This is a genomic window from Belliella aquatica, assembly GCF_014637795.1.
Classification (GTDB): domain Bacteria; phylum Bacteroidota; class Bacteroidia; order Cytophagales; family Cyclobacteriaceae; genus Belliella; species Belliella aquatica.
This window is the reverse complement of sequence record NZ_BMFD01000004.1, coordinates 27,014-84,684: the sequence shown is the minus strand read 5'-3', so window position 1 is coordinate 84,684 and position 57,671 is coordinate 27,014. Positions and strand designations below refer to the sequence as shown.

53 protein-coding genes (1 of these 53 cut by a window edge) are annotated in these 57,671 nt (G+C 36.3%); 31 read left to right on the top strand and 22 right to left on the bottom strand.

The window, feature by feature from the left end; all coding sequences use genetic code 11:
- Nucleotides 1-75, top strand: the 3' end of a protein-coding gene (locus tag IEV57_RS07100) for a hypothetical protein (protein ID WP_188441097.1). It extends 570 nt beyond the left edge of the window; only the last 75 of its 645 coding nucleotides appear in the window; the start codon falls outside the window, past its left edge; its stop codon occupies nt 73-75.
- Nucleotides 76-108: 33 nt separating this feature from the next.
- On the opposite strand, the gene IEV57_RS07095 is transcribed toward IEV57_RS07100, so the two are convergent.
- The 4 genes from IEV57_RS07095 to IEV57_RS07080 form a co-directional block, all read right to left on the bottom strand.
- Nucleotides 109-1,428 carry an ABC1 kinase family protein gene (locus IEV57_RS07095; protein WP_188441095.1) on the bottom strand — a complete coding sequence of 440 codons (1,320 nt, stop codon included), beginning with the start codon at nt 1,426-1,428 and terminating at the stop codon, nt 109-111.
- Nucleotides 1,429-1,438: 10 nt separating this feature from the next.
- On the bottom strand, nt 1,439-2,104 hold the full coding sequence (locus tag IEV57_RS07090; RefSeq protein WP_188441093.1) for a TetR family transcriptional regulator C-terminal domain-containing protein: 666 nt from the start codon (nt 2,102-2,104) through the stop codon (nt 1,439-1,441).
- Nucleotides 2,105-2,230: 126 nt separating this feature from the next.
- Entirely contained in the window at nt 2,231-2,773 is a 543-nt protein-coding gene (gene hslV, locus IEV57_RS07085; protein ID WP_188441091.1) for an ATP-dependent protease subunit HslV, read from the bottom strand.
- 157 nt (nt 2,774-2,930) lie between these two features.
- Nucleotides 2,931-4,610, bottom strand: a complete 1,680-nt coding sequence (locus tag IEV57_RS07080) for a pyruvate dehydrogenase complex dihydrolipoamide acetyltransferase (RefSeq protein ID WP_188441089.1) — start codon at nt 4,608-4,610, stop codon at nt 2,931-2,933.
- A gap of 124 nt (nt 4,611-4,734) precedes the next feature.
- Here IEV57_RS07080 and IEV57_RS07075 point away from each other — a divergent pair, with 124 nt between their 5' ends.
- The 8 genes from IEV57_RS07075 to IEV57_RS07040 all read left to right on the top strand — a co-directional run bounded on the left by IEV57_RS07075 (nt 4,735) and on the right by IEV57_RS07040 (nt 12,688).
- Nucleotides 4,735-5,694, top strand: coding sequence for a YheT family hydrolase (locus tag IEV57_RS07075; RefSeq protein WP_188441087.1), 960 nt, complete (start codon nt 4,735-4,737; stop codon nt 5,692-5,694).
- 23 nt (nt 5,695-5,717) lie between these two features.
- Complete coding sequence (locus IEV57_RS07070; protein ID WP_188441085.1) at nt 5,718-6,416, top strand: SOS response-associated peptidase; 699 nt, start codon at nt 5,718-5,720, stop codon at nt 6,414-6,416.
- The gene (locus tag IEV57_RS07065; protein ID WP_188441083.1) at nt 6,416-7,315 is read left to right on the top strand and encodes an MBL fold metallo-hydrolase; all 900 of its coding nucleotides are present in this window, start codon (nt 6,416-6,418) and stop codon (nt 7,313-7,315) included. The genes IEV57_RS07070 and IEV57_RS07065 overlap by 1 nt, the downstream gene beginning before the upstream one ends.
- Nucleotides 7,316-7,422: 107 nt before the next feature.
- The gene (locus IEV57_RS07060; protein WP_188441080.1) at nt 7,423-8,421 is read left to right on the top strand and encodes a 3-oxoacyl-ACP synthase III family protein; all 999 of its coding nucleotides are present in this window, start codon (nt 7,423-7,425) and stop codon (nt 8,419-8,421) included.
- A gap of 1 nt (nt 8,422) precedes the next feature.
- Nucleotides 8,423-8,983 (top strand): hypothetical protein, encoded by a 561-nt coding sequence (locus tag IEV57_RS07055; RefSeq protein ID WP_188441079.1) that lies wholly within the window; start codon nt 8,423-8,425, stop codon nt 8,981-8,983.
- Nucleotides 8,984-9,157: 174 nt separating this feature from the next.
- Entirely contained in the window at nt 9,158-10,756 is a 1,599-nt protein-coding gene (locus IEV57_RS07050) for a toxin-antitoxin system YwqK family antitoxin (protein ID WP_229744259.1), read from the top strand.
- Nucleotides 10,757-10,794: 38 nt separating this feature from the next.
- Complete coding sequence (locus IEV57_RS07045) at nt 10,795-10,965, top strand: Lacal_2735 family protein (RefSeq protein ID WP_188441073.1); 171 nt, start codon at nt 10,795-10,797, stop codon at nt 10,963-10,965.
- A 355-nt stretch (nt 10,966-11,320) separates the two neighbouring features.
- Nucleotides 11,321-12,688, top strand: a complete 1,368-nt coding sequence (locus IEV57_RS07040) for a DUF6600 domain-containing protein (protein ID WP_188441071.1) — start codon at nt 11,321-11,323, stop codon at nt 12,686-12,688.
- A gap of 36 nt (nt 12,689-12,724) precedes the next feature.
- Here IEV57_RS07040 and IEV57_RS07035 read toward each other — a convergent pair whose 3' ends face one another.
- Nucleotides 12,725-13,756, bottom strand: coding sequence for a LacI family DNA-binding transcriptional regulator (locus IEV57_RS07035; protein WP_188441069.1), 1,032 nt, complete (start codon nt 13,754-13,756; stop codon nt 12,725-12,727).
- A 140-nt stretch (nt 13,757-13,896) separates the two neighbouring features.
- On the bottom strand, nt 13,897-16,059 hold the full coding sequence (locus IEV57_RS07030; RefSeq protein ID WP_188441067.1) for a glutamine synthetase III family protein: 2,163 nt from the start codon (nt 16,057-16,059) through the stop codon (nt 13,897-13,899).
- 253 nt (nt 16,060-16,312) lie between these two features.
- Between IEV57_RS07030 and mtaB the strand changes: the two genes are divergently transcribed.
- Nucleotides 16,313-17,632, top strand: a complete 1,320-nt coding sequence (mtaB, locus tag IEV57_RS07025; protein ID WP_188441603.1) for a tRNA (N(6)-L-threonylcarbamoyladenosine(37)-C(2))-methylthiotransferase MtaB — start codon at nt 16,313-16,315, stop codon at nt 17,630-17,632.
- Nucleotides 17,633-17,721: 89 nt separating this feature from the next.
- Complete coding sequence (locus IEV57_RS07020; protein WP_188441065.1) at nt 17,722-18,084, top strand: DUF805 domain-containing protein; 363 nt, start codon at nt 17,722-17,724, stop codon at nt 18,082-18,084.
- Between the two features lie 219 nt (nt 18,085-18,303).
- Here the strand turns inward: IEV57_RS07020 and IEV57_RS07015 are convergent, their stop codons facing one another.
- From IEV57_RS07015 to lpxK, 4 genes are all read right to left on the bottom strand, one after another.
- Entirely contained in the window at nt 18,304-19,548 is a 1,245-nt protein-coding gene (locus IEV57_RS07015) for an ABC transporter permease (RefSeq protein ID WP_188441062.1), read from the bottom strand.
- Between the two features lie 121 nt (nt 19,549-19,669).
- The gene (locus tag IEV57_RS07010; RefSeq protein ID WP_229744258.1) at nt 19,670-20,251 is read right to left on the bottom strand and encodes a MiaE family protein; all 582 of its coding nucleotides are present in this window, start codon (nt 20,249-20,251) and stop codon (nt 19,670-19,672) included.
- A 32-nt stretch (nt 20,252-20,283) separates the two neighbouring features.
- Nucleotides 20,284-22,254: a putative porin gene (locus IEV57_RS07005; protein ID WP_188441058.1), complete on the bottom strand. Its 1,971-nt coding sequence runs from the start codon at nt 22,252-22,254 to the stop codon at nt 20,284-20,286.
- On the bottom strand, nt 22,244-23,302 hold the full coding sequence (gene lpxK, locus IEV57_RS07000; protein WP_188441056.1) for a tetraacyldisaccharide 4'-kinase: 1,059 nt from the start codon (nt 23,300-23,302) through the stop codon (nt 22,244-22,246). Before lpxK ends, IEV57_RS07005 begins: the two co-directional genes overlap by 11 nt.
- A gap of 45 nt (nt 23,303-23,347) precedes the next feature.
- Here lpxK and IEV57_RS06995 point away from each other — a divergent pair, with 45 nt between their 5' ends.
- The 3 genes from IEV57_RS06995 to IEV57_RS06985 all read left to right on the top strand — a co-directional run bounded on the left by IEV57_RS06995 (nt 23,348) and on the right by IEV57_RS06985 (nt 25,790).
- Nucleotides 23,348-24,448, top strand: coding sequence for a Nif3-like dinuclear metal center hexameric protein (locus tag IEV57_RS06995; RefSeq protein WP_188441054.1), 1,101 nt, complete (start codon nt 23,348-23,350; stop codon nt 24,446-24,448).
- 3 nt (nt 24,449-24,451) lie between these two features.
- A complete protein-coding gene (locus IEV57_RS06990; RefSeq protein WP_188441052.1) occupies nt 24,452-25,222 on the top strand; it encodes a zinc ribbon domain-containing protein in 771 nt (256 codons plus the stop codon).
- Between the two features lie 142 nt (nt 25,223-25,364).
- Nucleotides 25,365-25,790, top strand: a complete 426-nt coding sequence (locus IEV57_RS06985; protein WP_188441051.1) for a hypothetical protein — start codon at nt 25,365-25,367, stop codon at nt 25,788-25,790.
- Here the strand turns inward: IEV57_RS06985 and IEV57_RS06980 are convergent.
- Nucleotides 25,768-26,397: a histidine phosphatase family protein gene (locus tag IEV57_RS06980; RefSeq protein ID WP_188441049.1), complete on the bottom strand. Its 630-nt coding sequence runs from the start codon at nt 26,395-26,397 to the stop codon at nt 25,768-25,770. The two genes, IEV57_RS06985 and IEV57_RS06980, sit on opposite strands and share 23 nt — an antisense overlap.
- A 53-nt stretch (nt 26,398-26,450) precedes the next feature.
- On the opposite strand from IEV57_RS06980, the gene IEV57_RS06975 reads away from it, so the two are divergent.
- Genes IEV57_RS06975 through menD form a run of 3 tightly spaced genes read left to right on the top strand, consistent with a single transcriptional unit; the run spans nt 26,451 to nt 29,774 of the window.
- On the top strand, nt 26,451-26,873 hold the full coding sequence (locus IEV57_RS06975; protein ID WP_188441047.1) for a hotdog fold thioesterase: 423 nt from the start codon (nt 26,451-26,453) through the stop codon (nt 26,871-26,873).
- Nucleotide 26,874: 1 nt separating this feature from the next.
- Nucleotides 26,875-28,092, top strand: a complete 1,218-nt coding sequence (locus IEV57_RS06970) for a chorismate-binding protein (protein ID WP_188441045.1) — start codon at nt 26,875-26,877, stop codon at nt 28,090-28,092.
- Nucleotides 28,089-29,774 (top strand): 2-succinyl-5-enolpyruvyl-6-hydroxy-3-cyclohexene-1-carboxylic-acid synthase, encoded by a 1,686-nt coding sequence (menD, locus tag IEV57_RS06965; protein ID WP_188441043.1) that lies wholly within the window; start codon nt 28,089-28,091, stop codon nt 29,772-29,774. The genes IEV57_RS06970 and menD overlap by 4 nt, the downstream gene beginning before the upstream one ends.
- 19 nt (nt 29,775-29,793) lie before the next feature.
- On the opposite strand, the gene IEV57_RS06960 is transcribed toward menD, so the two are convergent.
- Complete coding sequence (locus IEV57_RS06960; RefSeq protein WP_188441041.1) at nt 29,794-31,098, bottom strand: MFS transporter; 1,305 nt, start codon at nt 31,096-31,098, stop codon at nt 29,794-29,796.
- A gap of 74 nt (nt 31,099-31,172) precedes the next feature.
- Entirely contained in the window at nt 31,173-31,988 is an 816-nt protein-coding gene (locus IEV57_RS06955; RefSeq protein WP_188441039.1) for a helix-turn-helix domain-containing protein, read from the bottom strand.
- 202 nt (nt 31,989-32,190) lie between these two features.
- Between IEV57_RS06955 and IEV57_RS06950 the strand changes: the two genes are divergently transcribed.
- Nucleotides 32,191-33,300, top strand: coding sequence for an alanine racemase (locus IEV57_RS06950; protein WP_188441037.1), 1,110 nt, complete (start codon nt 32,191-32,193; stop codon nt 33,298-33,300).
- Here the strand turns inward: IEV57_RS06950 and IEV57_RS06945 are convergent.
- From IEV57_RS06945 to IEV57_RS06930, 4 genes are all read right to left on the bottom strand, one after another.
- Complete coding sequence (locus IEV57_RS06945; RefSeq protein WP_188441035.1) at nt 33,297-34,136, bottom strand: DUF2490 domain-containing protein; 840 nt, start codon at nt 34,134-34,136, stop codon at nt 33,297-33,299. The genes IEV57_RS06950 and IEV57_RS06945 overlap by 4 nt on opposite strands.
- Before the next feature lie 17 nt (nt 34,137-34,153).
- Nucleotides 34,154-36,112: a hypothetical protein gene (locus IEV57_RS06940; RefSeq protein WP_188441033.1), complete on the bottom strand. Its 1,959-nt coding sequence runs from the start codon at nt 36,110-36,112 to the stop codon at nt 34,154-34,156.
- Nucleotides 36,113-36,221: 109 nt separating this feature from the next.
- Nucleotides 36,222-37,613, bottom strand: coding sequence for an arginine decarboxylase (locus tag IEV57_RS06935; RefSeq protein ID WP_188441031.1), 1,392 nt, complete (start codon nt 37,611-37,613; stop codon nt 36,222-36,224).
- A gap of 131 nt (nt 37,614-37,744) precedes the next feature.
- On the bottom strand, nt 37,745-38,236 hold the full coding sequence (locus IEV57_RS06930) for a hypothetical protein (protein WP_188441029.1): 492 nt from the start codon (nt 38,234-38,236) through the stop codon (nt 37,745-37,747).
- A 277-nt stretch (nt 38,237-38,513) separates the two neighbouring features.
- Between IEV57_RS06930 and rocF the strand changes: the two genes are divergently transcribed.
- From rocF to hisB, 13 genes are all read left to right on the top strand, one after another.
- Nucleotides 38,514-39,464, top strand: a complete 951-nt coding sequence (gene rocF / locus IEV57_RS06925; RefSeq protein WP_188441027.1) for an arginase — start codon at nt 38,514-38,516, stop codon at nt 39,462-39,464.
- A gap of 111 nt (nt 39,465-39,575) precedes the next feature.
- Nucleotides 39,576-41,366, top strand: a complete 1,791-nt coding sequence (gene argS, locus IEV57_RS06920; protein WP_188441025.1) for an arginine--tRNA ligase — start codon at nt 39,576-39,578, stop codon at nt 41,364-41,366.
- A gap of 10 nt (nt 41,367-41,376) precedes the next feature.
- Nucleotides 41,377-41,964, top strand: a complete 588-nt coding sequence (locus IEV57_RS06915) for a glutathione peroxidase (RefSeq protein WP_188441023.1) — start codon at nt 41,377-41,379, stop codon at nt 41,962-41,964.
- Nucleotides 41,965-42,045: 81 nt separating this feature from the next.
- Nucleotides 42,046-42,960 (top strand): 1,4-dihydroxy-2-naphthoate polyprenyltransferase, encoded by a 915-nt coding sequence (locus IEV57_RS06910; RefSeq protein ID WP_188441021.1) that lies wholly within the window; start codon nt 42,046-42,048, stop codon nt 42,958-42,960.
- A 67-nt stretch (nt 42,961-43,027) separates the two neighbouring features.
- Nucleotides 43,028-43,873, top strand: a complete 846-nt coding sequence (locus tag IEV57_RS06905; RefSeq protein ID WP_188441019.1) for a universal stress protein — start codon at nt 43,028-43,030, stop codon at nt 43,871-43,873.
- A 4-nt stretch (nt 43,874-43,877) separates the two neighbouring features.
- Nucleotides 43,878-44,234, top strand: coding sequence for a translation initiation factor (locus tag IEV57_RS06900; RefSeq protein ID WP_188441017.1), 357 nt, complete (start codon nt 43,878-43,880; stop codon nt 44,232-44,234).
- A 230-nt stretch (nt 44,235-44,464) separates the two neighbouring features.
- On the top strand, nt 44,465-45,208 hold the full coding sequence (locus tag IEV57_RS06895; protein WP_188441015.1) for an SGNH/GDSL hydrolase family protein: 744 nt from the start codon (nt 44,465-44,467) through the stop codon (nt 45,206-45,208).
- A gap of 143 nt (nt 45,209-45,351) precedes the next feature.
- Nucleotides 45,352-45,756, top strand: a complete 405-nt coding sequence (locus IEV57_RS06890) for a VOC family protein (protein WP_188441013.1) — start codon at nt 45,352-45,354, stop codon at nt 45,754-45,756.
- Nucleotides 45,753-46,325 carry a phosphatase PAP2 family protein gene (locus tag IEV57_RS06885; RefSeq protein WP_229744257.1) on the top strand — a complete coding sequence of 191 codons (573 nt, stop codon included), beginning with the start codon at nt 45,753-45,755 and terminating at the stop codon, nt 46,323-46,325. Before IEV57_RS06890 ends, IEV57_RS06885 begins: the two co-directional genes overlap by 4 nt.
- A 288-nt stretch (nt 46,326-46,613) precedes the next feature.
- Nucleotides 46,614-47,474 carry an ATP phosphoribosyltransferase gene (gene hisG, locus IEV57_RS06880; RefSeq protein WP_188441009.1) on the top strand — a complete coding sequence of 287 codons (861 nt, stop codon included), beginning with the start codon at nt 46,614-46,616 and terminating at the stop codon, nt 47,472-47,474.
- A 64-nt stretch (nt 47,475-47,538) separates the two neighbouring features.
- A complete protein-coding gene (gene hisD / locus IEV57_RS06875) occupies nt 47,539-48,837 on the top strand; it encodes a histidinol dehydrogenase (RefSeq protein ID WP_188441007.1) in 1,299 nt (432 codons plus the stop codon).
- Nucleotides 48,837-49,889, top strand: coding sequence for a histidinol-phosphate transaminase (gene hisC, locus IEV57_RS06870; RefSeq protein WP_188441004.1), 1,053 nt, complete (start codon nt 48,837-48,839; stop codon nt 49,887-49,889). The genes hisD and hisC overlap by 1 nt, the downstream gene beginning before the upstream one ends.
- The gene (gene hisB / locus IEV57_RS06865; protein ID WP_188441002.1) at nt 49,886-50,980 is read left to right on the top strand and encodes a bifunctional histidinol-phosphatase/imidazoleglycerol-phosphate dehydratase HisB; all 1,095 of its coding nucleotides are present in this window, start codon (nt 49,886-49,888) and stop codon (nt 50,978-50,980) included. The genes hisC and hisB overlap by 4 nt, the downstream gene beginning before the upstream one ends.
- Nucleotides 50,981-52,442: 1,462 nt before the next feature.
- On the opposite strand, the gene IEV57_RS06855 is transcribed toward hisB, so the two are convergent.
- The 5 genes from IEV57_RS06855 to IEV57_RS06835 form a co-directional block, all read right to left on the bottom strand.
- On the bottom strand, nt 52,443-53,225 hold the full coding sequence (locus tag IEV57_RS06855; protein ID WP_188440998.1) for a CPBP family intramembrane glutamic endopeptidase: 783 nt from the start codon (nt 53,223-53,225) through the stop codon (nt 52,443-52,445).
- A gap of 80 nt (nt 53,226-53,305) precedes the next feature.
- A complete protein-coding gene (locus IEV57_RS06850) occupies nt 53,306-53,491 on the bottom strand; it encodes a bacteriocin (protein ID WP_188440996.1) in 186 nt (61 codons plus the stop codon).
- A gap of 104 nt (nt 53,492-53,595) precedes the next feature.
- Complete coding sequence (locus tag IEV57_RS06845; RefSeq protein ID WP_188440993.1) at nt 53,596-53,931, bottom strand: HTH domain-containing protein; 336 nt, start codon at nt 53,929-53,931, stop codon at nt 53,596-53,598.
- A 175-nt stretch (nt 53,932-54,106) separates the two neighbouring features.
- Nucleotides 54,107-56,257: a peptidase domain-containing ABC transporter gene (locus IEV57_RS06840; protein WP_188440991.1), complete on the bottom strand. Its 2,151-nt coding sequence runs from the start codon at nt 56,255-56,257 to the stop codon at nt 54,107-54,109.
- Nucleotides 56,258-56,269: 12 nt separating this feature from the next.
- Nucleotides 56,270-57,445, bottom strand: coding sequence for an HlyD family secretion protein (locus tag IEV57_RS06835; RefSeq protein WP_188440989.1), 1,176 nt, complete (start codon nt 57,443-57,445; stop codon nt 56,270-56,272).
- Nucleotides 57,446-57,671 lie beyond the last annotated feature (226 nt).

The window sequence follows — 57,671 nt, the reverse complement described above, 5'->3', positions numbered from 1 at the left end:
GACATGGAAGCATTTGCTAAAGAATATGTTGATGCTTTAAAACAAGAATTGCGAAAAGAAAATCTTATTAAATAAATAATGGCGACCAAATGGTCGCCATTCTCTTTTTTATTCCAACCAAGAAGGCTTGGTTGTTTTAATATTTGCTTCTAGTTGATTAAGTAAATTATAAATACCAAAATAGGTTCTGTTGATGTATAAACCATGTCTGCTTCCACGCGCCTGTCTGGATTTTCGGAACATTTTATCATTAGAAATACGGTCTCCTAATTTGAAAATCTGCTCGAAATATTCATCATTGGCAAAATCAAAGGTGTCTACATGGAAAGGTTTACCTAAAAGAGATATCATTTCCTTAAATACTCCTTTGAAATATGCTTTTTCAACTTCAGTATCTTTATCGCTGATAAATTCTAATCCATAGAATATCTCGTTTAATTCTTCTTCATTGATCAACAATTCTCTTTTGATTAAGGAGAAATAGCCTTTATAGAAATCTTCTGGGATTACTTTTACACAACCAAAATCAATAATACCTAACTTCCCATCATTTTGGATAATGAAATTACCCGGATGTGGATCAGCGTGAACTTGCATCAAATTATGCACTTGATGGTGATAGAAATCCCAAAGCGCTTGTCCAATTTTATTCTTCTCATCCTGAGTTGGATTTGTTTCGAGCCATTCTTTGATATGCTTCCCTTCTATCCAGTCCATGGTAATGATTCGATCAGAACTCAACTCTTCATAATAGCTTGGGAAACTTAGACCTTCAATGTGTGCACAAGCTTTTGAGATTTCCAAGGAGCGCTGCACTTCTAGCGTGTAATCAGTCTCTTCTAATAATTTCTCTTCCACTTCATCCATGTAATGATCCAACTCTTTTTCATTCATATTGAGAAGCCTCAATGCGAATGGACGCACGAGTTTCAAGTCCGAACTTACCGAATCAGCAACGCCAGGATATTGAATTTTCACAGCTAGCTTTTTTCCGTTTTTTGTTGCTTGATGAACTTGACCGATTGAAGCCGCATTAACTGCTGATTTTGTAAATGTCTCAAACAATCCTTCTGGAGTTTGTCCAAAGTATTTTTGAAATGTCTTTACGACCAAAGGATAAGATAATGGCGGTGCACTATACTGAGCCATTGTAAACTTATCCTGATAGGCTCTTGGAAGGATATTTTTATCCATAGACATCATCTGAGCTACCTTCAAAGCAGAGCCTTTCAATTCACTCAAAGAATTGTAAATGTCATTTGCATTATTTGTATGGAGTTCTTCCTTTGTCATGGAAGGATTCACCACTTTTTTGGCATAATGCTTTACATAATTACCACCAACTTTAGCGCCTGTACTGATGAATTTGGCTGCTCGCTGTACTTTAGATGTAGGAATACTCTGCTGCTCTTTTAACTTGCTCTCCATGATTCCTGAATTATTTGTTTTGGTATAAAAATTTCGCAAAATCAATGAATGTATCTAGTGCGCTTTTTCCCATTAAGTCGAAAGCCAAATTCACAGATTTTTCAATTGCAGCATCAGTCTTCTCAAATGCTGGTGAAGTATCGTTTAACCAAAATTGAAAAACGAACCATGCCTGAAGCCATAATGCATCATCATATCTATCACTGATGATTGGTCGGCTAGCAATCTCTTCCGTTTCCTTTCCTTCCAAAATTATTTCGTTAGCAAAGTCTTTGAATTTGGATTTAAATTCTTTTACCTCAGTTGGAAGGATGTTTTTAAGATCTTTTTTATTTCCATAAATAGATAATAAATAAGATCTGTTTTTCTTTAATTCTTCAATCCAAGTAAATAGAAAGCTAAGCAATTTTTCTCTTGCAGAATATTCTCTGTACACGTCTTGAGACTCTATGCCACTTACTGTAACTTCAAACAAATAAGCCCACACTGCAGATTTGATAGATTCAAAAGAAGTAAAATAGTTATAAAACTCTTCTTCTTTCATTTTCAAATCCTTGGCAAACTTGAATACCGAAACTGGCTCGTGCCCATGTTCCAAGACATAATTGATGTATCCTGTTATGATTTTGCTTTTATTATCTACTTTGGTAGTTTTTTTAGCAGTTGCTTTTTCCATATTGCTTTTATTTTACTACCATCATAACCCTAAAAAGCCTTTAGAGGTTTAGCTTTATTTAAAATAAAAAATAAATGTCCTTTTGGAAAAAAGAATTAAAACAATTCCCCAAAAGGACTAATAATGTTATCCAGTAACTTTTTCCACTACCAAGTTGTGATTGGTATAGATACAAACGTCAGCAGCTATTCCAAGGCTTTCTCTAACCATTTGTTCGGCTGTCAATTGTGGAGCAAACTTCTTCAAAGCACGGGCTGCAGACTGCGCATACATACTCCCAGAACCAATGGTAGCAATTTCCATATCCGGCTCGATCACATCTCCTGTTCCCGAAATAATTAGAATATCCTGTGCATCTGCTACAATCATCATCGCTTCAAGCTTGGAAAGCATGCGGTCTGTTCTCCACTCTTTGGCAAGTTCCACAGCTGCTCTCTTCATATTATTTCCAAAAGCACCCAATTTCTCCTCAAATTTTTCTAAAAGTGTAAATGCATCCGCAGTAGAACCTGCAAATCCTGTTACTATTTTCCCGCCTTGCAGTTTCCTGATCTTATTCACTGTACTTTTGGCAATTGTATTACCCAAAGTAGCTTGACCATCTGCTGCTATTACTACCTCACCATTGTGCTTTATAGCCACAACAGTTGTTGATTTTAATTTTTCCATTTCTTTAAAAGAGTTAAATAAGTTATTGAGTTGATTAAATAATCAGTGAATTACTAGTCAAATAACTCCCTATCATCATCCTACCTTATTCAATAACTGTACAAAAGCCAAAAAGTCCTGCTAAACAGGACTTTTTGACATATTTATTTTATCAGTCTTAGATTAATATTCTAACTGGGTCTTCCAATAGACTTTTGAACGTCTGAAGGAAAGCGGAACCAACAGCGCCATCTACTACTCGATGATCGCATGATAAAGTTACTTTCATCAGATTCCCAATAACCATTTGACCGTTTTTGACGATTACAGTTTCCTTGATCCCTCCTACTGCCATGATACAGGCATCAGGTGGATTGATGATCGCAGTAAACTCGTCAATTCCAAACATTCCAAGGTTAGATATAGTGAAAGTATTTCCTTCCCAATCCTTTGGCTGTAGCTCTTTATTTTTAGCTTTTCCTCCTAGAGATTTGGCTTCGTTTGATATTTGTGAAAGGGACTTGCTATCAGCGAATCTAATTACTGGAACTAGTAGTCCTTCTTCCACCGCTACTGCCATTCCGATATGGATATGGTCATTGTATCTGATTTTATCTCCCAACCAAGCAGAATTAACCTTTGGATGCTGACGCAAAGCCGCAGCAGCAGCTTTGATTACCATATCATTGAATGATATCTTCACTGGAGAAATCTCATTCATGCTTTTCCTTGCTTCTATAGCCTTATCCATGTTGATTTCCATGGTTAAGTAGAAATGAGGAGCATTGAATTTGCTTTCAGCCAATCTCTTAGCGATCACCTTACGCATTTGAGAAACTTTCTCCTCTTTGAAGGATTCTTGACCTAATGCAGGTGTTGAAACACTTCCTTCCGCAGATGCTGCAGCAGGAGCTTTTACGGATGCTGGATCAAAGTTTTCAATATCTCTCTTGACTATTCTTCCACCTTCACCAGAACCTTTTACCAAAGAAATATCTACTCCTTTATCAGAAGCAAGCTTTTTGGCAAGTGGGGAAGCTTTTACTCTTCCTCCATCTGTGGTTGACCCTGCTGAACTGCTTTCTTTCTGTGCAGGTTTTTCTTCTTTCTTATCTTCAGATTTCTCAGGAGCTTTCTCTTCAGTTTTATCTTCAGAAGGTGCCTCATCAGCTGCTCCTCCTTTAGATTTATGCGCTTTAATCAACGTTTCAAAGTCAGCACCTTTTTCTCCAATCACAGCGATCACACCATCTATTTCAACGGCTTCACCAGCTTCAACTCCGATATGGAGTAAGATCCCATCGTCATAAGACTCAAGCTCCATCGTAGCTTTGTCCGTCTCTACTTCTGCAATTATATCACCTGCTTTGATTTCATCTCCAACTTTCTTCAACCATGAAGCTATTACTCCCTCTGTCATGGTATCTGACATCTTTGGCATGGTAATCAAATTCGCATTGATTCCTGATGTATCTATAGATTCTGATTTGGCGGGCGATTTTGGTTCAGCAGCCTTCTCAGGCTTATCTTCCTTCACTTCCTCCTTATCATTTTTTGATTCTGATTTTGCTGGAGCATCTCCACTATTTGCTTCTTTAAGCAAATCATCAATATTCTCACCTTTTTCACCAATGATAGCGATCACACCATTTACAGGTACAGCGTCTTTTTCTTCCACACCAATGTAAAGCAAAACACCTTCTTCGTAAGATTCTAGTTCCATGGTCGCTTTATCAGTTTCCACTTCTGCTAAAATATCACCCGGCTTTACTTCATCACCAACTTTCTTCAACCACGCTGCGATTACCCCTTCTTCCATGGTATCACTCATCTTGGGCATTCTTATTATTTCGGCCATAAGCTTTTTAGTATCCTAGTCAAATTTTAAGCAGGTCAAAAATAGTTCTTAAATTGGCTTTAATCAAATTTAATAATAGTATTTTCAAGTTTTGAAAAGTAGAATGTTTACATATTGATTTCAAATGCCTCTGATTAAAAATTTAGATTACGAAAATCCCAAATGGCTATTCAATGGCCACCTGCAAACTATCGTTCCTGCTTTGTTCAGAAGTTCGATCTCCTTATCATTTGACAGAGAAAGGATTAGCACACCTGATGGTGATTTTCTAGACCTGGATTGGCTCAGAAAAGGAAGTGATCGTTTGGTCATTATAAGCCATGGTTTAGAGGGAAATAGCCAAAGACCATACATGCTAGGAATGGCCCATCAATTTTTTTTAAAAAGTTTCGATGTTTTGAATTGGAACTTCAGGGGATGTAGCGAAGAAATCAATAAAAAAGCAATTTTTTACCATTCTGGAGCGACTTATGATTTGGATACCGTGTTCAATCATGCTGCTAAAAACTACTCAGAGGTATATTTGATTGGTTTTAGCCTTGGGGGTAATTTAACACTGAAGTATTTGGGAGAGGATCGAAAGAGAAATCCCAAAATAAAAAAAGGAGTGGCCATTTCTGTCCCTTTACATTTGGAAAGCTCTTGTAACAAAATTTCTTCTCCAGAAAACATGCTTTATTCAAAACGTTTTCTATCAACGCTGAAAGAAAAAGTGATCAAGAAATCATTGATTTTCCCTGATGAAATTCCTGTCGGCACACTTAGAAAAATCAAAACGCTTCAGGATTTTGATGATCACTTCACAGGCCCAATTCATGGGTTCAAAGATGCCCATGACTACTACGAAAAGAACTCAGCCTTACATTTTATAGATCAAATTCAAATACCTACTTTGATATTGAATGCACAAAATGACCCATTTCTGAGCGAGCAATGTTTCCCAATAAGTCAGGCGAGAAAATTAGAGCAAGTTTGGATGGAATTCCCAAAATATGGAGGCCATGTTGGCTTCAGCCCTAGAAAAAGCTCCGATATCTATTGGTCTGAAAAAAGAGCATTTGAATTTATCAATACAGATCATTAATTTGACAAAATAATCACAAATCCATGTGCGGCAGATACTCCCTCAATAAAAGTAAAATAGAATTAGAAGAAAGATTTCAGGCAGAAATGCTTGGTGATTTTAAGCCTAGATTTAACATCGCTCCTACGCAACTTCTACCTGTTCTCACCTCAGATAGTCCAAAAGGTTTTTCTTTCTTCTATTGGGGGATAACCCCTGATTTTGCTAAAAACAAACCCGTTTCTCAGAAGCTCATCAATGCGCGCTCAGAAACTATCAATCAGAAAATTTCATTCAAGTCTTCTTTTGAGAAAAGAAGATGCTTGATCCCTGCTGATGGCTTTTTTGAGTGGAAAAAGATCGGTAAGAAAACAAAAACGCCTTACAGGTTTACGCTTGCAGACGAGAGCCTATTTTCTTTTGCGGGAATTTGGGAAGAATACGAAAATGACAAGGGAGAATTGAATCACACTTTCCTGATTTTGACAACAGAACCAAATGGCTTGGTCAAAGATATTCATGACAGAATGCCGGTGATTCTAAAAAAAGAAGATGAAAAGAAATGGCTAGATTCCTATTCTAGTGAAAAGGATCTTCTAGAGATGCTCCTGCCTTATCAATCTTCGGAGATGATCAACTATTCTGTTTCCCCTTTGGTCAATTCTGTCAGCAATGATACAGCGTCAGTTCTAAGGAAAACCTCTCCTATGGATCAATTTGGAAACTACACTTTATTTGGATAATGAAAAATTTACATATCATTGACTTACATTTTTTGGAAACAGAAGAAGCAATCGCTTCTTTTTTAATTAAAACTACTGCTGGCCCAATTCTTATCGAGACAGGTCCTGAGAGTACATTTTTACAGCTAAAAAGCTCACTCAATAAGCTGGGCTATCAAATCTCAGACATCAAGCATGTTTTTCTTACCCACATACATTTCGATCATGCAGGAGCAGCTTGGAAGTTCGCTGAAGCTGGAGCAAAAATTTATGTTCACCCGATTGGATTACCACATCTAGCTTCACCTGAAAAATTATGGAATTCAGCAGCTCAAATTTATGGAGATGACATGGAGAGACTTTGGGGAAGCATGTCTCCTATTGCGACTGAGAACTTAATTGGAGTCGAGGAAAACGAGATTTTTAAAATTGGAGAACTTCATATTCAAGCGCTACACACACCGGGTCATGCTGTTCATCATATTGCATGGAAAATTGAGGAATCCATATTTACAGGTGATGTTGCGGGCGTAATGATCAATGATGGGCCTGTAGTCCCACCTTGTCCTCCACCAGATATTCATTTAGAAGATTGGCGAAAATCAATTGCTCTTTTGAAAAGTTTAAATCCAAAGTCACTGTATTTAACCCATTTCGGATTGGTGACTGACCCCCAAATACATCTTATAGCTCTTGAGAATATTTTGGACGATTGGGCTACTTGGATGAAGCCATATTTTGAAGCATCTGTTGATCAAAATAGTATCGTTCCAGAGTTTATGGAATACACCAAAAACCAACTTATCTCTCAAAATGTAGACGAATCTACCATTCAAGTTTATGAATATGCAAATCCCAGTTGGATGTCTGTGGCAGGGCTTATGAGGTATTGGAAGCTGAAAAGTCAAGGGCGGATTTGATATTTGGTGTTTTCATATCAAAACATTAATGAAGTTGCTTGGTATATTTGTTGTTGGAAATTTCCAAGTTATCAAAATCAATAAAGCCCAATTATAACAAAAACCTTATGAAAAAATCCAGAATCACAGGAGTGGGACATTATGTTCCTGATCAGATCATCACCAATGAGTATCTGTCATCCATCATGGACACAAATAATGAATGGATTGTCGAAAGAACAGGGATAGAAGAAAGAAGATGGTTTACACCAGGTAAAGACACCGTGACCAGCATGTCTTTTGAAGCTTCAAAAATGGCATTAGAAAGAGCTGGTATCGATGCAAAAGAGATTGATTTCATAGTCTTCGCAACGATAACGCCTGATTATTTTGTACCTGGAAATGGCGTTCTTCTTCAGCGGGAATTAGGAATCCCTGGCATACCTGCCCTTGACGTAAGAAATGCTTGTTCAGGATTCATTTATGCACTTTCTGTAGCGGATCAGTTCATAAAAACTGGGATGTATAAAACTATTTTGGTCGTGGGGGCGGAAATCCAATCTTCTGCACTTGACAAATCTGATGCGGGTAGATCAAGTGCCGTGATTTTTGCAGATGGTGCAGGTGCTGCTGTGCTTCAAGCTGTAGAAAGTGATCAACATGGAATTTTATCTACACATCTTCACGCAGATGGAGAACACGCAGAAGAGCTTTATTTAAAAGATCCTGGAAGTAGCAGAGAGGTAAGATTATCTCCAGAGATCATCAATGAACCAAGTTTCAAGATGTTTATGAACGGGAACACTGTCTTTAAGCATGCTGTAGTACGCTTCTCTGAAGTGATAAACGAAGCTTTGGAAGCTAACGGGAAAGACAAGTCAGAGATTGATCTACTCGTGCCACATCAAGCTAACTTGAGAATCAGCAATTACATACAACAAAAAATGGGGCTAAGCGATGACAAGGTTTTCAATAACATCATGAAACTTGGTAATACAACTGCAGGGACCATTCCAATTGCTCTCAGTCAGGCTTGGGAACAAGGACGCTTAAAAGAGGGTGATTTAGTAGTCTTAGCTGCTTTTGGTAGTGGATTCACTTGGGCATCTGCTTTACTAAATTGGTAAAATGACTCAGGTTCAAAAAATTGATATTGATTTATTGAAAGACAAATCGACATTTGATAAGATTCAGGAACAAAAATCAATATTCATTGGAATTTTCACGGAAATAGCCAACCATTATCCTCAATCAAAACTGTCTAATTTCCATTCAAACGCTAGAGGTGTCAAAGTTTCTCAAGGAATTAATTTAGACCATTGTCCCTATCAGGTATTAGATATTTTTAGAGATTTCGATCTTAAATCAGGTTTTAATGTCAGAATTTTAAATTGGATGGGACATGGCCTATATATATTCCTCCAATTTGGAAGAGAATTTGCGGTTACAAATGAAAAATTGATTTTTGAAAGGCTTTCCGAGTTTTACTCTGGTATTTCTACAGATCCTTTTGATTATAAAACGATAATAAAGTCGAAAGAAAGTTTGAAAAAAGAAAACCTTAAAGATCATCTTAACAAGTTTTCATTTTTGGTTTTATACAAAGAAATACAATATGAAACTTCTCTTAATGATCAAAAAGAAGTCTTGTTAGAAAATATCAATTTGATCTTAGATAAAGACAGTTAAAACTTTCAGATTTAAGCTAAATTAAACTAATTTAGAACCGAGATGATGCTTATTCGTAATGAATAAATGTATTTACACCTTTTAGATATCTGATCTGAAAAATACTCGAGAGCTTATCTTGTTGCTTACTAACTCTACTGCAGAAATTATATGAAACACTCGAACCTACGTTTTATGAAATATATTACTGGGGTCTTACTCCTCCTACTTTTGACGAATACGCTACAAGCACAAAACAATAGCAACATTGTCTCCATCTATAATTCTGATTCCACATTTGTGGGCACTGGATTGGTAAAAAATAATCTCATGGAAGGCTTGTGGAAATTTGAAAATCCAAAAACCGGGATTTTACTACAAACCTCCAACTTTTCAAATGGACTTAAGGAGGGAACTACAATAGCCTATTTTGATGGAAGAAATAAAAGGCTAGAAGCAGAATACAAAAGAAATAAGCTAAACGGACCTTTCAAAGAATATGATATTTATGGGAATCTTCGTTTAGAACTGGTTTTTCAAGATTCCATTCCTGTTGGACCTTATAAAGAATATCATCCAAAAACTAGCCGAGCAACTCCATTCGATCCGAACAATGTGAAAATGGAAGGGAATTATTTAAATGGCAAAAAGGAAGGGCTTTGGGTAACCTACTATGACACTAACCTTACTTCCGTCGCCATTAAAGAGAATTATAAGAATGGAGTTTTAGATGGGAAGTACTCAGAGTTTGATTTTGATGGGACCTTAGTTTTAGAAGTAGACTTCATCAATGGTGATCCAGATGGAGTGTATAAAAAATACGTCTATACGAAAATGGTCTGGGAAGAAGGTCAATTTGATAAAGGGAGGAAGATTGGCAAATGGCTTTCCTATTTCCCTGGAACTAAGATCATAGAGTCAGAAAAATATTATGATGATAGAGGAAATAAAACGGGAGAATGGAAATATTATTACGAAAACAAGCGGGTTGCGAGGGTTGAAAAATATGAAAATGATATCCCTGTAGGAACATGGGAAGAGTTTTTCCCAAACAGAAATCTTTCTAAAAGAAAAACTTACGAATTAGGAGTTCCCGTTGGTGAATATATAGAGAATCATTCTAATGGAGACATTTCGGTAATCGGTCAATATAAAGGTGGTGCCAAGGATGGTCTTTGGAAAAGTTACTTCCCTGATGGAAACTTATATTCAATTGGTGAGTACAAAAATGATTTAAAAACTGGGCTTTGGAAGTATTTCAATAAAATAGGAATTCTTATTGCTGAAGGCGAATATAACCTTGGATCTGAAAATGGCCAATGGTTCTACTACTATGATGGAGGTCAATTAAAATCTGTTGGCAGTTATTTCTTAGGTTTCGAAGAAGGTACTTGGGGTTTATTTTACGATAACAAACAACTTACTCAAGAAGAATATTGGAGTAATGGAAGGTTACTCAATGTCGGAGAATACAACAATTTTACGGGAAGCAAAACCTTTGAAAAAGGAACATTAAAAGATGGAAATGGAACCCGTCTGACCTATTATGTCGGGGGTAAAAAAGAGTCTGAGGGCAATTATAAAGATGGTAAGCCAAACGGAAAATGGTCTTATTTCCATGAAAACGAGAGACTAGCATCTGAAGGTCAGATGGTTGATGGAAAAAAAGAAGGCATGTGGCGCTATTTCAATATCAATGGAAGACTTGAACAAGTAATTACATTTGAGAATGATGAGATAAAAGAACCAAAAGGTCCTGAACCTGAAATCAGGTTTAAATCATTCGATCAATAAACACTTAGGCTAATCAGCTGTTTATAAAATAAAAAGATATGTTTGGACTATTCAAAAAGAAAACAGAATTAGAAAAGCTGCAAGATAGCTATAAAGAACTGTTAGAGAAAGCGCACAAAGCTTCCCAGTCAAACAGAACTGCTGGAGATAAGCTTATGGCAGAAGCCGAAGAAGTGGCTAAGAAGATCGATGCGTTGAAAAGTAAATAAAGAGTACGCTTTTGCCATTTAAAAATATTTGAAGGACTCAACTTAGGTGTTGAGTCTTTTTTTATAATACACTAGTTAAATCAAAAATATACCTCCGCTTTCAGGCTAGTTGACTATCAAAGCGGCGTGTTTTAAAGTAATAGATTCACTAATAAAAATCGACATATATTCCTGTTGTAGCATAAAGATCGATTATCAAAAAATCAATTTTTTTAGAAAATCATTATTTTTTTTATAATGAAAACGAGTTTGCTAAATCGTTTTTATCAAAATATTAGCAGTTCAATACTTTTTCGAACCAAACATTTTTTCATTTATCCTCGTAAAACAGACTATAATACTAAACCACACTACAATGAAAAATCTAACTCTAATCCGCTTGGGAATCATACTTATGCTAGGCATAGGGTTTTCTCAAAATAACAAAGCAGAGGCTATACCTTCTCCGATGGGGGTTAGTTTTCAGGTATTCTATAATGAATTAAGTCCTTATGGAGATTGGGTGATGGATCAAAGACATGGTTATGTTTGGATTCCAAACGTAGGTCAAGATTTCCACCCATATGGCTCAAATGGATACTGGGAAATGACCAATTTTGGTAATACTTGGGTATCTTATTATGATTGGGGATGGGCTCCATTTCATTATGGTAGATGGTATTGGGACAACTTCTACGGATGGGCTTGGGTTCCAGGGTACGAATGGGGTCCAGCTTGGGTAAACTGGAGAACAGGTGGAGGATACTATGGTTGGGCTCCTTTAGGGCCTGGCATTGGAATCAATGTATCCATAGGCTTTCACAGCAATCATTGGAGATTTGTACCTCAGAGAAGATTCAGACACCGCCATTTCCATAGATACTATGTACCTTCTTACAACATGGTCAGCATCTACAACAGAACGACGATCATCAACAATACCTATGTCTATAACAATAGAACCTATGTAACAGGTCCATCAAGAAGGGAATTAGAAAGGGTTACTCGAGGATCAGTACCTGTATATCAAGTAAATGACAGAGCAAGACCTGGTCGGGCTTCGGTTAGCAATCGTACATTGAATGTATACAGACCTGAAATCGATAATTCTAGATCAGCAAATGCGCAAGCAAGACCATCAAGGGCTTTCACTTCCGAAGAATATAGAGGTAGAGCTGCTACACAAAATAGAGGTTCTGTGAATGATAACGGAAGATCAGTAAGTTCTAGAGGTTCAGATGCAGCAGTTTCGAATCAGAGAAATAGCACAGCCCAACAAGCTAGAACAGCTACCCCAAGTAGGAATCAAGCGATAACCTCCACACAAAGGGGACAAACTAGAGCTACCGCTGGTCAGCAAAGCAATAGAGTGAATACTTCACAGCCAAATACAAGAGGTCAAGTAGGAACAGCACCAAGAACCAACTCAAATACTAGAAATGGATCGGTAAATACTGGAACTACTAGACAATCTCAGGCGAGAACAAGTCCTCAGCAAAGACAAAGTGCTCCTGCTGTAAAGCAACAAAGAAGTACCAATAACACTTCTCCTAGAGTCTCTAGCCCATCGAACTCAAGGACCAACAGTCCATCAAATGTGAGACAAAGTGCACCAAGCACGAGGAATACAGGGACAGTAAGAAGTACCACGAGCAGACCAGCTACAAAAGCGGCTCCTGCAAGATCTTCCTCAAGATCAAGTGGCACGACTTCAAGTTCAAGAGGAGGCCGAGGTAATAATTAAAAATTCAAAAATGGAGACCAATTGGTCTCCATTTTTTTATACTTTGAATTCAGTTGATTTTCTTTGAATGAATTGATTCACAAGCTCAACCTTAAATTCAACACTATTAGATTTCCCACAATCATCAAGTTGGATCAGAATTCCTTCCATCAATTTATCTGCTATCAATTCTAATGGTTGTGCAATTGCTGAAATACTCGGCTGGTAAAGACTAAAGAAAAAGTGGTCATCAAAAGCCAAAACTTGGACGTCTTTGGGAATCTTTAATTCAAGTTTTCTTATCGCATGTAACCCTTCAAATGCTAAATAATTAGTGGCAAAAAATAAAGCATCTGCATCCGGATGATCTAGCAAATATTCCTTGATTTGATCTCCCTGAAATTCTTCTGTGGAGGTATGGAATGGCTCTTCAAAAACATAAGGAGACATCTTAGCCATCTTCACAGCTTCAAGATAACCAGCAAGTCGATCTTGCATTTGGGTTTGATCTGAAGTAACCGTAATGAAAACAATCTTTTTGGCACCGTTTTCTATAAGGTGTTGCGTTGCTTCAAAACTACTCCTCCTATTTTCGACAATCACATGACTACAATCCAAGTCTGGAATCCATCTGTCAAATAAAATCACTGCAAAATCCTCTTTTATCAAATTCTCTATTTCATTTTTGAGACCTGCTGTCGGAGTAATAATAAAGCCATCTACGTTTCTGCTTTTAAAAGTATGAATCAATTCTTTGGCCTTCTCTGTATTATTTTCAGTACTGCAATAAATAATCTTGTACCCATTCTTAAAGGCTTTCTCCTCCAATAGACGTGCAATATTTGCGAAAAATGAATTGGAAATATCCTCAACCATCAAGACGAGAACTTTGGATTTACCAGATCTCAGACTTTGCGCTAAATGGTTAGGTCTATACCCTACCTTGGCAACGTAATCTTCCACTTTTTTCACCATCTCTTTGCTGATTCTCTTTTCTTCAGCCTTACCATTGATAATAAAAGAAATAGTAGTGATCGACACACCGAGTGCCTTTGCAATATCTTTGATTGAGATTTTTTTATTTGCCATTAATCTTATTTCTGTTTTTCGAAACGATACAAATCTATTACCAAATATGGCAAATGTGCTAAAATTTTTAGCAAAAATCATTGAGGCATAAAAAAAGACCGCGAATGGCGGTCTTTTTTAAATTAGGTAAATAGGTTCTGTTATTTAATGAACAACATTTCTCTGTACTTCACTAAAGGCCAAGATTCATCATCCACCAATAGCTCTAGCTTATCTACTGCATATCTGATTTTATCAAAGAACGCATCTTTTACTTCAAGACTATAACCTTTAGCTTGTTTTACAATATCCGATTCTTTGTTTAGCCTTTTTCTAGCTTCAATCATTTGATTTACATTTGATTTTAAGGATTCCAAATGACGGCTGACATCTTTAATTGTTTCAATCGCCGCAGTATTATCTAAACCTAATCCTTGTAGACCGTTTGCGTTTTCTATAAGCTTGTTTTGATAAAGAATAGCAGTTGGGATGATGTGATTCAAGGCCAAATCACCCATTACTCTAGATTCAATTTGTACCTTCTTAATGTAATTTTCAAGCATAATTTCATGCCTAGCATGCAATTCTACACCAGAAAGAACATTATGCTTGGCGAATACCTCGATAGATTTTTTATCCAGATAAGTATCAAGAGCAAAAGGTGTGCTTTTTAAGTTAGAAAGTCCTCTTTTTGCAGCTTCTTTTTCCCATTCTTCAGAATATCCGTCCCCTTCAAATCTCACTTTTTTACTATCCTTGATGTATTTTCTCAATACATTAACAATAGCAATTTTCTTTTCTTTACCAGAGGAAGTTTCTTTCTCGATATCCTTAGCCAGTTGCTTCAATGTTTCTGCTACGATCACATTCAATACTGTCATTGGTCCAGCAGAGTTGGCTTGAGATCCTACCGCTCTGAATTCAAATTTATTTCCTGTAAATGCAAAAGGTGAAGTTCTATTTCTATCAGTGTTGTCCAATATAATTTCAGGAATTTTAGAAATCCCCAATTTCATATACATGTTGTCACCTTTCTCGATTTTGATATTTCCATTTTTCTCTAACTCATCAAGAATACTTGTCAAAGTAGAGCCAAGGAATACAGAAATGATTGCAGGAGGCGCTTCATTTGCACCCAGTCTGAAGTCATTACCAGCAGAAGCAATACTTGCTCTCAACAGATCTGCATAGTCATACACTGCCTTTACAGTGGCTACCAAGAAAGTCAAGAACTGAAGGTTTTCTCTCGCTGAGTTGCTAGGTTGAAATAAGTTGATACCCGTATCTGTAATCAAAGACCAGTTGTTGTGCTTTCCTGATCCATTCACGCCTGCAAAAGGTTTTTCATGAAATAAAACTTTCAAGCTGTGCTTTTCAGCAACTTTATCCATGACATCCATCAAAAGCTGATTGTGATCCACAGCTTTATTGATTTCTTCAAAGAGTGGAGCGACTTCAAATTGACCTGGAGCCACTTCGTTGTGTCTTGTCGAAACAGGGATACCTAATTTCAAAGCTTCGATTTCAAAATCCATCATAAAGTCTTTGACTCTAGTAGGGATGGTTCCGAAATAATGATCGTCTAATTGCTGACCTCTCGCAGGATTGTGACCGAAAACTGACCTTCCAGCCATAACCAAATCAGGTCTTGTAGCGAAAAGCGCTTTGTCAATCACAAAATATTCTTGTTCAACACCTAAAGATGGCGTGATTTTCTTCACATTTCTATCAAACAATTGACAGATCGCCACAGAAGCTTCGTTGATCGCTTCAATGGATTTCAAAAGTGGAGTTTTATAATCTAACGCTTCGCCTGTATATGCAACGAAAATCGTAGGGATACATAATGTGTTTCCAAATATAAAAATTGGAGATGAAGGATCCCACGCAGTGTATCCTCTGGCTTCAAAAGTAGAACGAATACCACCATTTGGGAAGGAAGAAGCATCCGGCTCTTGTTGAACTAAGGCAGATCCTTTGAATTTTTCAATTCCAGCATGTGCATCAAAAAAAGCATCATGCTTCTCTGCCGTCGAACCAGTCAAAGGCTGAAACCAGTGCGTGTAATGTGTTACCCCCTTGGCTAAAGCCCAAGTTTTGACTGCTGAGGAAATCTCTTCTGCTGTACTAGGATCGATTTTAGATCCTTTTTCTATCGCTTCTGTTACTTTTTTGTAAACCGAAGGAGCTAATGATTCCTTCATTTGTTTTGTGCCAAAAACATTAACTCCAAAGTAATCTGAAATCTTTAGAGAAGGTGCCGTTACGGACACACTTGGTCTTTCTTGTGCTTTTAAAAGCGCATTTTGTCTTAAAGTTGCCATTTTCTACAATAAGTGGTTTGATTTTACACTTACAAAAATAGAAAATATTATTTATTTATAAGCTATCAGCTGATTTTTGAGCCAGATTTGTGTAAAAAATGCAGTTTTTTCAAAAAAACAGGTCTAATTTTGATAAAGTCGGCCAAAAAAAGTGATTTTGACCCGAAAAAATAAAGAAAATATGGTTGCTAGCCTAAATTGATAACTTGACTTAAATAATTAACTTTGTGGATTGAATTTAGAGGAGAGCATCGTGAAAAAAGTAGCATTCTATACATTAGGTTGTAAATTAAATTATTCAGAGACTTCTACTATTAGTAGAATGTTTGAAAACAAAGGGTATCAAAAAGTGGAGTTTGATGAAACGCCTGATATTTTTATCATCAATACCTGTTCAGTAACTGAGAATGCAGACAAGAAATGTAAAAAGATTGTCAAGGAAGCGAAAAAGATCTCTCCAAATTCCTACGTAACGATCATCGGGTGCTACGCTCAATTAAAACCGCAGGAAATTTCTGAAATCAAAGGTGTGGATGCTGTACTAGGTGCTGCTGAAAAATTCCGACTCATTGAGCTTTTGGATGGTTTTGCCAAAGAACAAGAAACAAAAGTACTAGCTTCTGAAATTCAAGATGCAATAGTTTTCAACAATGCCTTCTCTATGCATGACAGGACAAGGACATTTTTGAAAGTGCAGGATGGATGTAATTATGGCTGTGCTTTTTGTACCATTCCACTAGCAAGAGGAAAAAGCAGAAGTGATAGCACAGAAAACATCCTCAAATCAGTCAGAGAAATTGCTCAGACGGATGTGAAAGAGGTGGTGCTTACCGGTGTAAATATTGGTGATTTTGGAATTCAAGAAGGCAAAAGAGAAGAAAGATTCATAGACTTAATAAGAGCAATCGATGAAGTAGAGGGAATAGATAGATATAGAATTTCTTCGATTGAACCAAATTTATTGACAAATGAAGCAATTGAGTTTGTTTCTACATCAAAAAGATTCGTTCCACACTTCCATGTGCCGCTACAATCAGGAAGTAATGAGATTTTGAGAAAAATGGGGAGAAGATATCTTCGTGAGCTTTATGAAGATAGAGTGAGCAAAATAAAAACACTAATGCCGCATTGTTGCATTGGAGTTGATGTGATTGTCGGATTCCCAGGTGAGACAGATGAATTGTTTTTGGAAACATATAATTTTCTAAATGAATTAGATATTTCTTATCTCCATGTATTTACGTATTCTGAAAGAGCGAATACTAGAGCAGTTGAAATGAATGGAGTCGTGCCAATGAAAATAAGAAATGAAAGATCCAAAATGCTTCGAATTTTATCGGAAAAGAAAAGAAGAAAGTTCTACGAAGAAAATTTAGGAAAGACATTCACAGTCCTATTTGAAGAAGATATTGAAGATGGAAAGATGCATGGATTCACTGAAAATTATATTAGAGTTGCTGCTAAATACGATCCTATCCTTATCAACGAACTCAAAACAGTTACTTTAAATGAAATCAATGAAAGAGGAACTGTGGAAGTTCTGGAACCAGAACAGACCTATGAATCACATTGATTTTTTACATATTCAATTGGATTTATTATATAAAATATAATTTGATAGGGTTAATTTAAACAATTAGCACTTTGTTAAGTTATATATTTATGAAAAGTAAATATAATTTCTTTAAACCGACAGGTAGAATAACTAGAAGAAAGTACTGGATTTTATTTTTAGTATTTTATTGGACAAATATCATTGCTCTTGTTAAAATGTATGAAGCATACATGCTTTCTGATTTTATTTCATTTGCAGCTTTTGGTATCGTGTTGGTTACTACCATAATTCTATTGTTGATTCAGGCAATAAAAAGATTTCATGACATTGGTCTCGATTGGAAATATGCACTTTACTTGCTCATTCCACCACCAATAAACTTTATTGGATTTATTTGGCTTGGACTTAAGAAAGGTCAAGAAAAAGCAAATGAGTATGGAGAGAGTCCTCTCAAAACTGATGTTATTTAATATGATTATCCGCAATAATACTGCTGTGAATATATTTCAGACTTCTCGAAGATACGCAACAGTATTCAGCCGATCTTAAATTGTAATAAACGTTGTTTAACTAATTATCAATTATAAAAAATATAGATCGCAACAAAACTGTCCAAAAAGCAAAAAAGTCTAGCTTCATATCGAATATGAAGCTAGACTTTTTTTATCTCTAAAATGAATTTTTTTATACTATTCGTATCTCAGTGATTCAATTGGATCTAATTTACTTGCTTTGAAGGCTGGAATATAACCCGACGATAGTCCCACGAAAACACAAATCACAAAGGAAACTATAATCCAAATCCAAGGAATCAAGAATCCACCTGGACCTATGGTATTCGCAACAATATTACCGATTCCAATTCCTAGAATAACCCCAAAAACACCTCCTATCAAACAAATAACGATTGCTTCAATTAAAAACTGCTGTCGAATCCTCAATGGTGTTGCACCTAAGGCTTTTCGAATTCCAATCTCTCTAGTTCTTTCTGTAACAGATACCATCATGATATTCATCAGACCAATAGAAGCACCGATCAAAGTAATAAAGCCAATTGTAAAACCTCCAATTCTCAAATATCCAGCAACTTCCTCCAAACTTTCTCCAACAGATTCACTTTTTGTAATTTCGAATGAATCTTCCTCTCCGATTCCATCTTGCCTGATTTTACGCATGACTCCAGTTGCCTGACCCATTTCATAATCAAGATTTATAGGATTGGTCCCACTTGCGGTAATAGTATATCTGAATGTACCTCTCCTATCTAACCTACTCCCATTGATAACAGTAATAAACACAGCTCTATCGGCCCCCGAACCTCCGCCAACACTTCCTTGTTTTTCTATTACTCCTATAATCGTATATCTATTCCCAAAGAATGAAACTTGTTTGTTCAATGGATTTTCTTCTTTTTCAAATAATAAGTCAACCAATTCCACGCCTACAATACAGACGTTTGAACCGTATTCAATCTCAGTATTACTAAAATTTCTACCATCCTCTATTTTAATACCTTTGATAGGAAGATATAAATCATCAACTCCTGTCACTCTAATGTTTGGATTGGTCTTTTTAGATCCTCTTTTGATTTCCACAGCACCAGAAAGAGTAGAATAAACTGTGGACATTCCTATTGAAGAATATTCACTTTTAAAATCTTGAGCATCTCTGAATTTCACTGCGGGGTAGGATTTTTCAGTCTTACCGCCTTGTACGGCTCTACCTCCAGAAAACCCTCTAGACCTAACATCAAAGTTATTAGCACCCAGCCCGGAGAAACTATCTTCAATTTGAGCTTTGATCGCATCAATCGCTGTCAACATTCCTACTAGAGAAGTGATCCCGATAGCGATAATCGTCCCTGTAAGGACTGTTCGCAATAAGTTAATCTTGACAGACCTTAGAGCCTCTTTTATATTTTCGGTCAGATTCATAAAACGTTCAAATTAGAACAACATTCAACAAAATATTACTTTCAAGACCTTTAATATGAAGGATAATATTCAAATGTTATAACATTAGTTTAATATTTTTTTTTATTCGGTTAAAAATCTTTCAATGCATGCGGTCACCACGGATTTCAAGATTTTTAATTATTTCTGATTCAAAGGCAAGCCATTCCTGCCATCTCGCATTAACTTTTTCTTTATCATAGATTTTTCGAGCCAATTCTATGAAATTGACATAATGTCCAGCCTCTGAGATCATCAGTTCGTAGTAGAATTTTTTCAACTCTACGTCATTGATTTGCTGGGAGAGCAACTTGAATCGTTCACAGCTTCTTGCCTCAATCAAGGCATTCATCAATAAATGTTCGGTTAGCTGCTGCTCTCTACTCCCACCTTTTTTAATAAAATCAAGGAGTTTGATTACATATTCATCTTTTCTAGGCTTCCCTAGGGTATAATTTCTTTTATTCAAGTGCTCGATGACTCTTTCGAAGTGTCCCCATTCTTCTGCTACCACGGGTGTCAAAACTTCAGTCACCTCTTTGAAATCAAAAAAGTTGACTATAAGAGAAATACAAGAAGATGCAGCTTTTTGTTCGCAATAGGCATGATCAACCAAAATATCCTCGATATTCATCGCTGCAATATCGACCCATCGGGGATCTGTAGGCAGTTGCAAATGAAGCATTTTTTGTTTTGTACTTTCCTCCCAACTCATTATCAATCAAATAAAGGCCATGAAATTCCTACGTCAAATGTTCCTTTCAATCCAGTAAAATCCGGCGTCACGAAATAGCCTGGAACAGAAAGTAAATTGCTATTCACATGGTTGTATCTTAATAAAATCCTTGTTCTGTTAATCCTTGCATTGAGAAAAAAGTCAACGACAGGATACCCTTCGACATTAGAGAATCTGTCTTGAAGATGAAATTGCTGCATAGCAGGATTGTAGGCTTCTGCAAAGTGTTCACTCCTATATCTACCCTCTAAACCAATTTGAACAAAAAGGTTTTCGTCAAATAATGGACTATCAAAATAAATCCTACTATTAACAAATATCTCGGGAATTCTGAAGTTGTCAGCTCCGCCTCCCGTAATTAAAGTATAGTAAGCTTCAGTCTCCCAGAATAATTTACCTCCTGCATTGAAGCTGGTTTTGATTCCTGGAATTAACATAAATGCTTCGCCTGAAGCCTGTGTAGCTTGCTGATTTTCATTAAAAAACACATAGTTATTAACTCTATTGATCGTCAAATTAGGCCGAATACTCCATCTTTTAAAGTCTGCTTTGATAACACCTTGAATTTGATCTAATCCAATATTTGAAAAACTATTGCTCCAGCGGTGGTGATTTCCTCTGTACAATTCTTGCATTGAAGTGGGTTTGTACAAAGCCTTGGTATAAGATGCTTCTAAATAGGGTGATACAAATAATCCATGGATTCTAAATGCTCCTGGCAAGAGATATTCACCCTCAGCCTCAAAACTCCATTTTTCATTCAAATCTCCTCTCAATGCACCGCCAAGAGATAACTCATCAAATCCATTTGGATTGACAAAATAGTTACTTTCCATTCTGCCAGTCCGAAATTTCACGAAGGCATTATAATATAATAGACCCAAGTCCCCTTTGAAACCAGCTTCATTTCTCCACTCGGAAAAATTATTAAAAATGATCGTACTATCTTGACGATTGAATCGATCTGGATTATAGAGATCGAAAAAAGCACCATCAGCAGAATTTAAAGCTGATTTGAAGGTGACATCTTGTTTTCTTTTGTCAAATACATGATATACTTGCCAGCCTTTGAGCAATTCATATTCATGATACAGATGATAGTCTTGCCTCAAATCTACTGCTTGAGAATTACGAAGCCAGACTTTTGCATCTTCATAAGTAAAATAAAGAGAGGTACTGTCCACGTCAGGAGGGATGATACCTCCTTGTTCGGCCACTTGATGCCTCATTCTAGAGAAATTTGCCAAGAGGAAGTATTTCTCGTTATCAGACTTATAACTAGTTTGAAAAGAATAGGAATTCTGCACAGCACCATGATCGTCCCTTCGTGATGGATTGAGGGTTTTCGTAGCTCTAATTGTATGAAGATTGAATCCAACGTTCCAATTCGGAGTGACATTTCTCGCAAATTCTAAATCCATCATGTTCCTATTCCCTCCTCCAAAGAACAGTGCCATTTTAGTATAGGGAGATTTTGTATCGTAATATTTGATACTGTCCGGTGAATGATAATAAAGATCATAAGCAGAAAACCCTGATGATGTCCCTATCATCTTTGGTGCTTGATAAAATACCGGTTTTGAAGCAGTTCCAATATTACCGAGATCCTGATACTTCCATCCTGTGCTAGCTACAGGTTCATAATAATGAAAACCGTTGAGCAGGGTGTCCAACTCTGTTTTTTTAATCCGATTTCTTTTGACATCCTTTTCAAAGAAATATAAGGTAGTCTTTGGTCCAAAAACCATTTTCGTAGAATCATCGATTAGTTTTCTTCTACCATTCGTTTCACCTTCGCCTTCATTTTCTCCTTCTTGCTGCCTTTGCTGCTGTGGAGGAAAAGTACCTCCAGAACCAGGAGGAGGCACTCGCGTAGCCCCTTGAGAATACACTTCTTCTGCTAAAAAAAAGCATATAAAAAATACAAGTAAACTATATAATTTAAATTTCACGGATGTAACCTTTGTCCTTAATCGCAACTGACACTCTCTTTTCTAGCCAAAGTAAGTCTTCTTCACTCAAGCTTATCTCAATAGGAAGAGCAAAAGTCGCAATTTCTTCTAAATAATCTCGAAATATAGGTGCTTTAAGTTTGACTGCATCTTTTTCAGTCGTTAAAATTAGTGAATCGGGATTTTCTTTTACGCTCTCCACAATTTTTTTAATATCACTGACTTTATAGTGATGATGATCAGAAAAAGCAAAATCCTTGATAACAGTATAATTTTTCTTTGCTTCCGCCTTGAACAGGCTATCATCTGCAATTCCAGAAACTAACACAACATTCTTGCTATCACCATTTGATGCAGTACCAGCGGCAACTGGCTTTCCATATTTTATCCCAGCAAAGATAATTTTAGCCTCCGAATTGAATTTTCTAATCTCTATCGAAAACTTAGCTTTTACATCATCTTCAAGTCCAGTTGGGCACTTGGTTACTACAATAATATCCGCTCTACCAGCACCTTCTTTTGCTTCTCTCAATGTGCCGAGTGGCACGATTTTATCCTTGAAAAAAGGTTTTTGAAAAGTAGTCAACAAGATGTTCAAATCACCTTTGACATAGCGATGCTGGAAGGCATCATCCAAAAAGATTGCTTCTGTCTCTGGTTTTTGGATAATAATTTCGGGTATTGCAAGAATTCGTTCTTCTCCTACAGCCACATTGATCTTATGACCAAACTTTGAATAAATCTGATAAGGTTCATCCCCTATTTCAGCAGCTGATGCATTTTCATTGGCTAGAATGAATCCCTTAGTCTTACGACCATACCCTCTGCTAAGCGTACAGATTTGGTGTTTTTCTGAAAAAAGCCGGATCAGCAATTCCACAAAAGGCGTTTTACCCGTACCTCCCATACTTAAGTTTCCGACGACAATAGTAGGAATGGAAAACTCAACTCCTTTTTTCATCCCAACATCAAACATCCGATTTCGCAACCGAGTAGCAGTGTCATAAAGTAAAGAAAATGGATAAAGCAGCGGATCGAACCAACGCATTTGCTATTTTTAGTTAATTTTGATTGACAAATTAAATTAAAATATATGGTTTATACGATTAGCGATGTTGTTTCTTACTTAGAAATGCTTGCTCCACCTGCCTATCAAGAATCTTATGACAATGCACAACTACTGACAGGCAATCCAAAAGAAAAAGTAAAAGGCATATTATGCTCCTTGGATGCGACTGAAGAAGTCATTGATGAGGCGATAGAAATGGGCTGTAATCTTGTCGTAGCACACCATCCGATAGTATTCAAAGGATTAAAAAGTCTCACGGGCAAGAATTACGTGGAGCGAACTATGATCAAAGCCATTAAAAATGATATTGCCATCTATGCCATCCATACAAATCTAGACCATGTCGCGCACGGTGTCAATAAAAAGATTTGTGATAAAATCGGTTTAGAAAACACGAAGATTTTAGCACCTAAAAAAGAATTACTTACCAAGTTAACCACCTTTGTTCCCCATACAAATTTGGATGAAGTACTTCAGGCGATGTTTGCTGCTGGTGCAGGAAAAATAGGAGAATATAAGGATTGCAGTTTTATAACAGAAGGAACTGGGACTTTTACACCATCTCCTAAAGCAAATCCAAGTATCGGTCAGAAAAATGTCTCGCACAGAGAACCTGAATCAAGAATTGAAGTAATGATCCCTTCCCATCTGGAACGAAAAATTATTGCAGCATTAAAACAAGCACACCCTTATGAGGAGGTAGCGTACTACCTTCAAAAATTAGAAAATGAAAATCAGGAAGTTGGTGCAGGAATGATTGGCGAATTGGCTTCAGGAGTGGATGAAAAAGAATTTTTGGGATTGCTCAAGTCCAAAATGAACCTTAAAGTCATCAAGCATACTTCTTTACTAGGCAAGCAAATCAAGAAAGTTGCTGTATGCGGGGGCGCAGGAATTTTTCTTTTGCCCATGGCCAAAAAATTGGGAGCAGATATCTTTATTACGTCAGATATAAAATATCATGAATTCTTTGATGCTGAAAATCAAATAGTTATTTGCGACATAGGTCACTACGAAAGTGAAATATATACAAAAGATTTATTATTAGAGCTTTTGTCACAAAAATTCACTAATATTGCACTCTATTTGACAAAAGTAGTTACGAATCCGATAACTTACATATAGTACATGGAAAGTACCGTTGCACAGAGACTTGAAGCATTACATAATCTTCAAAAGATAGATTCCCGCCTAGATTCAATCGTTAAAGTTAGAGGAGCCCTTCCTGAGGAAGTCCAAGACCTAGAAGATGAAATCGCAGGTTATGAAACTAGAGTAGAAAAATTCAATTCAGATATCCTAAGTCTTGATGACGAGATCAAAAAGCATAAGGAGAACATCAAAGAATCTGAAAAGCTGATCAAAAAATATCAAGAGCAGCAGATGAATGTCAGAAACAATAGAGAATATGACGCCATCACCAAAGAGCTCGAACTACAAGACTTAGAAATCCAAGTTTCAAAAAAGAAAATTGGTGAAGCTCAAACAAGAATCGAAACCAAAAATAGAGATCTTGATGAGTTGAAAGATGTAGTAAAAGATAGAAAAAAGGATCTTGAAAATAAGCAAGGAGAATTGCAGAATATCGTCGCTGAAAGTGAGGCTGAAGAAGCAAAGCTAAATGCGGACAGAGAAAAAGCAATGAAGAAAATCGAAGATAGACTTGCTAAATCTTATTCCAAAATCAGAGTCAATGCTAAGAATGGCCTGGCAGTAGTTTTGGTAAAAAGAGGAGCTTGTGGAGGTTGTTTCAATGTGGTACCACCACAAAGACAAGCAGATATCAGAGAGAAGAAAAAATTAATTGTTTGCGAACATTGTGGTAGAATCTTCTCCGGTGTAGAAGACGAGATTGAGGAGGAAGTAGCACCAAAGAAAAAAAGAAGTACAAAAGCTTAATCATATAAAGATCTGAAGAAATTCAGATCTTTTTTTTTACTTTCATGCTAAATACCCTTGGTTTTAGCGTTCATTTTTAAAAATGTCGAGACTCTGTAAACCATCTCTTGACATATCCGTTTTATTTTTATACATTCCAATTATGAAAAATATACTTTTGACCTTATTCTTATTTTCCTTCTTTAGTTTGGGCTTTGCGAAAAACCCAAACGAAAAGACATTTTTAATTATCTTTGATAAAGCCGAATTGAAAAACAACAAAACGAGTCCAGAGTATATTGAATTGAGTTTGATGAACCTTTTTGATACGAAATCCTACTCAGGAAACTCAGATGCTGCAATTATCATTAAAACCACCCAAGAAAAAATCGACAAATGTCTCATCGGAGATTATATTGTAAGATTAAATCAAACCACAATCACGACACTCAATGATGTCGCATTCCAAATTATTGATTTAGATCAATCAAAAGGAATATACCAAGCCTTCCTTTCTAGTATCGAAGGTAAAGTTGAAAAAAGCAGCAAGAAATCGAACAAGTTTTTTAAGTCAGTTCCAACCCCCTAAGATGTTCTCCTGAGTTATATTTCAAGATTTTGAAAGTACCAGAATCATCCATATTTAATTCATAGAGACCAAGGTTTTGATGTTTGAACTCATCCATGAATCGCAAATCATAATTCATCAACAAACTCAGTAACATCCGCATTGCTCGGCCATGCATGCAAATAAGAATTACCTTTTCCGGTTGACCCAAAATTTTATCAATCCCAATTTTTAAGCGTTTGACGACCATATTGGGACTTTCTCCCCCCGCTATTGCATAATCCAAATCTCCTTCAGACCATCTCTTGAGCATGTGCAAGTAATATTCATTTTCTTCATGCGTCATCGGTTGGCCTTCATATTTGCCCCAGCTAATTTCATTAAGCTCTATAATAGATTCTGAGGGGATATTTAAATCTAGAAAACCTTGGATAGACTGCTTTGTCCTTTGCAAACCTGTGTAGTAGACCTTTTCAAAATCCACTTGCTTGTAGGCCTCAAAAAATGCTTTTGCCTGCTTTTGTCCATTTGAATTCAAAGGAGCATCAATCCCGCTTCCTTGTACCACACCCTTCAAATTATAATCCGTCTGCCCGTGTCTTACGAGGTAAATTTTTTTACTTAACAAGTTTCTCTATTTTTGTTTCAAACATCAAAGAAATAACTTTTATCCCAATATTCATGATATTTCCTACAAACCTGACTTTAGACCTTCTTAACAATTTGGGAAAAGGCTCCATGACTGATTTTTTAGATATTAAATTTACTGAAATTGGAGAAGATTATTTAGAAGCAACAATGCCAGTAGATTCTAGAACCAAACAACCCCTAGGACTGTTACATGGGGGAGCAAATGTAGTTCTAGCAGAGACCTTAGGAAGTGTAGCCGCGGCATGTACTGTGGATAAAGAAAGACAATTTTGTGTAGGTCTGGAAATCAATGCCAATCACCTCAAATCTGTAAAAGAGGGATTTGTCCGAGGCGTTACAAAACCCATCCACATTGGTAAAAAGACACAAGTTTGGGAGATAAAAATCTACACTGAAAAAGGAGAACTAAGCTGCATTAGTAGAATTACCATGGCAGTGATTGATAAGAAATAATATGCAAAGTGCAGTAGCGATACAATTCGATAGTCTAGTTCATTATTTGAGTAACCTTCTGGCAAAAAACTTAGAAGAAGGCAACCAAGTAGCAGTTTGGAGACAACCCAAATCTCAGTTTATCCACGTATTAATTGATAATACGGGTGAAACAAAACGGGTTTCCCCACTTTTAGAAGAATTGACTTCGGGATTTATCGTGCATCCATTTGAAGATCAAAAAGATGGAAAAGCCTATTTTCTTGAAGCCAATACGTATTTCAAAATTGATTTAAATCTTCCATTTGAAGATCACAAAAATGACCTCAATGACATTGAAGAAATCAGATCAGTAGAAGACAGTGCCAGAAGAATTAATAAATCTCTCATAACGGAAGGTATTGAAGGATTGAGAGAAACTCACTTCGAATGTACTAGACAAGATTTTATTGAATTAGTAGAAAAGGGAATCGAAGAAATCAAAGCAGGTGGACTCAATAAAATCGTACCTGCCAAACTCAAGAAAATTGAGCTAAACCAACAGTTTGATTTAGTAAAATCCATCAAGCGTCTGATTGAATCATACCCAAATGCTTTTGTGAATTTTTTCCATATCCCTAAAGTTGGTTCGTGGCTAGGTGCTTCACCGGAAGTATTGATTCAAACCAAAGGGGATCAATTTTCTACCATGTCTTTGGCAGGGACACAAAAGGTTTCAGGTGAGAATCCTCTGAAAAATACTGCTTGGACTCAAAAAGAAATTGAAGAGCAGGCTTTAGTGAGTAGATACATCGTTGATTGCTTCAAGAAAATTAGATTGAGAGAATATGATGAAATTGGTCCAAAAACTGTTTTGGCAGGAAATCTACTTCACCTAAGATCTGATTTCAAAGTAAATATGAAAAACACCAATTTCCCTCAGCTCGGAACTGTAATGTTAGAATTGCTTCATCCAACTTCCGCCGTTTGTGGAATGCCAAGAAAAGAAGCTTTTGACTTTTTGAGACAACATGAAAAATTTGACAGATCTTTGTTTGCAGGATATATTGGTCCAGTAAATATAGAAGATGAGACAGCTATTTATGTCAATTTAAGAACTGCCAGACTGATGGAAGGATTCGCCATTTTGTACGCCGGTGCAGGGGTAACAGAAGATTCCATTCCTGAAAAAGAATGGGAAGAAACAGAAATGAAGTGTGATATCATTGGCCAACATTTAAATCTTACAGCATCGATTTGATCCTTGAACCAATAATTAATCTCGTTGAACTTTGTGCTCAAAAAGGAGTAAATCACGCTATCCTTTCTCCAGGTTCAAGGTGTGCTCCGATCACTTTGGCCTTTGTCAGACATTCTGAAATTCATTCCAGAACAATCTCCGACGAAAGATCAGCAGCCTTCATTGCATTAGGAATGGCGCAGCAGTATGAATCGCCTGTCGCATTGGTGTGCACTTCTGGATCTGCTGCTTACAATTATGCGCCAGCAGTCGCAGAAGCTTTTTTCCAACAAATCCCTCTGCTCGTCATCACCGCTGACAGACCCCCCGAGTGGATTGATCAATGGGATGGACAGACAATTCGACAAACAGATATCTACGGAAAGCATGTAAAAGGCTCTTTCACATTTCCTGATGAATATACTCATCCAGATAAAATATGGCACGCAAACAGAATTACCAATGACGCGATCAATTTGGCTATGCAATATCCTCCTGGTCCAGTGCACATCAATATCCCGCTGAGAGAGCCCTTCTATCCAGAAAAAAATGAGAGTTTTGCATTCAATTCTAAAGTCAAAAATATTGAAATCCTCCAAGGAAGCGCTTCGCTTTCTGATGATTCCAAGCAAAAAATAGCGTCAAAACTCAAAATTTTTAATAGAATCCTGATTGTTCCTGGTCAACAAAGACCAAACGAAAAATTAGAAAAAGTTTTAAATATCATTACCAAAGCTGGGAATGCGGTAGTCATTACAGATACCATATCCAACTTACAATCGGAAGAAACGGTAAATTTCCATGATCATTTTTTAGGAAAAGAGCAAATCGAAGAAAAGCTTCAACCTGATTTGATACTTTCCTTTGGTAAATCAATTATTTCTAAAAACCTTAAACTATTCCTCAGAAAATCAAAAGCTGAACATTGGCATATTCAAGAAGCAGGTCAAAGCCCAGATACTTATCAAAGTCTCACCCAAACAATTCACTGTACAGCAATTGAGTTTTTGAATTTTGCGGAGAGTCACTTTCAATCGAATTTAGAATTTGTGTCTAATTGGAAAAGCATAGATCAATCGATCAAAAACTCGCTTCCTAATCTTTTATCCAATGCTGAATTTGGAGAATACAGCGCTATTTCCAGAGTTTTGAAGGCTATACCTGATCAATCAAAACTTCATTTGGCTAATAGCATGACCGTACGCTACGTGAATTTTCTAGGCGCTAGAAGACAAGAAGTGATTTGTAATAGAGGAACAAGTGGAATTGATGGAAGCAACAGTACTGCTGTTGGTTGTGCCATGACCACCAAGGAATCGGTCACCTTGATCACCGGTGATTTAGCTTTCTTTTATGATAGAAATGCATTTTGGCACAATTACGATACTCCAAATTTGAGAATTATCTTATTGAACAATCATGCAGGTGGCATCTTTAGACTTATCGACGGACCTGCAAAGCAGCCTGAATTAGAAGAGTTTTTTGAAACCACTCAAGCTCTAAATGCGAGTAACCTATGCAAAGAGTTTGATTTTGACTACAACCTAGTCCATGATGAAGAAGGGTTAGATTTAGCCTTGGAAGATTTTTATAAAAGCTCTTTAAGACCAAAACTTATTGAAATCAAATCGAATAGCAGCAAAAACGCTGAAATCCTAAAACACATCAAAGCTGAGATTAGTAAAAAACTCGAGAACTTCTAAAATTAAATTCTTATTTGGATCAAACTTCTTTTAGCCTAAATGCGAGAAACAAGGCTAAAACAAGCAAGGCAACAAATAAAAATAGCATCGTGGGAATTCCGAAAATAGAAGAAAGTGACCCAAGCCCTGCGGCAATCAAGGTAAAAACTCCGATCATGGTATTCGAAAGAGAAACGTAAAGTGGTCTCTCTTTTTCTGGAGCAAAATCTACCAAGTAAGTTTTCCTACTTAACCTTGCCCCGCCATGTGCCATGACTTGAATCAGGAATAGAGCTGCAAAAGTGTAGATATTTTTGAAATCGTCTGGCCAAATTGGGAAAAGTGCCATCAGTGAAATATTCACAATTCCCAAAACAGACACCCAAACCATCAACTTTCGACTAGACTGATCAGCAAACCTTCCCCAAAATGGACTACTGACAATACTTGCAATTCCGGCAGCAATGACCATTATTCCGAGATTACTAACTTCATTCCCCAATTCCTCTTTTCCCAAAATCACAAAGAAAGGCTGCGCAAGTGGGATAGCCATTAGCAAGCCTCTGGTAAAAACAAAACGTCTAAGGTTAGCATCATCTTTCCAAAACACCCATGCCTTCTTAAGCTCGTTGATCGGGGACCTTCCGCCTGCTGTGCTTCCAGGTTCCTCTTTTATGCTTGCGAAAAGCAATGCTGAGAACACCCATAAAATGGCTCCTGACATGACAAGCCAAAACAAAAGAGAATTGTCTCCTTCATTTTGTAAATCTTGTAAAACAAAAACTCCCGTAATTAAGGTCAACACACCTCCAATCGTCGATCTGGCAGCCAAAAGCTGGCCTCTTTTTCCTTTTGGAATGGTTTTTCCAATGACATCTTTGAAACTGATACTCGCTACACCACTGGCAATACTAAAAAGCAATAATAAGCTCAATATCAATATCCCAGCTGTTGTCTCCTCAGTTTTTAAGACTACAAAGGCCATCACTCCCAATGCCAAGGCTTGAATCAAGGCAGGAACAACCCAAAACCATTTCCTTGTTGCATACTTTCTGATTCTAGCAGAGACGAAAAGCTGAGGCAATAGAGAACCAGCATCTTTGATGGGCACTAATGCTCCAGAAAATAGATTGGGAACTCCTAGAGCGGAAAAAATCCATGGTAAAGTCGTGCCTGGACTTACAAGCTGCTCAGCTAATTTAGATAATGCCCCACTGAAAACATTTTTGAAATAATTCCCAGGTGTTTCCTGACAAGCAGAATCAGGGATCGCTTCGCATGCACGCTCCTCCCCTTCATCTGTGATCAAATCATAGGTTTTATCAACTAAATTACTTTTGGACATGATCAAAAATAAGAAAACCTTTCCTCAATCCTAAAATGGTTGATGGAAAGGTTTTTTTTAAGGGACTATTTTCTTTATGAAAGTGCTAGGATTCCAATTTCAGCACTTAAAAACCGCTCCTTTTTATTATAAATTGAAAACAATAGATAGATGCATAAAATATCAAAGGCTGTCAATAAAAGTAGTCCATACATACTGAGTATTACAGTACAAAATAAAAGTGTTGTAAGTAATCCAACCACACCAGCCACAAGAAATATTGAGCCCATCTTCTTTTGGATTATAATCAATCCAATAGACAAGGGTATGAGTGAAACACCCAAACTAAATAATTTTATAACTCCGAATAATTTGTAATCAATTGAAGATTGGTTGGAATAGAAAATATCTGCACCAATAATCCCCAAATTAATTATGATAAATAAGATTGATCCAAATTGAATAAGTTTTGATCCGAGCTCTTTTCCAAGTCTTACAAACCCAAATACATAAAAGAATAAGGACATAAAAACAAAAATCTTAAGAACCACATAATAATCAGGTAGTTCTAAACTTGACCCCATAAATAGACTTCCGTCGAAATAAAATTCTATCATTGAAATAAAAAAGTAAATAATCCCTGCTATCCCAGCTAAAAGGAATATTCTTTTAGAAGAAGTAGAGAAATTCATTTCTTCTTGTTTTGGGATATAGTCCATGGCTTCAAAATGACTTACATCTAAGACTTCCATGATAGCCTTAATTGTATAAGATCTAGGAGTAACTTCTCCAGCTTCTATTCTTTGAATGGTCCGTACGTTGATGTTACAGCGCTCCACAAGCTCTTCTTGCGTCAATCCTTTAGCCTTCCTCCATTCTTGGATTTTGAGGCCGAGTTCTGGTTGTTTCATTGTGTTGATTGTTTGTTTGACCATGGCAAATTGGAATGATTTCTTCAAATATAACCTGAAAATAGTGAGGATTTTACCCGACATTTACCCGACTTTCAATGCTAAGCACGTTTTTATTCAAAAATCGGCATTTCCATTTTGAAAAGACGCAATTGTTTCACTTTCGGAAATCAAATCCTATTTTAGCAGAAAGAATTCTACTATGTCATATTTAAGCCAAATTACCTCTCCTACACTTTTGATCAATGAAGCCATTTGCAGAAATAACTTGCAAACGATGGCTAACAAAGCTAAAAAGCATGGACTGAAATTGATTCCACACTTCAAAACAGGACAATCCAAAGCAATAGGGAAATGGGCGAAGGAATATGGCATAACAGAAATCACTGTTTCCTCTATCAAAATGGCCAAGTACTTTTGCCAAAATGGGTGGGAAAATATCCATATCGCTTTTCCATTCAATCCTTTGGAAATCGAATTACTCCAAGAACTTACTAAACAAAATAAAATCTCCATTCAGCTAGTCAATGAAGCGGTCGCAGAAAGTTTGAATATGTCTTTAGATTTTCCTGTTGAGTTTTTTATTGAGATTGATGCAGGCTATGGTCGTACGGGTGTTGAAGCTACAGATTTTGGCATGATTGAAGGAATCCTTCGAAAAGCCAAAGAAAGTGAAAAGCTAATTTTCAAAGGATTTTATATTCACGCTGGTCATTCGTACTATGAAAAGGATATTTCCAAGATTTATGAAGAGACAAGACTTGCATTGAATATGCTCAAAACTAAGTACAGCAGCGAGTATCCTTATTTGGTAACCCGAATTGGTGATACACCCGGTTGCTCTACCATGGAAGATTTTGGGGATATTGATGAAATGGGACCTGGAAACTTTGTTTTCTATGATCTTACTCAGGCCCAAATCGGAAGTTGTCAAAAAAGTGATATTGCAGTCGCTCTTGCAGCACCGGTGGTCGATATCAAAAAAGATAAGAAAACTATCCTCGTCCACGCTGGAGGTGTTCATTTAGCCAAAGATGTCTTGATGGAATCTGATGGAAGTAAGAACTTTGGTGAAATTGTATTTCTCAATGAAAATGGCTGGACTATGCCTGAGTCTAGGTCTTTTGTCAAAAGTATCTCTCAAGAACATGGAATTATCCAAGCTTCGGATGAATTGCTTGAAAAAATAAAGGTAGGAGACCTTTTGGGCATCCTACCTGTACACAGCTGCATGACAGCCGATTGTATGAAATCCTATCTTAGCCTAGATGGTCAATGGCTAGACCATGCTGAGGGATCGAGTCAAGTTTAATTAAATACAGGGTTGATGTTACCTGTTTTTTGTTTGTTTTTCTTATAATAGAAATCTAGATTGTGATAAATACTAAATCTCAAAATATCTCTACTATTAAAATCTACTCCATTTTGCCTTTGCTGATACGTTTTCATAAAGCCGGCCTGAAGTTGGATATTTTCATTTAGTATATAACCTAGACCTCCGAATGTCCTATTATCCTCGAGATAATTGTACCTAATAGATTTTCCAGCTTGGATGAAAATCTCGTTATAAAACACACCATAAAAAGTCCCCTGTTGAAAATCTCTGGTGTTAATTGGAATGTAAGTCATTAACTTATAACGAAATCTGTGAGTCAACAAAAACGGAGACTCTTCAATGAAATCTCTTCTCCATCGCTGTTCGGTTCTTATCTGATGGTAAACCTTAACTCTACCTAGTGGCTGAATGAATAGATATTGTTGCCAAAATCGAAATTGAGGAACAATTTTATCAATTTGATCGGTGGGTTCATAAAGATCTTCTTCGGCCCAATAAAAAGGAGTTACAATACCACCCGTAATCTCAAAATTCTTATTTACCAAATAAGAAAGTCCTAATCTGATGTATAATTGTGCCATTTCATTGACATAATTACTTCTAGTTCTTACGTGATATTCACCATTATACCAAAGCTTCTCCCCAATTCTATATTTGGTATATGTTCCTAGCCAAAAAAAAGAAGATTTAGGAAATTCTTTTTCTACGTCAAAGTCAGAGGCAGATTGTTGTGCTAAAACCTGATTTGTCTGAAAAGTCCCTAAGAATAATCCAAATAAGAACAGAACCGCTATTTTTCTGATAAATTTCATAATTGCTCCCCCATTAATCATAACTCCAATAGCCTTTTTATCTGTTCTACATCAGTCAATCCTGAAAGTCTTCTTTCAAGTCTACTTGTATTTTCTGTTCTAAGCTCTATAAGCCTGAATAATAAATTATTTATCTGTATGAAATAATTCTGTATTTTGCTGTAGTCTTTTTCTTGCTCTATTTTTCTTAAATAATAATCAAAAACGAATTCTCCAGCTTCTATCATTCTTCTTTTTCTCAATACCTTAAAGTTGGTCTCAAAAGAAAATGGATCAAGGGTCACATCTGTGTAAAACTCCTTAAGTTCATTATATGCAGTGTAAGTCTGAGGCAATGAATCCAGAACAAACTCTGAGACATCTAAAAGACGCAAAATGTTATTTCCTATCTCAATTCTTGTATTGAAACTTTCTGTCTCAGCATAAGTGCTATTTAGTACATTGAAATTATCATTCAATATATTAGATTTTAATTTCGCTAAACCAGCTTCAACTTGAGAGGATTCTGAAACAAAGGACTTATACTTCTCTTCAATCTTAGTTTTCTTATTAAGAATTTCACTTTCTAAGCTTTCAAGCTCCTCTGTTTGTTCATACCTCGAAAGCTGACTAGAGGCATAACCACCATATTCGCTTACAAAAGATTGCATTTCTGTAATGTAATCTTGAAAAAGTTTGAGCACATTTTTATTTATATCAATTAAGGAAGAATAGATAATTTCCTTTGACAAACTCTTATCTCCAAATTCATAAGTAATGACATCTACAGCTGACAAAAACGAGAAGCCATCTCGAGAAAAATTCGTTAAATCAATAAAGTTAATGTCATCAGATGTGAATACCTGAATGACTTCCTTAATCTGTGAGACCTTAAATTGATTGTATTGAAAAAAACTGTATATGAAGGCTAAAGAATCGCTTTTACTTCTATTCAACTCTAAAGAATTTCTATTTGCAAATGTGTTGACATCATTTTCTAATTTGTTAAAATCCTTCTCTAAATTAATAATTAATTCTAGCTGGTCTTCAGATATTTCGTATTCAAATCTTTTGGTATGGATCGGAAAAGCAATTAATTCATAACTTTTGCTAACGTACCCAGTATCATATTTTAATACCTTCTTCAAATATTTTTTTAATAAATCATTCCCATAAGTTTGTCCAGCAAACTCACTTGATAAGTCTCTAAATCCATCATTAAAAGTTAAGTTAAAAAGCTTGTCAGAAATTTTAAATTCCAAATCATCATTTCCTTCAAGTTGTTGAAGTTTATTTATAGTATTATAATAAATTACTTCTTGTATTGATTCGTCAGTATCAGTATTGATTTTATTTATTCCTATTAAAAAACCAGCTTCATAACGACGCGTTTCTTTGATCTTATTATCTCCTTCTAAATAGTAAAAATCCCAATTTCCAGTCATCAAACCTTCTTCATCAGTCTGTCCCTTGATGTAATAAATTTCATTGTTTTGAAATTCTTTAAAATGAAGTTCTCCATTTATATTTCCATTCTTGAATTTTAAATCTTCAGATTCAAAAACTAATCTCAATTCATTGTTAAAAAAATCTTGCTCCTCGATTTTCCAAATCCCATCTGGTTTTCCTTCTTTATAAATGGAATTCAACTTCACACTGGAGCTTTTAAGCTCAATTTTTGGCTCAAAATTGACAACATCTTCGAAATGAATGGTATGAATTTGATCTAGGTAGGTCCATTCATTAATTTTTACATTTTTATCATACTCACCTTTGATTTCTAATTTGTATAATTTTCTTTTATCAACAGAATCAGTAACATTTCTGGAAAAAGAGAATTCCCCATTCAAAATCGCTCGGTTATTTTCTCCTAAATCATATAAAAAATCTCCTCTGCCCTCTAAGCCATTGAACTTATATTCACCTCTATATCTTTCTTGTCCAAAGACCGTACTCAGAGTAGCAGAAAATATTAGAATCAAAATTATCCTATTCATAAATTTATTTTTACTCTCAAAATAAAAAATTACCGAAATAACCTAAGAAGTTATTTCGGTAATATCCATTTAATCTTTTTAAACTCAAATACTAGACCAATTTAAAGAACTATTTGTATCCCAAGGTCTTCATCATGCTTTCACTCGTCTGCTCCGGAGCAAAAAGCCAATGCTTGACACTTCCATCAGTGTCTCTGTCGATGATTACATGCTTTGGAGCTGGTATAAGACAATGTTGGATCCCACCGTAGCCACCTAAGGATTCTTGATAAGCACCCGTATGGAAGAATCCAATATATTGTTTTTTGCCTTCTTTTGGATTAGGAAGGTAGATGTTGAATTGGTGTGCTTCCGAATTGTAGTAATCCATACTGTCACAAGTCAAGCCACCTAAGTTAATATTGTGATATTCTTCCTGCCAATTATTCACGGCGAGCATGATATATTTTTGATTGAGTCCCCAGCTATCTGGAAGTTGGGTGATAAAACTTCCATCAATCATATACCAAAGTTCCTTGTCATTTTGAAGTTTTTCGTCCAAAATAGAATAAAGAACCGCCCCACTCTCTCCTACAGTATAACTCCCGAACTCTGTAAAGATATTTGGTTCAACGGTGTTGTTCTTAGCGCACATCCATTTGATATTTTTGATAATCTGCTCAGCCATGTACTGATAGTCATAATCAAAAAACACGTTCGTCTTGATTGGCCATCCACCACCAATGTCCATGGTGTCGAGGCTTGGTGCAATTTTCTTCAAATCCACATATTTCTGAATAAAACGAGTCAATTCAGACCAATAATAAGCAGTATCTCTAATTCCAGAATTGATAAAAAAGTGAAGCATTTTCAAAGACACGTTCGGATTGTCCTTGATTTTTTCTTCATATAGACTTAAAATATCATTGTATCTCACTCCGAGTCTTGAAGTGTAAAAACCAAATTTAGGCTCTTCATCAGCGGCAATTCTAATTCCAACTTGAAAAGGTACTTTGACATGCTCTAGGTAGTAATCGATCTCGGTTAAGTTATCTAAAACAGGCACACAATTCACAAAACCGTCATTCAATAACTCCGTGATGTATTGTTTGTAAAGGTCTCTTTTGAAACCATTGCAGACGATATAGGTCTGCTTGGTGATTTTACCTTCTTTGTAAAGACTTCTTACCAAAGGAATATCAAAAGTAGAAGAAGTCTCTATATGAATATCATTCTTTAATGCTTCATCTAATACAAAGCTGAAATGAGATGACTTGGTACAATAGCAATAAGTATATTTCCCCTTGTAATCATGTTTTTCTATCGCATTACCAAAATAAGTTTTGGCATTTTGAATGTTTTCAGAAATCTTAGGTAAATAGCTTAGCTTCAAAGGTGTACCATAAGTATTGATGATATCCATCAAATTGACACCATTAAAATGTAACTCGTTATTATCTACCTTAAATTCTTTAGTAGGAAAATCAAAAGTTTGTTGAATTAAATCAATGTATTTATTCATGATCAGGAGTAAGATTTTGTCATTTAATGGATTACAAAATTTGCTTATATTCTTGGAAAATCATAATGAATAAGGGGAAAATCCGCGAAGACTTTCCCCTGTAATTTTCCTACACCTAAAGAACGAACGAACTACGCAAAGAGTTTTTGCCACAACAAACTCTCTTCTGCTTTGATTTTTCTCTGATTTTCCAAAATGGTATTTAAAATACTTTTAAACCTGATTTCTTCACATACATGCTCAATAATCTTGATAAGATAAGCTTCAACTGCATTCGAATTACTTTCATAATATTTAAGAGTAAACTGATCCTTCTCAACTGTATATTCTAAAATTACCCCAAGCGGCTTGCCCAAACTTACAAGACCTCTAAAAAGACCTTTAAGGGAATAAAAAGAAGGGTTAATATTAAAATAGATAGCATGAAATGTCTTATTCGCTTCTGGAAAATTAGGAAAATCGTAATTAACAGACTCTACAACCTCAAACATTTCACAAGTTTCTAAAATTTGTAAAATACTGTAACCGCTAGATTTTAAATCAGCCTTCTTACTGATATTTTGAAAAGTAAATGACTTAGCATTTTCATTTTCCGATGTGATACTCCTTGGCGCAACAAACATGATATTAAGTTTAATCTTTCACTAAAACATTGATGCTTCAAAAGTAAAAGAAGAATTTTTAATTTCCTAATAACCCTATAATATTTGTAGGGTTTATGAAATATCAAATACATTTCATTTCAGAAATCTAATTTTAAAAACATACCAACCACATTTATATACTTCATACACAACTTCGATTATCGGATTCAAAAATGGTTTTTCGGGCATTTTTGACTACTTTTGCCGAGCTTATATCAAAGGCAAAATAGCAAACCCGAATATATCAAAATCATTTATGAGAAATATCAAATTAGTAGAAGTTCGTTCTGAAATCGCAGCAGGAACAAGAGGAGCTAGCTTGGGCATCGATGCACTTAAAATTGCGAGCTTGGATAAGAAGTCTAATTTTTTCACAAAATTTGATCCTATCAATGTTCCAGATGCTAATAATTTTTTATGGAGAGGAAACAAACATCCACATGCCAAGTACATTGATGGTGTCTATCAAGTCCTAAAAAATGTATCAAGCACTATAGAATCGCTTCGCTTGGAGAAGAAATTTCCTATCGTCTTAGCAGGAGATCATTCAACTGCTGCGGGCACGATCATGGGAATCAAGGCTGCACATCCCGAAAAGAGACTCGGCGTAATCTGGATAGATGCTCATGCCGATTTACACACACCTTATACTACGCCTTCGGGCAATATGCATGGCATGCCCCTAGCGATGTGCTTAAAAGAAGACAATCTTGAAAGCAGTATCAATGAACCTATGGAGGAGACCATTCAGTATTGGGAAAAAATCAAAAAGATTGGTGGTGATTTTCCAAAAATCAACCCAAAGGACATCGTTTTTATTACTGTAAGAGATACCGAAGAACCTGAAAATAATTTGATAGCAAAGCATCAAATAAAAAATTTCACAACAGAAGAAGTGAGAGAAAAGGGTGTAATCACAATTGCGAAAGAGTCTTTAGAAGTGCTCAAGGATTGCGAACAAATCTATATTTCATTTGATGTAGACAGCTTAGACAGTTCTATATCTGTTGGTACTGGAACTCCTGTGGCCAATGGACTCACAGTAGAAGAAGCCATCCAACTCAATACAGAATTGATTAAAGACAAGAGAGTATGTTGCTGGGAAATTGTAGAAGTCAACCCAACACTAGATACAGAAAACTTGATGGCAGAAAATGCTTTTGAAGTCTTAGAGTCCACCACAAGATCCCTTGTAGATAACTTCTAATTATATAATTGAACCGCAAAGGAACGCTGTGGTATGAAAAGAAAAATAATCCTCTGCGTTACCTTGCGTACCTCAGCGGCTAAAAAAACTTCGTGGCAAAAAAGATAAAAAATGAACTTAGAACAACAGATTATTTTAGCAATTCAGCAAGGATTTAAGGAGCTTTTCGATCATGAATTGGTGATCAGTGATCTTGGCCTGCAACCTACGAGAAAGGAATTTGAAGGGAGCTTCACGTTTGTCATGTTTCCTTATCTGAAAGTCACTAAAATGGCACCTGAGGCTGCAGGAAATAAACTAGGCGAATACTTAGTCGCCAACTCTGAGATCATCACAGCTTATAATGTTGTTAAGGGATTTTTAAACTTATCGGTAAGTGAAAAGTCTTGGCTAAATATCTTTCACCAACTTTATTCCAACCCAAACCATGGTCAGCTACCACAGAATGGGCAAAAGGTGATGGTCGAATATTCTTCTCCAAATACCAACAAACCCCTTCATTTGGGTCATTTGAGAAATAACTTTCTAGGATACTCTATCTCTGAAATCTTGAAAGCAAATGGCTACGAAGTAATCAAAGCTAACTTAGTCAATGACCGTGGAATCCATATTTGCAAATCAATGGTCGCATATCAGCATTTTGGAAATGGTGAAACACCTTCCTCATCAGGATTGAAAGGTGACCACCTTGCTGGAAAATACTATGTGATTTTTGACAAAGAATATAAGAAGCAGATCAGTGAATTGGTAGCCACGGGACAAACCGAGGAGGAAGCCAAAAAAAATGCACCTTTGATGTTAGAAGCGCAAGAGATGCTTCGCAAGTGGGAAGCAAACGACGAAGCAGTCGTTTCTCTTTGGAAGACTATGAACACTTGGGTTTATCAAGGTTTTGATGCTACCTACAAAAAAATGGGAGTTGATTTCGACAAATTCTACTATGAATCAGACACCTATTTGTTAGGAAAAGACATTGTAGATGAAGGACTTTCCAAGGAGGTTTTCTTCAAAAAAGACAATGGATCAACATGGGTTGACTTAAGCGAAGAAGGTTTGGACGAGAAGTTGGTTCTTCGAGGTGATGGAACTTCCGTGTATATCACCCAGGACATGGGCACTTGCGACCTGAAATTCAATGATTCAGGATTCAACAAATCGATTTATGTGGTGGGCAACGAACAAGATTACCACTTTGATGTCTTATTCAAAATCATGCGTAAACTTGGTCGACCATATGGAGATGGACTCTATCACCTCTCTTATGGCATGGTCGATCTTCCTACAGGAAAGATGAAATCTAGAGAAGGCACTGTAGTAGATGCTGATGACCTGATGCAAGAAATGATCGATACTGCAGAAACACACACCAAGGAACTTGGGAAAATCGAAGGTTTCTCAACCGAGGAAGCTGCCGAGCTTTATGAAACATTGGGTATGGGCGCTTTGAAATACTTTTTACTAAAAGTAGACCCTAAAAAAAGAATGCTCTTCAATCCTCAAGAATCCATAGAATTTCAAGGAAATACAGGGCCTTTTATTCAGTATTCCCACGCAAGAATCTCTTCTATTCTTAGAAAAGCAAAACAAATTGGAGTCGTTTATAATGATACCGTCTTTGAAGGACTTGAAAATTTGGAAGATGCTGAAAGAGATTTGATTGTAATCCTTCATGATTTTGAGAAAAAGATCAAACAAGCTGGGGAAGAATTCTCTCCTGCCCTATTGGCACAATACTTATTTGACTTGGCAAAAGAATACAATAGATTCTATGCAGAACTATCCATCTTCAATGAATCTAATGCAAATATTCAGGCTTTCCGTGTTGCACTTTCTGCTTTGACAGCTAAAACAATTCAAACAGGGATGAAGTTATTAGGAATAAATGTCCCAGACAGAATGTAATTCTAAAACTATGAAAAAACTACTTACTATTTTCGTTTTTATTGCTTTTGCTTGTACTTCTAGCGTTCAAAAAAACAACGATGAAGTATCTGCTAACATCACTTTAGATCAAATGCTCATGGAAAAATCCATCTACGATTTCAAATTAAATGATATTGATGGCAACGAAGTTGACTTCAGCCAATTCAAAGGAAAAAAACTTCTTTTAGTAAACGTGGCATCAAAATGTGGCTATACGCCTCAATATGCTGATTTACAAAAATTAAACGAAGAGCATGGAGATGATGTAGTCATCCTTGGTTTTCCAGCAAATAATTTTGGAGGACAAGAACCAGGAACTAATGAAGATATCAAACAGTTTTGCAGCGCCAATTATGGAGTGACTTTCCAAATGTTTGATAAAATCTCTGTAAAAGGTGCAGATAAGCACCCATTATACAGATGGTTGTCAGATAAAGATTTGAACGGATGGAATGACAAAGAGCCAACTTGGAATTTTTGTAAATATTTTATCGATGAGAATGGTGAATTAAAAAAATTCTTCGCATCTTCGGTAAATCCAATGGATCAAGAAATTATCCAATTGATAAAATCTTAAACAGAGAGTTGTTTATGTCACCATGACCTGTTTTCATGCCGAAGACAGGTCTTTTTATTACCTTAGCTGAAAATTTACAACGTGGAAATCACTCTAGCCAGTAAAAAACAAGCTTGGCTTCATGCTATTCGTTTGAGAACACTTCCTTTAGCCCTATCTAGTATCTTGATGGGGTCTATTTTGGCGGCATACCAGGGGAGTTTTCGTTTTGAGGTATTCATCCTTGCTGCTATCACAACTATTTTTCTTCAAATTCTCTCCAATCTTGCCAATGATTATGGAGATAGTGTTCATGGTGCAGATAGTCAAGATCGCGAAGGTCCTGTCAGGGCAGTTCAATCAGGTGTAATCAGTTTAGCATCGATGAAAAAGGCGATGATTCTCTTTGCCTTTTTGTCATTGGTGAGTGGCTTAGCTTTGCTTTACATCAGTTTAAATGATTGGCTGTTATTCTTTATCTTCCTCGGGCTAGGGGTTTTAGCGATTATTGCCGCTATCACTTACACTTCCGGCGCAAAGCCTTATGGATATGCTGGTTTGGGAGATATATCAGTTTTTATCTTTTTTGGACTCTTAGGGGTATCAGGAACATATTTCCTTCACACCCTGAGTTTTGATTGGGCAAATTTATTACCTGCGATTTCTTTAGGACTATTCAGTGCAGCAGTGTTGAACATTAATAATATTAGAGATATCGCATCAGACACCAAAGCAGGAAAGAAATCTATTCCTGTAAGAATTGGCAGAGATGCAGCTATCACTTACAATTGGTTTTTAATCCTTGGAGGCAATTTCAGCATCATCATATTTGCTTCCCTCGAATCTTCATGGTGGGCTTTGTCTCCCTTGCTGATTTTACCTTTGATGATCAAAGTAGGTTTAGGTGTGAGCAAAGGTCAAAATTCAAGTATGATTGATCCATTTCTTAAAAAAATGGCAATTTCAACTTTGCTTTGGGTGGTTGTATTTGGCTTAGCATGGATTATTTTCAATTAATAGTTCATTCCATTTAAATTGATTGGTAATTTTTTGTATTTTCCTGAATCGATAAAAAACTAACGACATGAAAACTATTCTTGTACCCTTTGATTTTTCGGATCAAGCAGAAAATGCTTTTGAATTTGCTCAAGGATTGGCAAAAAAGACCAATGCTCACCTCAAACTACTTCATGTTTTGGAGACCCCAACAATGACATCCCTAGGAACAATGGGAACTGTGGAATCTGGATATGGAATAGACCAAATCTATGTTATGGAGTTGGTAGAGAAAAGAAAAAAGCAATTGGCAACTATAGAAGCCGAACTAGCCAATGCAGATTTTAAATTTTCCACAAAGCTTATTTTTGGAAATCCCTATGCTGGAATCTCTAAAGAGGTGGCTGAGTTTGATGCAAATCTTATTGTGATGGGTTCAAAAGGAAGTAGTGGCCTAGAAGAGCTCTTGATTGGAAGTAATACTGAAAAAGTTGTAAGGAATGCTACTTGTCCTGTCATCACGATCAAAGACAAAAGAGATGTAAATGAAATTAAAACAATTGTATTCGCAAGTGATTTCACTAAAGAATCTGCGACAGTAGTCAATAAATTAAAAAAACTAGCCAACGCACTTCAAGCCCAACTATGCTTGGTGAAGATCAATACTCCAAGCATGTTTGAAAATAGTAGAGATTCTTTCAGAAGCATGCAGGAATTCATCAAAGAGCACGAGTTGGAAAATACCAAAATTGAAATTTATAATAGCTCCTCAGAAGAAGAAGGCATCATAGAATATGCCGAAGACATCAATGCTGATATGATTGCAATGGCTACACATGGGAGAACAGGCTTCCTACATCTCTTAAGCGGAAGTATTGCTGAGGATGTTGTCAATCATGCCAAGCGGCCTGTATGGACGATGAAAGTAAAATAAGAATATGGCTAAAAACAAAAATAACGACTGGAAAAAGAGAGATGGCGTGGTGTATTCCACTAGTGATAATTTTGAATTTGACCTAAATGATGGTGAGGAACACCAAACCCTACCTCCTCAACAGCAAAACCTAAAAGTCATGCTGGACAAAAAGTCCCGAGGTGGCAAACAGGTCACTTTAATAGCTGGATTTGTTGGTAGTGATGAGGACTTGAAAGAATTAGGGAAAATGCTGAAAAATAAATGTGGTGTCGGAGGAAGTGCCAAAGACAATGAAATCTTAATCCAAGGAGACCACAGAGACAAAGTAGTCACAATCCTGCAAGCAGCTGGCTACAAAGCCAAAAGGTCAGGGGGCTAATTTCATTTCACGATGATTAGCAACGAGATATTTCGTAATTTTAACACATATTTATGCGGATAATCGTCAAAAATCAAACTATTGAATGAAATAAAATTAATCCAATTGATGATCTGCATAGCAAAATAAGTACTTAGACAATCATTTGAAAGAAACAGATCGCTCAAAAAATCAGCGATCTGTTTCTTTTTGTAATACATTTGAACTCGAGTATCAAGTCATACAATCTTATGAATAGTCAATTTTTAAAATCTAGATTAATTTACATTTCTGAGGTTTTGCTCTTAATTCCATGCTACCCTTTTTTAATGCTTGCGGGAAAAAACCTCAGAAAGAAAATCATCAAATTACCCCCACATAGTGAGTATTTGGAATTTTTACCAAACACAAATAATCCAAATCTATTAATCATTGGCGAATCGACAGCTGCTGGAGTTGGGGCAAGTCATACCGACACAACTTTTGCAGCTCAAATGGCAGCCTCTATGGAGACGGGAAACATTTATAACATAGGAAAAAATGGGCTGAAAGCTTCTGGGCTTAATGTTAGATTTCAAAAGCATAAAGACACCTTACCTCTTTCATTCGATACCTGTGTAATATTGATCGGAGCTAATGACTGCTTCCAATTCACCCCACCCTCAAAATTCAGCACAGGATTAGAACAATTTATCAGAGAGTTGATCAAAACTTCCTCTTGCAAAAAAATCATCATCCCCCTCATCCCTCCTGTCCATCAATTCCCAGCTATTCCAAAAATTATCAGGTTTTTTCTTGGATTTCACAGGAAAGTCTTGGGCTTGGAAGTCAAGCAAATTGCTCTTCGATATTCAAAAGTGACATTTATTGATCAAAACGAATATTATGAACCAGCGTTTTTTGCTGAAGATGGAATACATCCTTCGGATTTGGGTTACAAAAGAATGTCTGACATGATACTAGCTCAGATAAAAGAAAAAGGTAGCCAATACTAGCTACCTTTTTACCGAAAAATTGAACCACAAACTAAACCTAATTATCAATATGTCCTTGATAATTTCGATATTGTAAACTGAAATACGAAGTAAAGCTCCTATTTGGATTTCCCAGAGCGCCAATTAATTCCTAATTCACTGAAATGACACAACATATTGCTCAGTTTGCATTAATCGTAGAAGACTATGATGATGCAATTGAATTTTACACGAAGAAACTACAATTCCAACTCTTAGAAGACACGCCTGTCTCTGAAACTAAAAGGTGGGTAAGAATAGCTCCTCCTGGGTCAAGTGATCAGCATTGCCATATTTTGCTCGCTAAAGCATCTGGAGAACAACAGAAAAACGCTATTGGAAATCAAAGTGGTGGAAGGGTTTTTCTATTTCTTTATACAGATGATTTTGAGCGAGATTATCAAAATTTACTTGATCAGGATATTAAGATTTTCAGAGATCGATCTACAGAAAGCTTCGGTAAGGTAGTAGTATTTGAAGATCTTTATGGTAATCTATGGGATTTGATAGAACCCATAAAAAAATCATGACCAAGCTTCAAATTGCAAAACTTATTTCAATCGTCGGGCATCCCCTTTTAGTGGGCTCGCTTTATGTGATTTTTATAAGTTTTTATGATTTGGAAAAAAATACTGCTTTCATCATATCGATCGCTATTTTGTCAGTTGTTACTTTTCCCATATTATTCCACAATTACATCAAGACCAAAAAGGGAACATACAGTAACTTTGATGTCTCTGATCAGAAACAAAGACGGGGATTTTACCCATTCAGTATCCTTCTTTTTGCAATCTGCCTGATTCTATTTGTGACACTTCATTTTCCAAAAGTAGTCCTTGTCACTACTGCTTCTTTTTTGGGGATGCTCATTTCGATGGCTTTGGTAAACTTCAAAATCAAAGCCTCCCTTCATTTGGCAATAGCACTATTTATTGTCCCAAAATTTTTTGAAATTTATATGATTCTTGGATTAGGGTTTTTGCTATTTGGGATTTGCATAGGCTGGTCAAGGCTGATATTGGGAAGACATACATTAAAGGAAATCAGTCTTGGAAGTATCATCGGTTTTCTATTTGGCCTTTTGAGCCTATATTTTTGATTATTAAAGAAAAAGTCACCCTTTTATCTAAAATATATAGAAAAACATTCTCCAACTTTTGCTTGTTAAGAATTGGTATTTAACTTTGCATGCATAAATGAACAGCAAATTTCTCCATATCGATTTATTTTTAGCAACAGCTCATGCTGGCACTGTTCATCATATCCATCATTCCTCCTAAGGAGGAACATCATTTACATATCGCCCAAGGAAGGCTATTGATATATTTATATAGCCCTATATCCAAATCATTTATTTGTTTTGTATTACTAAACGTATATTGCATACATGGAAAATATTATCCGTATTGCCGTTCAAAAAAGCGGAAGACTCAGCGAAGATTCATTAAGCCTTATCAAAGAATGTGGCATTAAATTTTACAATGGAACTGGAAAGTTAAAATCCACCTCCACCAATTTCCCCATAGAATTTCTCTTTCTGAGAGATGACGATATTCCTGGTTATGTCTCAGATGGCGTAGCAGATTTAGGAATTGTTGGAGAAAATGAATTGGTCGAAAAGGACAAAGAAGTGAATGTGTTAAAGAAACTCGGTTTTTCTAAATGCAGACTTTCTCTTGCCATCCCAAAAGGAGAAGACTACCCAGGAATCAATTATTTTGATGGTAAAAATATCGCCACTTCTTATCCAAAGATCCTAGGAGATTATTTGAAATCAAAAAATATCAAAGCGGAAATTCATGAGATTTCAGGCTCTGTCGAAATCGCTCCAAGTATTGGGCTTGCAGAAGGAATTTGCGATATCGTAAGCTCGGGATCTACTTTGATGATGAATGGTCTGAAGGAAGTTGAGCAGATTTTTAAATCTGAGGCTGTTTTGATTTCAAATAAATATTTAACTGAAGAAAAGAGAGCTATTGTTGACAAGTTATTGTTTAGAATGAATGCCGTTCAGACTGGTAAAAGCAATAAATATGTCTTACTTAATGCTCCAAACAAATCTTTGGATAAAATCATTTCTCTAATTCCTGGTATGAGAAGCCCGACGATCTTGCCTTTGGCACAAGAAGGCTGGTCTTCAGTACACTCAGTTTTGAGCGAAGATCAGTTTTGGGAAAATATAGAAGAACTGAGAGCGGCAGGAGCAGAAGGAATTCTTGTAGTTCCTATTGAAAAAATGGTGCTTTAATGAAGTAAAAGAGTGAAAATCAATTTAAGTATTGATTTTTTTCCTCAAACCTAAATTCAAAAACATGAAAATTTTAGTCAATCCTGTAAGAGGAGAATGGAAATCCGAACTGGCAAGGCCGGTTCAAAAGTCCAAAGACATAGAAAAAATCGTCAAGCCTATCATGCGCAAAGTGAAAAGGCAAGGTGACAAGGCATTGAAAAAATTTGCTTTAGAATATGATCATGTCACCATCAAAAATCTTTTGGCAAGCAGAGAGGAAATCAGTGCTGCTATATCACTAGTTTCTGAAGAATTGCAAAAAGCCATTTTGCAGGCGAAGGAAAATATTGAGAAATTTCACGAAGCGCAACAGAGTCCTGACTTGGTTATGGATACCATGGAAGGTGTTACCTGTATGCGTAAAACTGTCGGAATTCAAAAAGTTGGCTTATACATTCCAGGAGGTACAGCACCACTTTTTTCTACTGTTTTGATGCTTGGTATTCCTGCAAATCTTGCGGGTTGCGAGGAAATTGTACTTTGCACACCTCCCAACAAAGAGGGCAATATTCACCCTGCTATACTTTATACTGCCGACTTAATCGGAATTGACAAAATCGTCAAAGTTGGTGGTGCTCAAGCAGTAGCTGCCATGACTTATGGAACAGAGTCTGTTCCTGCGGTAGACAAAATCTTTGGTCCAGGAAATCAATATGTAACTGCTGCCAAGCAATTGGCTGTGAAAAAAGGAGTTGCGATAGATATGCCTGCCGGACCTTCTGAGGTGTTAGTTTACGCAGATGAATCTGCCATTCCTGCCTTTGTTGCCTCAGATTTGCTTTCACAAGCAGAACATGGTGTGGATTCACAAGTAATCTTGGTCGCTTCATCTGAAAAAGTTGCTCAAAAAGTAATGAAAGAGGTAGATCTTCAAGTAGAAAAACTCTCTAGAAAAGAAATCGCCAAAAAAGCATTGGATAATTCCGTAGCGGTAGTCATTACCAATCAGGACAAAGCCATTGACTTGATCAATGAATATGCTCCAGAGCACTTGATCATTTGTGTCAAAGAAGAGGATGAAGACGAAGTGGTGAACAGAATCAAAAATGCTGGATCTGTTTTCATCGGAAACTTCACTCCAGAATCCGCTGGTGATTATGCCTCAGGCACGAATCATACGTTGCCAACTTATGGCTATGCGAGAAATTACAGTGGGGTTTCTTTAGACAGCTTTACCAAAAAAATCACCTATCAAAAAATCACTGCGAAGGGAATTCAGAACATCGGTCCGACCATAGAAATCATGGCTGAAAACGAACTGTTAGAAGCTCACAAGAATGCAGTTACCATCCGTCTAAATTATCTAAAAGAAAATTCCTGATGGCTTTCGATCTAGAAAAATTACTTCGACCACACATCAGCAAAATCAAGCCTTACTCTTCCGCTCGTGATGAGTATTCTGGAAAAGCTGGGATATTTCTTGATGCCAATGAAAATCCATTTGGCTCGATGGCTGAGGGAAAATTCAACAGGTATCCTGATCCTTATCAATTTGATATCAAACAGAAGTTAGCTGTAGTCAAAGGTGTAGCAACCAATCAAATTTTCTTGGGAAATGGCAGTGATGAAGCGATAGATTTGTTGATGCGCACATTTTGCAGACCAGGGATTGATAACATCATCTTGCTCCCTCCTACTTATGGCATGTATGAAGTCAGTGCGGGTATCAACGATATCGCTATTCAGAAAGTAAATCTTACTCCTGACTATCAACTTAGACCTGGTGCTATTATGGAGGCAGTCAATGAAAACACAAAAATCATCTTCATTTGCTCACCAAATAACCCAAGTGGCAATAAAGTTAAAAGAGCAGATATTCATCAGATTTTGGATAATTTCCAAGGCTTGGTGGTAGTGGATGAAGCATATATTGATTTCAGTGATGAACCAAGTTTCACGACGGAATTAGCGAATTATCCAAACCTCTTGGTGATGCAGACCTTCTCGAAAGCTTGGGGACTGGCTTCTTTGAGAATTGGGATGGCTTTTGCTTCAGAAGAAATCATCAAAATCCTGAATCTGATCAAACCTCCTTACAACATCTCAGGATTGACACAAGAGAAAGTTTTGGAAGCCTTGGATAATGCTCCAGCGATCAAAAAAGTCATTGAAGATACTTTTGTTGAGAGAGCATTTCTGGAAAAGGAAATTGAACAACTTTCATTTGTACAGAAAATTTACCCTTCTCACGCTAACTTCATCCTTATCAAAATGGATGGTGCAAGGAAGATTTATGAATACCTAATCGAACAAACCATCATTATCAGAGATCGCTCAAAAGTGATTCTTTGCGAAGACTGTTTGAGAATATCTGTTGGAACAAGAACTGAAAACGAAGCTTTATTGAAAGCATTGAAGCTATACAACCCATGAAAAAAGCATTATTTATAGACCGTGATGGTACAATTATCATTGAACCACCAATTGATTTTCAAGTAGATAGTCTAGAAAAACTAGAGTTCTATCCCAAAGCACTGAGCAATTTGAGGAAAATCGCTGAGGAATGTGACTTTGAATTGGTTATGGTTACCAATCAAGACGGATTGGGAACAGCTTCTTACCCTGAAGATACTTTTTGGCCTGCGCACAATAAGATGATGACAACTTTAGAAAATGAAGGAATCCATTTTTCTGCTGTGCATATTGACAGGTCATTTGAACATGAAAATCTGCCCACCAGAAAACCTGGTATTGCTATGCTTACCGAGTATCAAAATGGTGCATATGATTTAGCCAATTCCTATGTGATAGGCGACCGAAAGACAGACGTTCAATTAGCAAAAAATCTAGGAACCAAAGCTATTTTCATTGGAGATCAGCTTGATGAAGCGACCTTTTCAACCAAATCTTGGGATGAGATTTACGAATTTCTGAGACTTCCTGCCAGAAAAGCTACAGTAGAGCGAAAGACTTCTGAGACAGATATCAAAATCAGCCTTAACCTTGACGGAACAGGAAAATGTAACATCAGCACAGGTTTGCATTTCTTTGACCATATGCTAGAGCAACTAGGCAAGCATGGAGGGACAGATTTAGAAATCCATGTCAATGGAGATTTGCATATCGATGAACATCACACCATCGAAGATACCGCTTTGGCACTTGGTGAAGCTTACTTAAAAGCGCTTGGAGACAAAAAGGGCATCTATAGATATGGATTTTTACTTCCAATGGATGATGTTTTGGCTCAATGTGCCATTGATTTTGGAGGACGACCATGGATGATGTGGGAAGCTGAATTCAAAAGAGAAAAAATCGGTGAAATGCCGACAGAAATGTTCTATCATTTCTTCAAATCCTTCTCCGACACAGCCAAATGCAACCTCAATATCAAAGCTGAGGGTTCAAACGAACACCATAAAATCGAAGCAATCTTCAAGTCCATGGCAAGAGCCATCAAAATGGCTGTTAAAAGAGACCTTAACGCCCTCAATCAACTTCCGAGTACGAAAGGGGTTTTGTAAATATTGAATAAAATACAAGCGAGAAAAATTAACTTTTCTCGCTTGTATTTTGAAGACACATTCACATGAATGTGTTATAAAGTTGTATAAACAAAACCAATAGGGAAAAAATAAGTAAAATGAAAAATCCTACCTTGTATTTATCTTTTTCAGTTTTCATAGCACATCATCGCATTTTTAGTTTACCAAATACTTCTTTACTTTTTCAATAATGACCAATCAAATTAAAAAATCCCAATAATCAAAACCCACATTTGATTAAATTTCAAAATATTTTAAAAGAAAAGATATGAATGGCATCATGTTCCAAATCATATGAAAGAGTATAGAAAATAAAATACCTTTTTGATAAAAAACATATGTAAATAACAATCCACTAAATATTCTTGTAATAACCACAAAAAAAGTGTTCCCAAAATTTGCTAGCCAATTAAAATCGTAAAAATCAATATGTAAAACCCCAAAAATGAGCGCAGAAAAATAAATGATAAATCTTCTATTAACTCGGACTCCAATGCTCACCATAAAAAAAAGAAGAAAAAAATAGCAAACAAAAAGCGATAATATTATCCATGAATCATGAAATAAAACAACTGCTCCTATCAAACTTATTAAAATTTGATAAAGTTTAAGACCTGTATGCAACCTACAAGTTAATTCCTCTAATATTGGAGCCAAAATGATCATATTTAAAAAAACAATCCATAGTGTTTTGTCCTTAAACATTAAATCTGAATTACCATAGTTAAAATTGAAAAGTAAATACGAGAAAACAAGTAAAAACACGTAAAATGAGAGTTTGAGAATAAAAGCACGAAATAAAAATTTTCTTACTGTAATCTTATTTTCTGTTTCGACAGATCCTGTTTTAATAAAAGAATAAAAATCTCGAATAAATTTAATCATATTAAGTTAATCGTTTATTTTCTGATAATTAGAAATAAAAAGATTCACTAATTAAGATCAGAAAGTTTATTTTTCAAAAAGTATAAAAGAGGTTGCCTGATAAAGACAACTATTTTGAGTTAGTTTTAAAACAGTATTTCCTCCTCTATACTCTCGAAGATCGGCTAAACTCAAATCTTTTATATTTTCCATAATCTAAATAAATTTTCATTTTTTCCCAACCTTTTCCGGGCATTAGGAACTACCAATCTCTCCCAAGCAAATTGAATTAGCTAGCGTGTCTTTTTGCTGATTGATCATCAATATCGCTCGTCACTACGTGACTTCTGAATTACCTTATTTCATTCAGATCATGGATTGAAATCCATGACTAATATATCGGTCTCTCCTACGGAGCTGAAATATAAACCACTACATACCATCATACAAATAAAGTAGTGCCAGAGGCACGACCGATATCATAACGGTGGGTTTCAACCCACCGATCCACGAAACTTGCGACTCGGTAAAAGTCCCGTAGGGACGGACGATTATTGCTCTAAAAACAAATCAATCTTCACTTTCTGCTAAATCCTAATTCACCGCTCCTCCTCCAATATTTCAAAAACAAATAAACACAAATCAACACAGAGATTCCGATAATGAAGAAAGTCCATTTTCCATAAATCATATAACTTTCCAAGTTGTGTATGGAAGGATTAATTTTCAAAAACTCCCCAATTAATATACTCGTCAAATTGGCTACAGAATGTAAAAGAATTACTAAACCCAAACTATTTGTCTTGATAAATATATGACCAAAAACCAGTCCCATTAGTAAAGCTGTAATTACCTGAGCAGGTTGAATATGAATAATTGCAAATAAAATACTAGAAACGGTCAAGGCTAAATTATTTCCATATTTATCTCTAAGTCCATTAAGGATAATACCCCGAAATATTAATTCCTCTACTATTGGACCAATAAAAACAGCTCCAAATGAGAAGATTGAAAATAATTCCATTGCCATACCCTCGTTTTCTTTCTCTAAAAAAAAGTTAATCAAATAGTTTAGAGGATGACTAATAGCCAAAATCATAGTAACAATAAAAAACAAAGAATAAGCAATCCATCGGATGCTAGGCAACCTAAAACTAAAATTAAAAGGCCACTTTCTTTTGTTCCTTATCCAAGCATAAAGAACTATTGTTATTCCATAATTAATAAAAAGTGTAAATCCATAAATTGAATCTTCAATACCAAAAAACAAAAGAGGTATACAAATTATTGCTGAAAAAAGGAAAGGAACAACGATTAATTCAGCACTATGCAAGATTTTAGAAGGAAATTTATTTTTCATTTATGATTTTTTTCGATAAAAGAATGTGCGCACCGTAAAGCAACGATGCGCACAATTATGAATTTCTGAATTATTTTCAATTAATCTACAAATTGATTCCAAATCCAAATGCCTGCATTTGCAATGGCCTTACCTCCATTTACAACTGCTTCTGCTGTATAAATAATTGGATTGTTAGTTCCAGTCCAAGAATATTCATAATAATCAACTTTCCCTCCATAAATCTCCATCAATTCATTTTTGTTTAATTCCTTAAACTTTTCCATAATCTAAATAAATTTTCTTTTTTTCCCAACCTTTTCCGGGCATTGAGAACTCCCAATCTCTCACAAGCAAATCGAATTAGCTAGCATGTCTATTTGCTGATTGATCATGATGCTAATTTAGAGTCGCTCCGTGCATAAAAATAGCACGGAAAAATATTTTTTAAATTTTTTCCTCCAAATATATCCCTGCTGTTCTCTTCACCTAAAATCTGAAATTTGAATACGATCTCTAGCTCCTTGTCATTACTGAAAATAAAACTATTTATTTTTCTGGAATAAATAATATCAATACCATGATCCTTCAAATATTCTAAATAAGCATAAAGTTGTCTCCTACTCACCCCCAATCTCTCCCCAAATTCCTCCGGACTTCCTGTCCGCTGCTCCCTTACTAGCTTGGTTAGCTGCTGTAATCTCTCTATTTGTCTGATAAATTCCATGGTTTAGTTAATTTAGTTATGGGTAGAATAGTTAAAAGGTTGGAAGGTTAGAAGGTTAGGCTTGCAACATCCTTTTTCTAAACTCTAAGCCTCTAAACTTTTATTGTTGGTTAATTGGATTAAAGGTCAAGTGTTAAAGGTTGGACGTTGAACTATTAACGCTTAACGTTAAACATTACAGCACCACCAATTGCTTACGGATCATTTCGAAGTATTTGCCTTCTTTGGTAAGCAGCTCTGCATGGGTTCCTTCTTCGATTAGTTTCCCTTTATCCAGCACATACAAGCGATCAAAATCCTGCACAGCCGCCAACCTGTGGGTAATAAAGATGATGGTCTTGCCTTCTGTGGCGAGCATTCGGATGGTCTGCTGCACAAACTCCTCCGAGTCAGGATCTAGGGAAGCTGTAGCTTCATCTAAAATCAAGACTTCTGGATCTCTATACAGCGCTCTTGCTATGGCTACTCTTTGCTTTTGCCCTCCTGAGAGGGATGCTCCATTTTCTCCCAAATAAGTACCAAATCCATTTGGAAGGTTTTCTATAAAATCCATCATGCCCAGCTTATTGCATATACCGACTATCTTCTGCATATCGGGTTGATAATCCCCCAAAGCGACATTTTCCAATACATTTCCAGCAAAAAGGTCTATGCGCTGAGGCACCACAGAGACTATTTGTCTCAAACTGACATTGTCGATAAATTTGATATCATGTTCCCCGATATGGATATTACCCGATTGAAGAGGGTAAAGATTCTGAAGTAAGGATACCAAGGTACTCTTGCCCGATCCACTCTCACCTACAACACCCGAAATCTTCCCTTTTGGGAATGTTAAGTTTAGATCATCAAAAACATTAGCTCTTGACCCGTATCTAAATTTCACGTTTTTGAAAGTGATATCGCCCACATTTTCCTTTTTGATGGGAAAGGTATCAGCAGAACTCTCTACCTCAAGATCCATGATTTCAAAAAGCCTATCTGCTGCTATCAGAGCATTCTGAATTGTCTTGTTCATACCTATCAAACTAGAAATCGGACCAGTAAGGTAGCCTGTCAATGCGTAAAAAGACATCAGTTCACCGGGCGTAATTTCATTTTTCAGGACATAGCCTGCACCCACCCAGAGAAGAATGATTGTAAAGAGCCTCGAGACTACTTCCGAAGATGTCCCTGAGAAGATATTGTTCATTCCTGATTGATAGACTGTCCTCAATAAAGAGACAAACCTCACCTCTGTTTTGATATTGGCATGGTCTTCAGCCCCAAATCTTTTGATCGTACCCGCCGAGGTAATGGATTCTACGAGCTGAGATTCTAACTCTGCTGATTCTTCCATCAGTCTTCTTTCAATTTTTTTATTCAAACTATTGGTCACCAAATATATGATGGTATAAAGTGGAATGACCAGCAACATAACCAAAGCCAACTTCCAATAGAAAGTAAACATCAATGCAAATGAAAAGAGGACGATAAAAATATTGACCAAAAAGCCAATAGAAACATCGTTGATAAATGCACGGATTTTCACTGCATCATTGACTCTGGAGATAATCTCACCTACCCGCATGGTATCAAAAAACCGCTGGGGCAAGGTGAGCAAATGCTTATAATACCCCAAAATCAATCTGGCATCGATCCGTTGACCTACCTTGATGATAAATAGGGTTTTGTAAACACCGATTACTATTTGCATCAATAGCAAAGCAATCATCCCAATAGACATTAAATTCAGCAAATTGGTATTTCTTCCTATAAACACATGATCAATGATCTTTTGAACATAGATAGAAGTTGACAGTCCCAAAATAGTATATAAAACTGCTCCAACCAGAGATTGTACCATCACACCTTTATGTGGTCTGACCAAAAACCAAAACCTACTCCATGTACTTACTTTTTCACTAATTGCTTTGAATTCATCATTGGGCATAAGAAGGACAAGTACCCCTGTCCACATTTCTTTGAAAGCATCTGGGCTGACCTTGTGCATTTGTCCATCACCAGGATCCATATACTCCACAGTCTTATCATTTACTTTATATAAGACTACAAAATGGTGTAAGACCTTCTTTACGATCACATGAGCAATAACAGGCATCGGAACATCTTTCAAGGCATCAAAATCACCTTTTACACCTTTTGCTGAGAAGCCCATCTTGGTTGCAGCTTCAATCAACCCAAGGATATTAGTTCCCTTTTGGTCAGTCGAAGCCATCTGACGGATTTTGGCTACTGGCATCTCCAATTTGTAAAATGCAGCTACTGAGGCCAGACATGCAGCACCACAATCAGTAATATCTCTTTGTTTGATTTTTATTCCCATTGTTGTAAAAAATTAATTTAAGCTTTGAACTTGGGGGTTGAGCCAATTATCTACTTTATCATATAATAATTGGAATAAGGACCTCCGAGCAATTACAAACCTGGCATTATAAGTCATTCCTTTTTTTACATAACCCTCCTGACCATTGGATAAAATTAAAGATGGATTGTCTAAAGCACAGGTAACCAAAAAACCAGCTTCTCTTTCATTCAATAATGATAGATCATCAGCAATATCTACTACTTTTCCTGTAGCAATTCCCCACTGGTTGTAGTTGTAGGCATCAATTTGGAAACTCACTTCTTGACCTTTTTCGATAAAGGCAATATCCATAGGAGAGATGTAGGTCACTGCCAACAATGTCGTATCGGGAGAGATTTCTGCTAATTTTTGTTGGGGATGGACAAAATCACCCTTATTAAGGTTCAATACATTAATCAAAGTCCCGTTGGTACCTGCGATGACTTTATATTGATCCATTTGTTCAGAAAAGACACTTTTTTGATTTAGCAAGCGAATCCTTTCGTTTTGGTGGTTGACCAGTTCCTGTTCCCACAGATTCCTCTGCTGTTTCCTAATCAGGTCGAGCTGTGATTTTGCCTGTTTATATTGTACATCAGCCACATCATAATCTGCAAAAGCCAAGGCATTGCCATCAAACAGTGTTTGTGCTCTTTCGAAATCCCTCTCTAGTTTCTGCACTGCTGCATCTTGGTTGTTAAATTTCGTTTGATACTCAAGCAATATAGCTTGATAGAATTTTGACCTCAGTGATACCGGCTCCATAACATAAGTTGATAAATCTAACTTTAGGAGTTTATTGAGATCATGGATAAATTCGTCCAAAACAGTCAATCTTTCCTCCAAGCCTTGCATTTCAAGGTTCAAAACCTCGCCCCTTATAACCGCCAAAACATCTCCCTTTTTAACCTTTTGGTTTTCTTTCAGATTCCATATTTCCAATCTTCCACTTACCGAGCTCATCAGAGAATTGCGCTGCAAAGCTGACTGAAAAGTCCCCCTAGACTGTACGGCAACATCCACATAGATCAAAGGCATTGCGATGATCCCAGCAAATAAAATCCCAAGAAACAAAAGATAAATTACTTTGGATCGCACACTGATATGTGAATCATAAACTTCAACAGATTGATTGATAATAGCTGTTGGAAAAATCTTCGTATTCATATTTGCAAAATTTTAAAAGATCGGAAAAATCAGATAATGATTAAAACATAAAATTAGTTATACATGTAAATAAGATTACGAATGGTTTCTAAGTTGAAATAAACTTGATAAAAATATAAACCAGCAGCAAAGTTTCAAAAATAAAAATCTTGAATTAAACTGATTTATTGCCGGTAAAACAATTTGATAACCTCCCATAACCTGAATAAATTATATTTATTAATAT

Coding starts and splice junctions, on each gene's coding strand:
- IEV57_RS06950 (WP_188441037.1), top strand. CDS start 32,191: ATGTCATATTTAAGCCAAATTACCTCTCCTACACTTTTGATCAATGAA.
- IEV57_RS06840 (WP_188440991.1), bottom strand. CDS start 56,257: ATGGGAATAAAAATCAAACAAAGAGATATTACTGATTGTGGTGCTGCA.
- IEV57_RS07015 (WP_188441062.1), bottom strand. CDS start 19,548: ATGAATCTGACCGAAAATATAAAAGAGGCTCTAAGGTCTGTCAAGATT.
- hisG (WP_188441009.1), top strand. CDS start 46,614: ATGGAAAATATTATCCGTATTGCCGTTCAAAAAAGCGGAAGACTCAGC.
- IEV57_RS06985 (WP_188441051.1), top strand. CDS start 25,365: ATGAAAAATATACTTTTGACCTTATTCTTATTTTCCTTCTTTAGTTTG.
- argS (WP_188441025.1), top strand. CDS start 39,576: ATGAACTTAGAACAACAGATTATTTTAGCAATTCAGCAAGGATTTAAG.
- IEV57_RS07060 (WP_188441080.1), top strand. CDS start 7,423: ATGAAAAAATCCAGAATCACAGGAGTGGGACATTATGTTCCTGATCAG.
- rocF (WP_188441027.1), top strand. CDS start 38,514: ATGAGAAATATCAAATTAGTAGAAGTTCGTTCTGAAATCGCAGCAGGA.
- IEV57_RS07030 (WP_188441067.1), bottom strand. CDS start 16,059: ATGGCAACTTTAAGACAAAATGCGCTTTTAAAAGCACAAGAAAGACCA.
- IEV57_RS07080 (WP_188441089.1), bottom strand. CDS start 4,610: ATGGCCGAAATAATAAGAATGCCCAAGATGAGTGATACCATGGAAGAA.
- IEV57_RS07055 (WP_188441079.1), top strand. CDS start 8,423: ATGACTCAGGTTCAAAAAATTGATATTGATTTATTGAAAGACAAATCG.
- IEV57_RS06835 (WP_188440989.1), bottom strand. CDS start 57,445: ATGAATACGAAGATTTTTCCAACAGCTATTATCAATCAATCTGTTGAA.
- IEV57_RS06975 (WP_188441047.1), top strand. CDS start 26,451: ATGATATTTCCTACAAACCTGACTTTAGACCTTCTTAACAATTTGGGA.
- IEV57_RS07070 (WP_188441085.1), top strand. CDS start 5,718: ATGTGCGGCAGATACTCCCTCAATAAAAGTAAAATAGAATTAGAAGAA.
- hisD (WP_188441007.1), top strand. CDS start 47,539: ATGAAAATTTTAGTCAATCCTGTAAGAGGAGAATGGAAATCCGAACTG.
- IEV57_RS07065 (WP_188441083.1), top strand. CDS start 6,416: ATGAAAAATTTACATATCATTGACTTACATTTTTTGGAAACAGAAGAA.
- IEV57_RS06960 (WP_188441041.1), bottom strand. CDS start 31,098: ATGTCCAAAAGTAATTTAGTTGATAAAACCTATGATTTGATCACAGAT.
- IEV57_RS06935 (WP_188441031.1), bottom strand. CDS start 37,613: ATGAATAAATACATTGATTTAATTCAACAAACTTTTGATTTTCCTACT.
- IEV57_RS06915 (WP_188441023.1), top strand. CDS start 41,377: ATGAAAAAACTACTTACTATTTTCGTTTTTATTGCTTTTGCTTGTACT.
- IEV57_RS07090 (WP_188441093.1), bottom strand. CDS start 2,104: ATGGAAAAAGCAACTGCTAAAAAAACTACCAAAGTAGATAATAAAAGC.
- IEV57_RS06945 (WP_188441035.1), bottom strand. CDS start 34,136: ATGAAATTTATCAGAAAAATAGCGGTTCTGTTCTTATTTGGATTATTC.
- IEV57_RS06855 (WP_188440998.1), bottom strand. CDS start 53,225: ATGAAAAATAAATTTCCTTCTAAAATCTTGCATAGTGCTGAATTAATC.
- lpxK (WP_188441056.1), bottom strand. CDS start 23,302: ATGCGTTGGTTCGATCCGCTGCTTTATCCATTTTCTTTACTTTATGAC.
- IEV57_RS07075 (WP_188441087.1), top strand. CDS start 4,735: ATGCCTCTGATTAAAAATTTAGATTACGAAAATCCCAAATGGCTATTC.
- IEV57_RS06990 (WP_188441052.1), top strand. CDS start 24,452: ATGGAAAGTACCGTTGCACAGAGACTTGAAGCATTACATAATCTTCAA.
- IEV57_RS06900 (WP_188441017.1), top strand. CDS start 43,878: ATGGCTAAAAACAAAAATAACGACTGGAAAAAGAGAGATGGCGTGGTG.
- hisB (WP_188441002.1), top strand. CDS start 49,886: ATGAAAAAAGCATTATTTATAGACCGTGATGGTACAATTATCATTGAA.
- IEV57_RS06970 (WP_188441045.1), top strand. CDS start 26,875: ATGCAAAGTGCAGTAGCGATACAATTCGATAGTCTAGTTCATTATTTG.
- IEV57_RS06940 (WP_188441033.1), bottom strand. CDS start 36,112: ATGAATAGGATAATTTTGATTCTAATATTTTCTGCTACTCTGAGTACG.
- IEV57_RS07040 (WP_188441071.1), top strand. CDS start 11,321: ATGAAAAATCTAACTCTAATCCGCTTGGGAATCATACTTATGCTAGGC.
- hisC (WP_188441004.1), top strand. CDS start 48,837: ATGGCTTTCGATCTAGAAAAATTACTTCGACCACACATCAGCAAAATC.
- IEV57_RS06890 (WP_188441013.1), top strand. CDS start 45,352: ATGACACAACATATTGCTCAGTTTGCATTAATCGTAGAAGACTATGAT.
- IEV57_RS06955 (WP_188441039.1), bottom strand. CDS start 31,988: ATGAAACAACCAGAACTCGGCCTCAAAATCCAAGAATGGAGGAAGGCT.
- IEV57_RS06930 (WP_188441029.1), bottom strand. CDS start 38,236: ATGTTTGTTGCGCCAAGGAGTATCACATCGGAAAATGAAAATGCTAAG.
- IEV57_RS06850 (WP_188440996.1), bottom strand. CDS start 53,491: ATGGAAAAGTTTAAGGAATTAAACAAAAATGAATTGATGGAGATTTAT.
- IEV57_RS06885 (WP_229744257.1), top strand. CDS start 45,753: ATGACCAAGCTTCAAATTGCAAAACTTATTTCAATCGTCGGGCATCCC.
- IEV57_RS07045 (WP_188441073.1), top strand. CDS start 10,795: ATGTTTGGACTATTCAAAAAGAAAACAGAATTAGAAAAGCTGCAAGAT.
- IEV57_RS07050 (WP_229744259.1), top strand. CDS start 9,158: ATGAAATATATTACTGGGGTCTTACTCCTCCTACTTTTGACGAATACG.
- IEV57_RS07020 (WP_188441065.1), top strand. CDS start 17,722: ATGAAAAGTAAATATAATTTCTTTAAACCGACAGGTAGAATAACTAGA.
- hslV (WP_188441091.1), bottom strand. CDS start 2,773: ATGGAAAAATTAAAATCAACAACTGTTGTGGCTATAAAGCACAATGGT.
- IEV57_RS06995 (WP_188441054.1), top strand. CDS start 23,348: ATGGTTTATACGATTAGCGATGTTGTTTCTTACTTAGAAATGCTTGCT.
- IEV57_RS07035 (WP_188441069.1), bottom strand. CDS start 13,756: ATGGCAAATAAAAAAATCTCAATCAAAGATATTGCAAAGGCACTCGGT.
- IEV57_RS06905 (WP_188441019.1), top strand. CDS start 43,028: ATGAAAACTATTCTTGTACCCTTTGATTTTTCGGATCAAGCAGAAAAT.
- IEV57_RS06845 (WP_188440993.1), bottom strand. CDS start 53,931: ATGGAATTTATCAGACAAATAGAGAGATTACAGCAGCTAACCAAGCTA.
- IEV57_RS06895 (WP_188441015.1), top strand. CDS start 44,465: ATGAATAGTCAATTTTTAAAATCTAGATTAATTTACATTTCTGAGGTT.
- IEV57_RS07095 (WP_188441095.1), bottom strand. CDS start 1,428: ATGGAGAGCAAGTTAAAAGAGCAGCAGAGTATTCCTACATCTAAAGTA.
- IEV57_RS07010 (WP_229744258.1), bottom strand. CDS start 20,251: ATGCTTCATTTGCAACTGCCTACAGATCCCCGATGGGTCGATATTGCA.